Source organism: Embleya scabrispora DSM 41855, assembly GCF_000372745.1.
GTDB lineage: Bacteria > Actinomycetota > Actinomycetes > Streptomycetales > Streptomycetaceae > Embleya > Embleya scabrispora.
Map to the genome: position 1 here is coordinate 57,672 of NZ_KB889562.1, position 55,821 is coordinate 113,492.

A 55,821-nucleotide genomic window follows, 5' to 3' on the forward strand; every position below is an offset into this window, starting at 1 on the left:
CTCGCGGTACGCGCCTCGGCCAGCGCCTCGGACAGGTTCCCGGCCCGCAGCGCGATGTCCGCGCACAGACAGTGCGCCACCACGGCGGGCAGGCCGATCCGCGAGTGCGCGGGCCCGACCGCGACGCTCGCGGTCAGGCCGGCGGCCCACGCACGGGCCTCGTCCAGCCGGCCGGCCCAGGCCAGCACCACCACGCTGCGCAGCAGGAGCAGCGCCGAGGCACCGCCTCGCGGCGGTTCTCCGGCGAGCGCCCGCTCCACCAGGTCCAGCGCCACCGCGCTGGGTTCGGCCCGGCACGCGCTGTCCGAGGCCAACGCGGCGAGCAGTTCGCGTTCGCCCGCGGTGACTCCGGTCACCCTGGTGAGATCCGTCGACGGGTCGGCGCCGTACGGCAGTTCGCGGGCCGCGTGGGCGTTTCCGGGCCCCGCCTGGTGCACCACGGCGCGCAGCCGCAGCCGCAGGTCCGGGTCGGGGCAGTCCCGCTCGGCCAGTTCGCCCAACCGGGACGCGGTGCCGCGGGTCGGGCGCATCACCGACTCGACGCAGTCGCCCTCGCGCAGTACGTGCGCGTGGCACAGTTCCAGGACCGCCTCGGCGCGCTCGGCCGGATCGGTGAGCAGCCGCAGGGCCTCCTCCAGGTGGCGGCCGGCGGCCTCGGGCGCGGTGGGCACCTCGGCTCGGCCCAGCAGCACGAGCAGGCGCGCGCGCTGTTCGGGCGCCGGGTCGTCGCGCAGCGCGCGCCGGGCGTACTCGGCGCAGCGCAGCGTGGCACCGGCCTCCAGCGCGGCACGGCCCGCCTGGTAGAGCACCGCACCCGCCCACGCGTGGTCGTCCACATCCAACGTGTCGATCCGCAGCAGGTGCTCGGCGACGCGCGTAACCGGCGCGCCGTAGTCGCCGAGGCGGCGCGCGGCCCGCAGGTGTCGGTCGCGCAGCAGCGTCTCCGCGATGGTGTCGTGCACGGCGTCGCGCAACTCGGGGGTGCGGAACATCAGCCGGCTGCCGGCCGGGGCCCGGCGCAGCGCGCCGATGCGGACCAGCTCGGCCAGTGGGCCGTCCAGCCGGTCCGGGCCGGTGCCCAGCAGGTCGGCCACGATGTCCAGGTCGGCACCGTCGCCGAAGAGCGCGGTGGTCTGGGCCAACGCCCGGACCCGCTCGGGTTGGCGGGCCAGTCGGGTGGTCACCGCCGCGGCCTCGATCCGGGCGGCGATCCGGCGGATGTGGTCGGCCCGGGTGAGCCGGGGTCGGCCGTCGACGTGGCCGGTGGAGCGGGTGGTGCCCAGTTCGGGCGGCAGCCCGGCCTGGAGTTGGGCGTCGACGAGTCGGGCGAGGTATTCGGGCACGCCGCCGGTGACGTGGTGGCACAGTCGTACGAACGGGTCGTCGGGGACGCGACCGGCGTAGGCCCGTTGCACGAGTTCGCGGGCGCTGTGCACGGACAGCGGGCGCAGCGTGCTCGCGTGGCATGCGGCTTGGGCGCCGATGTCCTCGAGCACGTCCCGTGCGGGCAGGTCGTCGTCGGTGCGCACGCCCAGGACCACCAGCAGCGGCAGCCGGGACAGGCGCCGGACCAGGTAGGCGAACCAGCGCAGCGAGGCGTCGTCCATCCATTGCGCGTGGTCGGCGACGATCACCCGCGGGCACCGACGCACGGCGGGCAGCAGCGCCTCGTAGAGCTCGTCGAAGAGTTGCCGATCGTTGTCGGGGACCGCGTGCGGCAGGGCCCGGCGCAGTTCGTCGAAACGGCCGTCTCCGGGGGTGTCCGCCGCGTCATCGAGACCGGTGAGCAACTGGCGTAACGCCGCGAAGGGTTCGCCGGCGTCGCGGTGCTGGCAGGAGACCAGGATCGGCGCGGCGCCGGCACGGCGTTGCCGGTCGGTGAACTCCACGAGCAGGTCGCGGCACCACATCCCGGACGGGGAGCGGATGATCACGGCGCGACCGCCGGCGCCGGTTCGGGAGGCGCGTGCGTGCGCCAGCAGATCGGAAAGTTCGGACACCCGCTCCGGTTCCACTGCAGCGTTCCCCTTCCCCCGGGCGCGGCCCGCACCGCGACGCTGTGCGGGGAAGGTGGGCACAGCGTTGCTCGTCGGGAACGCCGCCGACGGCTCCCCGCGGGGCCGGAGCGGTGTGTCGCAATCGGGGACGTGGAATGTCCCGCCTGTTCCGGTCGTGCGTTGGTGGTTCCGGTCGTACGACGCGGGCCCTGCCGTCGGGTTCCGCGGTCGGGAACCGCGGTGCGGGGCACGCCGATCAGCTGTGTCACACCATCAGCGGGTTCCTTGTTACGCCATTGCGGCGGCATGCCACAAGCCCCGTTTGCCAACTGCGCGCAAGGATCTTGTGACCATCCGTTGGACATCCGTCAAGTTCGCTCGGGGCTGCGGCAAAACCCTTGATTCCAGCCGAATTCGGGTCGCGGTGACCGGATTTCGAGGGGTCCGATCCGGGGTGGGCACCGGGCCGACGACCGGATCGGTGCGTCCGGTATACGGGCACTCTTTAGGGGGACTTCGCGTCGAGCTTCCCGTGACTAGGCTTCTCGTCGGTTCCATGATGCAAATGCAGGTGGCTTTGCACGACGGTGGTCGCGTCCGTGATCGCGCCGTGCGGGTCACGAGCGAGCGGGATCGGAAAGGGTGATGGGGATGCGTGCCGGCAACGGGGATCCGGCGGACTCGCTCGGGTCCGTGACGTGGGTGAAGAGCAGTGCGAGCACGGCCGAGGGCAACTGCGTGGAACTGGCCGCGCTGCCCGGCGGGGAGATCGCGGTCCGCGATTCCCGGTTCGCGCGGGGGCCGGCCCTGGTCTATTCGCGAGCGGAGCTCGCCACGTTCGTGGCGGGCGCCAAGTGCGGCGAGTTCGACTTCTTGATCGACTGACCTCGGCGGTTCGACCGGATTTCGACCGACCGGATCGACGGACACGCGGGTTCCGACTCGGGATAATGGCGCGCGTCGACACGCCCATTCCTGGAGCTCGCATGTCCGCCGACCGACCGGCCCGCGTCCCGTCGATCGCACCCGTGGTGTCCCTGACCCAGCAGAGCAGTCCGGCCGCCGCCGTGAAGGTCCTGGGCGCCACGCTGCGCAAGTTGCGACTGGACAACGGCAAGGGACTCAAGGACGCGGCCGAGGCGATTCGGGCGTCGATGTCCAAGATCAGCAGGCTGGAGCGGGGTGAGAGCCCGCCGCGCGCCCGGGACGTCTTCGATCTGGTCCGCTTCTACGGCGTCCACGACGAGCAATCCCTCTCCGAGATAGAGGAGTTGCTGAAGAAGGCACTGGAGCGCGCGTGGTGGAGCCACTACAGCGATGTGATGCCGGGCTGGCTGGCCCGGTTGATCGGCATGGAGGATGCGGCCACCAAGATCGACACGTATGAGGTGCATGTCGTTCCGGGCCTGTTGCAGGTGCCCGCGTACACCCGTGCGATCGTGCGCACCGGGCTGCCCCGCGCGGCCGAGGAGGAGGTCGAGCGTCGGCTCGAACTGCGGTGCCAGCGACAGGCGTTGCTCGCCGACGAGCGCCGTCCGGATCTGACCGCACTGTTGGACGAGGGCATCCTGCGGCGGCCGGTGGGTGGTCCGCAGGTGATGGCCGAGCAGATGCGGCACCTGTTGGCGGAGTCGGCTCGGGACCGGATCAACATCCGCGTCGTGCGCTTCGACCGGGCGGCCAGCATCACCCCGCCGTCGCCGATGACGTACCTGCGCTTCGCCTCGGGCGGACCGAGCGAGATGATCTACCTGGAACAGGCCAACAGTGCCACGTACTTGAGCCGACGCACGGACATCGACGCCTACCGGGAGATCCTGCTGCGGCTGTGGGCCGTGGCCGAGGACCGCCTGTCCAGCCAACGGATGTTGCGCGACGCCGAACAGCGCTTCGCGGCGGCCGGGCCGGACCCGGGCGAGGGTCGAACCCGGCCCGGATAGTCCGGCTCAGCCGTCGTGCCGGTCCTGGCTATCCCGGTCAGGGGATCCTGGCCAGGCCGCCGTATTCGATCCACTCGTCGGTCTCCTGGCGCGCGGTGACATGCGAGTCGGGTCGCCACGTGGAAACCTCGACCAGGCCCGGCTCCAGGATGGTCAGTCCATCGAAGTAGGCGTCCACCTCGGCGGGCTCACGGACCCGACCCCAGTTGTTCCCGGTCGCCTCGGCCATGAAGTCGCTGACTCCGTCCCGGATCGCCGGGTCGTCGCTGACCAGTTGGCAGATCACCATGAAGCTGCCGGAGGGCAACCGCTCGGCGACCCGGCGGATCATCGCGGCGGGCTCGGCCGATTCGGGCAGGCAGTGCAGGACCGACACGAACAGTGCGGCGACCGGCTCCTGGAGAAGGATCAGCCGTTTGACGTCGGGGTGCTCGAAGATGGCTTCGGTGTCGGTCATGTCCGCCTGGATCACCGCGGTGTTGTCGTTCTCCTCCAGCAACATCCGGCCGTGCGCCAACACGATGGGGTCGTTGTCGACGTAGACCACCCGGGCCGTGGGGTCCACGCCCTGGGCCACCTGGTGCACGTTCTCCCGGGTCGGCAGGCCCGATCCGTGGTCCAGGAACTGTCGGATCCCGTATTCGGCGGCCAGCACCCGTACCACCCGTTGCAGGAACGCCCTGTTGTTGCGGGCCAGTTCACAAGTGCTCGGAACGATCTTGAGCAGTTCCTCGCAGGCCGACCGATCGGCGGGATAGTTGTCCGTGCCGCCGAGGTACCAGTCGTACATCCGGGCCGCGCTGGGTGTGTCCACGTCGATCTCGAAAACGCGTTTGTCCCCGTGCCCCATACCGCCCCCTCGTTTTCGCGCCGGCCGGCCGTCACCGTCCCGGCGCCCACGGCCATGCTAGGTCCGCGGGTCGTCCGGGGGCAGGTACTCGTTCGAGAAGCGCCCATGCGGTTTCGCGGCGCGAAACGGGGGTGGCCGGGGGACGGCGGCGGGGAAGAACGGGTCGCGCGGGAGGGTTCGCGCGACCCGCGTCGTCTCATCGGTCGCGATGTCCGGACCCGGCGCGGTCGGGGCCGCGTTCGAGGGTCTTGACCACGTCGGTGGGCAGGCTGCGTTCGGCCGCCACCAGGTGCGCCGCCACCTCGGGTGGGCCGGTGCCCATCAGATCGGCGGTCGCGGTGAGTGTCAGGCCCAGGCGATAGTGCAGCATCACCGCGTCCGCCTGCGGCCACGGCAGCGCGTCGTGCAGGGAGTCCGGCGCGGACCCGGGCGAGCGGGTGACCGCTCGGCCCAGGATGCGCCAGGCTCCGGCGGTCGGATTCGGCCCGCGCAGGATGTCCGCCCAGTTCGTGGCCAGTTCCGCGACCGCCGACTGCACGGCCCGCTCGCCGCGGACCGGATCACCCACCCGCAGGTGGGCGTACTGCGCCCAGCGGGCCCGGTGCAGCAGGCAGAACGCGGCGAAGTCGAGCGGAGCACGGGACCGCCCGACGACCGCGACGCCTGCCATGCCGGGTCGGCCCGGAACCTGGTCACGGGACATCGGCACCGCCGGTACGGGCCGGGGCGTCCGGGTCGAGACCACCGCGCCGGGCGCGTGGGCCCCAGCCGGAGCCACCGGAGCGCGCGTACACCGCCGGGCCGGGCGCGCCGAGCATGGCGAACGGCAGTCCGCCGGCCGGGAATCCGGCGTCGCCGAGGCGGGTCAGCACGCCGTAGTGCACAAGGGTCCACAACCTGCGCACCACGTCCGGATGTGCACCCAGGCGTTCGACCAGGATCTCGGCGCCGACCCGATCGGGGATCAGCTCGCCGGCCAGGATCCGCGCCGGCGTGTCGGCGGTCAGCGGAGCCGCGCCCAGCGACGTTGGCGCGGGTCGACCGGCGGCCAGCCACAACCCGCGCAACATCGCCGCCAACAGCGCGACCAGGTCCCGCAGTTCGCGCCGGATGCCGTGATCGATACCGCGCGAACACTCCCACAGCGCACGCAACTCGTGGGCGTCGCCGCCCAGCTTGCCCACCAGCGTCTCGACCGCCGGCCACGACGCCCACACCTCCCCGGCCAGGATTCGGGCCAGAAACCCCTCGCTGATTCCGGCCTGCCAGGCCAGGTCCGCGACGGCGATCCCGTCGAGCCGGCGCAGTTCGCGCAACGCGGCGGCCAACCGCTCCCCCGCGTGCTGCGAGCAGGACAGGTCCTCGTCGCCCCCGGCATCCGCGCCGGGGTCCGCCCGGGCGCCCAGCCGCGCGGCCAATTGCGCCGACCACTCCGGGCGCGGCCGCGTCGCCGCGGCCGGGAGCGCCTCGCCCACCATCGCCCGATAGCGCTGGGTCTCCCCACTCAGCCGATCCGCGTACGCCAGGCGCACCCGCAACGGCTCGCGGGTCCGCTCGGCCTCCTCCAGCGCACAAGCCACTCGGCGCAGGATCTCCACGATGCCCGTCTCCAAGCCCCTCCGGTCGGCCGGCGCCGGCGTCCCGCGCTCCCGCTCGCGCACCCGCTGCGCGCGCCGTCGACACGTCGGGTCGCAGTACAGCCGCTTGCGGCCGGTCGCCATGCGCTGGGCGAAGCGCCGCCCGCAGGCCGCACACCTGGTGATGTCCCTTCGGGCGTTCATCCCCTGGTTCTCCTTCCGGTTCCGGACGAGGCGGTCACGGGATCCGCCGGGTCCGCGGTACGCACGCACCTCACCGGCGGCGCCTCGGTGCGCGGCCGGAGCAGGGCGTCCGTAATCTCCGCACTCCCCGTTGTTTCTCCGGGGAGAAACCACGGAATGGTACGTTCGGGAATCGTCGGAGGCAGTCGGAAAACCCTCCGGCGGATAACTCGATCAACATGTGCGATTCCTTGATCGTGGTCCCCGACGACCCCGGAGCGGTGACCGCCGCCCGGGGTCATTCGTTGTTCCGGAAGCTACTCCCAGACTTTCCCGGACATCAACGAATCCGCAGAAATGCAAATGCACGGAGACTGGCCCCGAGCACCGGAAACGATCGAGGACGTCCTGGCGATCCGACGGTATCGACCGGTCGACGCACCGAGAACCGCAGGCCCCGGGGCATAAAAGCACACACGCGAACAGGACCCGATCGGAAAACGTCAAAGCCGCGGAACGGCCCGATTTCCCCGCCCATCATGGCCCGGACGCCCCGTTCATCGAATCCACCCTCCCGGGTGACACCCATGCAATTGCATATGCAAAAGGACGACCTCACCCCGCGCCCGGAAATCCCGACAATAACGACACCCGTTCCGCCCGACACGCTTCCGGGTCCGCTCCGGCGCATCCGCGCCACCGCGCCGGCCGCCCGCGCGCACGCGGGCCGCGCGCACCCGCGAACGCGCCGATCACCGAAAGGTGACCCCGGGCCGGGCTCGTCGGCCGATAGGGCCCGCCCGCCGGCCGCGCCGCTCAGCCGTGCGCTCGCCCCGGCCGCCCGCCCCGGATCGCCCACGCCCGCGCGCCGAGCACGATCGATCCGTCCGCCCGGGTCGGCACCGACGCGCGCAGCGTCTCCCGCAGCCGGTCCCGGTCCGGCCGGGACAGCGCGGCCACATACCCGGGAGCGGGCCCCTGCCCGGCCAGGAACGGCTCCCACAGGTCCGCGAAGCCGGCGAATCCGGTGGCCACCTCGATCGGCACGACCGCCACGTCCGCCAACCCGGCCCGCTCCCAGCACGCCCGCAGCCGATCGGGGCGGCACCGCGCGAACCGGCGACCCTCGTCCCACCGCTCCGCCGCCGGATCCACCGCGCCGGCGGCGGCCCAGAAGTACCGCAGGAACCCCATGCCCTCGGCGTAGTCCCACACATACCCGGCCACCGTCCCGCCGGGCCGCACCACCCGGGCCGCCCGGGCCACCGCCGCGGCAGGCGCCGGCAGGAAGTTGAGCACCAGCCCGCTCACCACGACATCGCACGCCCCGTCCCGAAGCGGCGGCGCCATCGCGTCGGCCACCACGAAGCCGGCCGGCGCGGGCACCTCGGCCCGGGCTCGGGCCACGAAGGCGGCGGACCGGTCCAGCCCCAGCACCCACCCGGGTCGACACCGCGCCACCACGGCCGCGGTCAGCGCACCGGTGCCGCAGCCCGCGTCCACCCACCGCAGCCCCGGCGCGGCGTGCAACCACGCCACGAACTCGGCCGCGACCGCCCGACTCCATCGCCCCATGTACCGCTCGTAGGCGTCCCCGGCCGCCCACGTGTCGAACCGTTCCTCGGTCATCCCTCCACCATCGCCGACCCGGCCCGGACCGGCCACAACGGCGCCGGCCGCGAGCGGGCGACCCGGGCGAACGGCGATCGTCACGCGGCCCGACACGCCCGCGCACCGCGTCCGGCCGATCCGCGCCGGCCTGGCACAATGGCTCGGGAATCGGTTCGATCGCGCCGGTCGGCGTCGCCTTTCCATCGGAACGCGCCGGGTGAACGGCGTCCAGGGAAGAGGAACCACCCCCGTGAGCGAGAGTCGCCCCGCCGAGAGCCCGCCGACATCGAACCAGGACGTGGCGCACAACGCCCGAGTCTGGAATCACTGGTTGGGCGGCAAGGACAACTACCCGATCGATCGCAAGGTCGGCGACCACGTCACGGACATGTTCCCCTCGATCGGCGAAGTCGCCCGGGCGGACCGCGACTTCCTGGGCCGCGCGGTGCGGTTCCTGGCCGGCGAGGCGGGTGTGGACCAGTTCCTGGACATCGGCACCGGACTGCCCACCGCCGACAACACGCACGAGGTCGCCCAGCGGGTGAACCCCGCCGCGCGGATCGTGTACGTGGACAACGACCCCTTGGTACTGGCGCACGCCCGCGCCCTGCTCACCAGCACCCCCGAAGGCGCCACCGACTACATCGACGCCGACGCCCACCATCCGGACGCGATCATCCGGACCGCCTCGGCGACGCTGGACTTCGAGCGGCCCGTCGCGGTGATGCTGCTGGGCAGCCTCAACTTCATCCTGGACACCGACACGGCCGTGGACATCGTCCGCCGGCTGATGGACGCGATGCCGGCCGGCAGCCACCTCGTGGTGACCCACCCCACCACGGAACTGGGCGGCGAGGGCAACGTCGAGGCGATGCGCTTCTGGAACGAGAACGCCACACCGCCGATCACCGCCCGCAGCCGTGCCGAGTTCGGCCGGTTCTTCGAGGGCCTGGAGCTGCTCGAACCGGGCATCGTCTCCTGCTCACGCTGGCGCGCGGACTCCCCCTCCGGTGAACTGCCGCCGGTGGTACCGCAGTTCGGCGCGATCGCGCACAAAGCCTGAGCGCCCGCCACACACCCGCCGCCCCGGGCGTCCGCATCCGCGGCCACCCCGGGCCCGGCGACGGCGGCGCCGGGCACGGAAGCCCGTGTCCGGCACGCCGCGAATTCGCTTCCCGGAGCCCGCCCGCCGGCACCTACTCCGTGCGCAGCCCGTCCGGGCGCATCAGCCGCCACAGCGGCGGCAGGCTCAGCACCGTGACCAGCAGCACCACACCCGCGGCGATCCCGCTCATCAAGGCCATGCCGCTCCAGTCCACGGCGAACGGCCGCGTCACCATTTTCAGCAGCGCGGCACCCAGCCCCACGCCCGTGACCGCCGCAAGCAGCAGTCCCAGCGCGACCGGAACCGCCGTCTGGCACAGGATCGACCAGCTCAGCGTGCTGCGCCTGGTGCCGAACGCCACCAGCACCGACAACAACTTCCGCCGCTCGCGCAGTTGTTCCAGCATGGTCACCAACAAACTCGCGCCGATCAGCAGCAGCACCACGGCCGTGCCGATGAACAACGCCGTGCGCACGTTCGCGAAACGCCGCGATTCCCGGGTCCAGGACAGGTCGTTGACGGTGGACAGCGGGTCGACCCGGGCGGCGGTGTTACGGACCAGGTCCCGAGCATCCGGGACGGTCGGGTCGATCCGCACATGCAGCGAGTAGGTCAGGTTCCGGGTCGCCGCCGCCGGCACCGAGCCAGGCGTCGCCAGCACCCCGTCGTACAACATCCCGCTCGCGTCGACCCGACCCGGCACGGTCACCGCGGTCGCGGGAATCAGCCACGGTGTGCGGGACGCGGGCAGCCCCGTCATCCCATAGGACGGATCGATGACCACCTGCCGTCCGGCAGCGAGCTTCATCCCACCGACGATGCGGTCCGACGACCCGACCGGCTCGATGATGAAGGAGTCACCGTCCGCGCAGCGATCGATCCGAGCCAACTCGCGCAGTGTGTCGCACGTCCCGATGGTCAGCGACGCGCCCTCGGCGGGATTGTCGGCCCGGTCGCCGATCCGGGTGCCCGCGCGCCCGAAGGCGCTGCGAACCCCCTTGGTCTGCCGGATCCGGTCGGTGATCTCGGTGACCCGGTCACCGCCGAGCTGTCCGTTGGACGTCACCGACATCTGCGCCCGGCCGGGATCCTGGCCGGTCTCTTTGACGTAGTCGTTCTCGATGCCCATGAAGAGCATCTGCAGGGCGATCGCACCGGCCACCGCGACCGCGATGCCGTTGATCGAGCGGGCCGCCGAACCGCTGCCCAACTGGAGCCGGCGCACAGCGAGTTGCCACGGCACCCGGCCGCCGCCGAGCCGGGCCACCACCGCCTCCACCAACCACGGCAACAACGCGGTCACGCCGAGGAGCAGGAACACCGTGCCACCGATCACCTGCCCCCGGTTGAACTCCCCGGCATCGGCACCCCGACGGATCAACGGGAGGAGCAGGGCCACCCCCACGACCGGCAACAGCAGCCGCCACCACACCCGGCGCCGGGCCGGTGTACCGGTGCGCACCACGCCGAGCGGCTCGATCATCACCGAGCGCAGCGCGAACAGCGTCACCGCGACGGCGGCGGCCGGCACCGCGAGCGCCACCAGGACGACCGGCGGCAGACTCGGATCCAGATCGCTGGGGAAGATGCTCAGGTCGAACGCCGCCGCCACATCGGTCATTTGTCGGCCGATCAGGAAGAAGCCAAGCCCGAAGAGCAGCCCGAACAACGATCCCGCGAGCGCCTCGCCGGCCGCGATCCATCGGGTGGTCCGGGCATCCGCACCGACCAGCCGCAGCGCCGCCAGCCGTCGGTCGCGCCGCTCGCCGCCGAATCGCACGGCCGTGGCGATCAGCACCGCAACCGGCATCAGCAGCACCACGAACATCACCACGACGAGCAGAAGCAGCCGGGGGTCCAGCTTTTCCGCGGGAAAGTCGTTGCCGAACGCGGTGATCCGGACCACCGAACTCGATTCCCCGGTGAGAGCTTCACTGCCGAGGTAGAAGGCCAGGTCGTCCGGCCCGATCAGGCCCCGTTCGGCGATCCGCCCGGCCGTGCGGTAGGGCAGCCGCTCCTTGAGCAGCGCACCCCGCTTCGAGGCGAGCAGGTCGGCCAGGGCTGGTGAGACCACCATCTCGCCCGGGGCCGGCAGCCGGCTCAGCCCCGGCGGGATCGGCGCCCGCGGGCCCTCGGCGCGCAGGGCCCGGCCGCGGATCTCGTCGCCCTTGTACGTGGTGTCGATCGTGCCGACCAGCAGGGTGTTCTCGGCGGCCTGCCGAACCCGCCCCGCCAGTTCGTCCCGGCCGCGCCCTCGGTCGTCGCGCGCGCCCAGCGCACCGGGTATCGCGGTGGTCAACAACAGCAGCGCCACGCCGAGGCCGACCCCGACCGCGGTCAGCAGCGTGCGGGTCCAACCCTCCCGGCCGCCGGTGACCGCGAAGCCGACGCCCATCCTCAGATCGCGGAACACGTTCACGTGGCACGCGCCATGTCCCGGGACCTGCCGTCGCGGACGACGATCTCACGGTCGGAGTAGGCGGCGATCCGGGATTCGTGGGTGACCAGCACGACCGCGGCCCTCGTATCACGGGCGGCCTCGATCAGCAGTTTCATGACGCGTTCCCCGTTGAGCGAGTCCAGCGCGCCGGTGGGCTCGTCGGCGAAGACCACACGGGGGCGAATCACCAGAGCCCGGGCCACCGCGATCCGCTGGCCCTGGCCGCCGGAGATCTCGCCGGGCCGTTTGCCCGCGAGGTCGGCGACCTCCAGTCGCTCCATCCACTCCCGCGCCTTCGTCTCGGCCTCCTTGCGCTTGACCGCGTTCAGCCGCAGCGGCAGCGCGACGTTCTCCAGGCAGGTCAGCTCGGGTACCAATTGGCCGAACTGGAAGACGAAGCCGAAGTCGCTCCGGCGCAGCGCGCTGCGTTGGGTGTCCGACATGGCGGTCAGGTCGCCGCCGTCGTAGCGGATGGTGCCGGAGTCGGGGCGGACGATGCCGGCCAGACAGTGCAACAGGGTGGACTTGCCCGACCCGGACGGGCCCATGATGGCGACGATCTCGCCGGCGCCGACGGTGAACTCGGCACCGGCCAGCGCAGGTGTCGCACCATACGTCTTGTGCAGCTCGTGGCCGCTGAGCAGGGTGTCGATCACGTGCGGATCTCCTGGGTGAGTTCGCTGAGACGGGCGGTGGTCAGTTCCAGCCACCGCAGATCCGCTTCGAGGTGGAACAGCGCGTGGTCGCAGATCAACCGGTCGCTGAGGTCGCCGTCGAGCTTTCGCCGGGTGAGGTCGCGCATCATGCGCAGGTGTTCGGCGCGTTGGGTGTCGAGGATCTCGTTCGCGTCCCGGCCGGTGAGCAGCGCGAGCACGACCTTGGTGTAGAGCGTCGACTGGAGGTAGGGCTCGGGTTTCTCGGGTTGGCCGAGCCACTGTTCGACATCGGTGACGCCGGCGTCGGTGATCGAGTAGCGCTTGCGTTCGGGGCCGCCGCTGGTCTCCAGGCCGTCTATCTCCACGAGCCCGTTCTTCAGCAACCGCGACATGGTCGAGTAGACCTGGCCGTAGGCGAGCGAACGGTCTCGGCCGAAGCGCTCGTCGAAGCTGCGCTTGAGGTCGTAGCCGTGGCGGGGGCCGGACTCCAGGAGCCCGAGCAGGGTGTGTCCGATTGACATGCCGAGGACTATACACAGCAGGTATACCCAGTGTGTATAGCGAGATCGCACGAGGGCGCGCCGCCCATCGGCGGCGCGCCCTCGTGGTAGTGCGCGCGCTCGTTCGACCGCCTACCGCGCGGCCGCCGGTTGCGAACCACCCGGCCGTGGATCACCGGGTGTTGTCGCCTCCGCTCAGAGTCCGAGGCCCTTGATCACGGCGCTCGCCCGGGTGAACACCGACTCGGGTTGCTCGCCCGTGCAGTACTTGTTGCCGGTGGACACGATCCCGATCAACTTGCCCTTCTCCACGAGCGGCCCGCCCGAGTCGCCGCGGCAGATGCTGGTGCCGGGGTTGTCGGCCGGCGCCTGGCCGCACACCCGGGTGGTCGGGCTGTCCGTGGGGAACGTGTACGGCTCGCACTGCGCCAGCGGCGAGAGCACCAGGGTGGTCTGCTTGAGCCGCGTGGTCGTCGCGCCGCCGTCCGTCTTGCCCCAGCCGTAGGCCATCGCCTTGTTGCCGACCTTGTAGAGCGCGTCGTCCTCGGCTCCGGCGATCGGCAGCGGCTGCCGGCTCAGCGATCGGTCCAGGTCGAGCACGGCGGCGTCGTAGGTGAGCGTGCCCGGCTCGAACCCGGGGTGCACCCTGCTCTTCGTCACCTTGCGCGTCTGGCCGCCCGTACCCGCCAGATCCAGGCGCCCGGCGACCACCGTGATGCCGGTCGGGTCCGCCAGGCCGTGCACACAGTGGGCCGCGGTGAGCACCTTCTTCGGGGCCACGAGCGTTCCACCGCACAGTTGTTGGCCGTCGGCGGTGAACAGGGCCACGGCGTACGGGGCGGCGCCGGCGGGTGCGTCGGTACCGAAGCGCACGGCCGAGGCGGGTGCCGCGCAGACGCCGATGGCGGCGAGTGCGACGGCCGCCGCGCCGAACATCCTCACCGACGCGCGTCCGTGGGAGTCCTGCTGCTGCCGAGTACGAATCATCTCGCGATCCCTTTCGATCGGACGGCCGTGCGACGGGGGCGCTCGGCGGAGCCGAAGGCCCTACCCTTTGCACGCGCGCGGTCGCCCTGCGGATGCATCCCCTTTCGCGCGGGCCCCATCCGTCCACCGGGCGCACTTCCGTCGAACGGGTTCGACCGGGTTCGTCCCACCCAGCCGGGTCGAGCAGCCGCGGGCCCGGTCAGTCCTCGTCGACGAAGCGGGCCGGGCGGGTGGCCACGAGCTTGATGATGTGGAAGCCGTACTGGGACGCGACCAGGTCGCTGAACCCGCCCGGGCGGAGCTTGACCAGGGCCTCGGCGAACGCCTCGGCATAGTCGTCCTCCCGCCCCCATCCCAGGTCGCCGCCGTTGGCCGCGGACAGCGGATCCTTGGAACGCTTCCGGGCGATCTCGCCGAACCGGCCCGGGTCCCGGGCGAGTTCGTCGAGGATCTGCCGACCCTCGCTCTCGGTCTCCACCGCGATGTGCAGGGCGTGGTATTCCAGCGCGTCGGACAAGGTCGCTCCCGGGTCGTCGCCACCCGGCGCGCTCGGGCCGAGCGCGGTCACCGAGTTGTCGATCATGTGGATGATAAGGCCGCCCCACGGCGGGCCGGGCCCACCCCGAACACGACGCGCGGACCCCGCGTGACGTCGAACGGGACCGATCCGCCCGGCACCCACCGTCGCCCACCTTCGGGTGCCGCCTCCGTCGACCCGCCCGGGTCGGTGGAGGCGGACCACGCGTGGCTCGCCGTCGGCCTATCGGCGAGCCGCGGGCGCCTCGGACGGCCCGCCGCCCGCCGTCGGCGCGGCGCCCTCGGGCACGATGTAGTCGCGGATCAGCCGTTCGGCGTCGCGCACCAGCGGACGGAAGACCTTGTATCGGGACAGCGAGATCACCCGCTCCACCATCGGCGTGGTGCGGGCGACGAACGCGCGCGACTTGGCGCACTCGGGCGAGCGGTCGTAGACCCAGAAGAGCACGATGCCCATCAGATGCAGCCACAACAACTCGGGCAACAGCTCGGCGAGTTCGTCGTCGATGCGGAGCGAGGAGCCGCGCAGCACATCGGCGAACAGCGCGGTGACCTGTTCGCGGATCGGATAGGACTCGGCGGAGAACGGGCTGAGCGGGCTCTCCGGGTCCGCGGCGTTGCGGAAGAACTGCACCGCGAACGCGTGGTACGGCTCGGCGACGTCCAACCACGCGGACAACACCACCTGGAGCCGGTCGCCGAAGTCGCGGACACCGCGCAGGTCCTGCCGGCACCGACCGATGTGCTCGTGGGTGACCTGGTCGTAGAAGCCGTGGATGAGGTGCTCTTTGGAGCCGAAGTAGTAGTAGGCGTTGCCGACCGAGACGCCGGACTCCTGGGCGATGGCCCGCATGGTGGTCTTGTCGTAGCCGCGCTCGCGAAACAGCCGCAGCGCGGTCTCCAGGATCAGAGACCGCGTCTGCTCGCTCTTGCCGGGTCGACCGCCCCGGTCCGGCGGGTCGCCCTTGTCGGCCGGGGTCGATGCGTCGGTGTCTTCCACGTGCTCCACGACAGGCAAGGTTAGTGCGCGATCTCGCACCGGTCGTCACACTCGACCACCGTCCACGGTTCCCGGTAGGGATCCGCGTACGGATACGGGGGAAGCGGTTCGCTGCGGGTGACCGCCCGGATCCGGGCCGCGGCCAGCACCGCGGCTCGGGCCACCGGCATGCCCATGGGCGTGGCGAGCCGGTGCGACAGGCCCCGGTAGGCCCGCAGCGCCCACGCCACGGTGACCCACGCCGCGGCCCCCGACCACACCTCGCCGCCGCCGCCCACGACGGTGAGTTCGCGCACGGTCGCGGCGTGGTCGAGTTCGGGGAAACGGTTGTGTGCCCGGGGCGAGTCGGCCGGGAGCAGATCGACGGCGACCAGGGTCTGCTGCCGGGCGATCCAGTCGGTGAGCGCCGTGCACAGCGGGCAGTCCGCGTCGTAGAGGACGGTGAGCCGGCGGATCGGAGCCGGCGAATCGGGGTCGGGGGAGCCGTGCCGGGCCGTCCCCTCCGATCGGCCCGGCACGGTGTTCTCGGGTTCGGCGACCATCGGGATCAGACCCCGGGCGCCGGGCGGGTCGTGCCCTGCGGGTGCACCGGCGGCATGAGGTCGCGGCCGGAGACCTTGTGCGCGCGGCGCGCCCCGCCGGCGCGGTAGGACTCGTCGTCGAGACCGCGCTGCCGGATCCGGTTGAGCACGTAGACGTTGAGCAGGTGCAGCACGCCCAGGACCAGCAGCACGGTGCCCAGTTTGACGGACAGCGCCTCGACCGAGTCGCGGGCGTTCTCGACGGTGTCGCCGACCTTGAGGTAGAGCGCGACGAAGCCGAGGTTGACGAGGTAGAAGCCGACCACGAGCAGGTGGTTGACGGCGGCGGCGAGCTCCTCGCGTCCGTGCAGGACGTCCCGGAGGAAGACCTGGCCGCTGCGGCTGAGGGTTCGGGCCACCCAGACGGTGAGCCCGATGCTGATGGCCAGATAGATGGCGTAGGTGACGACGGTCATATTCATGACCCGGCTCCTTTTTGAACGTGTTCAAACCAGCCGACGTGCGTGACTGTAGACCTGTTTTTGAACACGTTCAAGTCGTTCTCGGGCCGACGCCGGATCCCTGGACCGAAACGGCGAAACCCGTCGACTGCCACGCGAGTGCGGGGCAATCGACGGGTATTGGCCAACGTGCGGCGGGCGGACGTGGGGGGCGGCGTCGCGGCGGGCGGGCTATCCGATCACCGGCGCGTCCCAGTCGATGTGGTGGCGCTGGGCGAAGCCGAACATCTTCTCCGAGGTGAGGAACGTGCGCGTCATGATCGGCATCAACAGGCCCATCATCGCCTTGGCCACCGGGCCGGCCGACTTGTCGGCGTTGGTCTTCGCGGCGTCCGCGGCGATCTTCTCGGTGCGCGGACGACGCAGCCGTTCGTACGCGGCGAACGCCGCCGTCGGATCGTCGATGTCGCGTAGGCAGCGGGCGAGTTGCACGCCGCTCTCCATCGCCAGCGAGGCGCCCTGGCCGGAACTGGAGGACGGCGCGTGCGCGGAGTCGCCGACCAGGACCAGTCGATCGCGATGCCAGCGCGGCAGCGGCGGCATCAGTTCCATCGGGCCGGCGACCAGAACGCTGTCCGCGGTGGCCTCGCGCAGCACCCGTTCGGCGGGCACGTCGCCTCGGTGTGCCTCGCGCAATCTGCGCAGCCACTCCTGGGCCGGGATCGCGCGGGCCTCGGCGGTGGTGATCGGCTCGTGCGGCAGGTTGCAGAACAACGCGATGCTGCCGTCGCTCTGCGTCCAGTAGCCGAAGAACGAGCGTTTGCCGAAGGCGAAGTGCATGGTGCTCGGGCGAGCCTTCGGGTCGCCGTCGCCGGGAACGTAGTCGCCGACGCCGAATCCGAGCAGGCCGACGTATCGCGGTTCGGGGGCGGCGGGATCGATCAGCGTGCGGACGGTGGAGCGGATGCCGTCGGCGCCGATCAGGATGTCGGCGCTCGCGGTGGTGCCGTCGTCGAACTCGGCGGTGACGCCGGTCGGCGCCTCCCGCACGCCCACCAGCCGCTTGCCGTGCTCGATCCGGATGCCCCGGGAGATCGCGTGCTCGTGCAGTACGCGGTGCAGGTCGGCGCGCCGCACGGTGCGGGTGGGCGGCAGGTCGGACAGGCCGGCGGCGGTGCCCAATCGGCGACCCCGGCCGTTCTCGAAGGCCATGTCCGCAGTCGGTTGGCCGATCGCGCACACCGCGTCCTCGGCGCCGACCACCCGCAGGGCGTCCAGTCCGTTGGGGGCGATGTTGAGCACGCCGCCCGCGGCGTCGGCGCTCGCGGTGTCGGCGTACGCCTCGTACACGGTGGCCTCGATGCCGGCCCTGCCCAGGGCGGCGGCGGTGACCGGGCCGGCGATGCCGCCTCCGATGATCATCGCGGTCTTGACGCGGGTCATGTCGTTGCTCCCGAGGTGAGTGGTGGCGCGGGGTGGAGTGGGGTGGTGGATCCCGCGCCGAGGCCGGGATCCGCGCGGATGGGTGCCGGGGGTCCGGAGCCGACCCGCGCTCTCGATGACGGCGCCAAAGCGGGGTCAGCGGGTGCGGGCCGGGTCGGCGACGGTGGGCAGGTCGCCCTCGCGGTGGGCACGCCGGACGTCCTCGACGTAGGCGCGGCTGAACATCGCGGACAACACCGCGACGCCGCCCCGATGGACGCGCACCTCGCCGTGGTCGATGTGGCCGACCAGGCGGATCACCCGACCCTTGGCGGCGCCCGGGCGGGCGGCGTCCTTGACCCGGCCTCGGCCGGTCCAGCGCAGCCCGTCCTGCTCGACGACCGCGTCGTCGGCGACCAGCAGCTTGAGCATCGCGTGGTCCAGGTCGACCCGGATCTCGATGTCGCCCTCGTCGATCCGCGGCGAGCGCAGGTCGAGCACGGCGGCGGCGCGGCGCTCGCGGACCTCGAACGAGGTCCCGGTCGTCCAGTCGCCCAGGCGCTTGGTGGTGGTGTGGTCGGCGTGGATGCGAATCGGGGTGGTGGTCATGGCGATTCCTCTCGGTCGGTGGCGCTTCGGCTGCGGCGGTGGGGGTTTCCGCCGCTCGCTGCCGACAACCGAAATAGTGGCATGGCGACTAGTGTCTTGGCAACTAGTCTCACTGGAGCTAGTTGCCGGGAATCCAGTAGGCTGGCCGCATGACGACGACTTTCCGCAGATCGCCGCTGGCGCTGGCGCTTTTGGGCCTGCTCTACCGCGAGCCGATGCACCCGTATGCGATCCAGCAGCGGATCAAGCAGTGGGGCAAGGACAAGGTCGTCAACGTGGGTCAGCGCGCGTCGCTGTACAAGACGATCAATCGGCTGCGCGAGGCCGACCTGGTCACGGTGCGCGAGACGGAACGCGATCAGCAGTACCCGGAGCGCACGGTCTACGAGATCACCGAGGCGGGTCGGGCGGCGTGCCACACGTGGATGGCCGAGATGCTGGACACGCCGCGCAACGAGTTCCCGGAGTTCCCGGCCGCGCTGTCCTTCCTCGCGCTGCTCACCCCCGAGACCACGCGCGAGTTGCTCGCCCGCCGTCGGGACCGGCTCGCCGCCGACCTGGCGGCGCTCGACGCGGACGCGGCGAGCGCGTCCGGGTTCGCCCTGCCACGTGTGCTGATGCTGGAGGACGAATACCTGCGCGCGGTCACCGCGGCGGAACTGGCCTGGGTGGAAGCGGTATCGGCCGACCTGGCCGAGGGCCGGCTGACCTGGAGCCAGGACTCCCTCGCGGCATTCGCCGAGTCGGCGACGGAGTAACCCCCGAACGCGCCGATGCCGCTTCCGTCGCCCTGGCCGGTCGACGGCGGCGACGGCACCGGGTCGCCTCCACCGCGGTCGGGTTCGGCCGGAGCGGATTGCATATCGTGGAGGCGTTCGCGATCTTCACCGCGCCGCGCGCCGGCGGTCGGCTGCCGCCCACCGCGTCGGCAGGGTGGTGCGGCGGTCCGGACGCCGCCCGACCGTTCGACCGAGGAGTTGCCTTGTCCGGTGTCCCGCTGTTCCCGCCCACCGACGCGCACCTGGCCGCGCAGATCGGCTTCGTCCTGGAGATCGACCGGCTCAAGGGCGTGGTCCGGCGCAACCTGATCGCGGACGCGTCGCGGCGCGAGAACACCGCCGAGCACTCGTGGCATCTGGCCATGCTGGCCGGCACTCTGGCCGAGCACGCCGCGACCGAAGTGGACGTGGCGCGGGTGATACGGATGTTGCTGGTCCACGACCTGGTCGAGATCGACGCGGGTGACACGTTCTACTACGACACGGTCGCCGAGGCGGACCAGGTCGAGCGCGAGCAACTGGGCGCGGCCCGGATCTTCGGCCTGCTCCCCACCGAACAGGGCGCGGAACTGCGGGCGTTGTGGGAGGAGTTCGAGGCCCGCGAGACCCCGGACGCGCGCTTCGCCAAGGCCGTCGACCGGTTCCAACCGTGCCTGCTCAACTTCCACACCGAGGGCGGCACCTGGCGTGAGTACGACCTCACCCGCACCGAGGTGCTGGCCAAGCAGGGCGGCACGATCGCGGACGGCTCGCCGTCGTTGTGGGCCTACACCCTGGAGCTCATCGACGAGGCGGTCGCCCGCGGCTACCTGCGCCCCTGACCGGCGCGCCCGGACCGGATCGACGGGCCCGTCGGCCCCGGCGGGGGCGGGCCCGCGGCCTCGCCGATCCGCTCCGATCCGGGTGCGTTATAGCCTGCGATCATGACCAGTGACGCATCCTTCACCACCCACGTCACGGAACGACTGGCCGCGCTGCCCGGTGTCGCGGCCGTCGCGCTCGGCGGATCGCGCGCCCAGAACACCCACCGCCCGGACAGCGACTGGGACTTCTCGGTGTACTACCGGGACGGGTTCACCCCGGACGCGGTCCGCGGCCTGGGTTGGCCGGGCGAGGTCTGCGAGTTCGGCGCCTGGGGCGGCGGGGTCTTCAACGGCGGCGCCCGGTTGACCGTCGAGGACCGGGCGGTCGACCTGCACTATCGCGAACTCGCGGACGTAGAGCGGCGGTTGGCGCACGCGCGGGAGGGTCGGTTCGAGGTCGAGCGGCTGCTCTTCCACTTGGCGGGCGTGCCGACCTACCTCGTGGTGGCCGAACTCGCGGTAAACCGGGTGCTGTTCGGCGAACTTCCGCGCCCCTCCTACCCGCAGGCGCTGCGCCGCGCCGGACACGCCCGGTGGAGCGACGACGCGCGGCTGACCCTCGGCTACGCGGACCGGGCGCATGCCGGCCGCGGCCACGTCACCGACGTGGCGGGCGCGATCGGCCGTGCGGCATGCGAGGCCGCGCACGCGGTGTCGGCCGGCCGCGGCGAGTGGGTGACCAACGAGAAGACTCTCCTGGATCGCGCGGGCCTGCGCGGCGTCGACGAGATCGCGGCCCGGCTGACCCCGTCGACGCTGTCCACCGCGATCGCCGAGACCGGCGCCCTCCTCGACGCGGCACTGACGGCGAGCCGGCCCGACTGATTCGGCAGGGCTCCACGTACCACCCGGCTCGTCGGGTCGCCGCGATCCATCCCCTCGCGGCGACCCGACGACCCGACCACCACCGCGCCGATCGAGTCGCCGCCGCACCGAACGCCACGACGGATTTCCGCCAGCAATGACCTTTCCGCGAAGCAATCATTGAGCCATGAACTTGAACCTGAAGAACAAGGTCGTCGTGGTCACCGGTGGCAGCAAGGGCATCGGCCTGGCGATCGTGCGCGGCTTCGCCGAGGAGGGCGCCCGAGTCGTCGCCGGCAGTCGCACCATTTCCCCCGAACTGGCCGCGCTGCGAGCCGAGTTCGATGTGCTCCCGGTGGCCGTGGACCTGGCTCGCCCGGATGGCCCGGCCGAGTTGGTCCAGGTCGCCGTCGACGCGCACGGCGGCCTGGACGTCCTGGTCAACAACGTCGGCACCGGTGCGCCGACGCCCTCGATCATCGAGGTCGAGGACGCCGAGTGGCAGCGGATCTTCGACATCAACCTGTTCAGCGCGGTGCGCGCGACCAGGGCCGCGATGCCGGCGATCCTCACCCGGGGCGGCGGCGCGGTGATCACCATCAGCTCGCTGAACAGTCACCTGCCGGCGGCGTCGCTCGTGCACTACTCGGCCTCGAAGGCCGCGCTGAGCTCGTACTCGAAGTCGCTGGCCGAGGAGTTCGGCCCGCAGGGCGTGCGGGTGAACACCGTCTCGCCCGGGCCGGTGCGCACCCCGCTGTGGACCGATCCGGGGCAGTTCGCCGACATGATGGCCGCATCCGCCGGGACCACCGCGCAGGTGTTCATGGACGAGGTGTTGCCGCAGGCGATGGGTGTGCTCACCGGTCGCGTCTCCGAACCACAGGAGGTCGCCGACGTGGTGCTGTTCCTGGCCTCGGAGCGGGCCGCGAACATCATGGGCGTGGACTACATCGTCGACGGCGGCATGCACAAGGCGATCTGACCGTCCGACGAGCCGGCCGAAACGATCTCGGCGGCGAGGAGCGTTCCGGGCCCGATCGCTCCGAGCCCGCCGAAATCGTTGCGGCGGCCCGCACTACGCTCGGCACATGGGCACCAAGGATGTGGGCTGGGACGACGCACGCTGGCTCAATCCGCCGAACACGGCCGAGCGGGTCGGCACCGCGCTCGTGGTGAGTCCGCATGCCGGCGCGGACTTCTGGCGGCAGACCTCGTACGGCTTCACCCGGGACACCGGGAGCGCGCTGCTGACGGAGCTGCCGCCGAACACCTCGGTGGAGGTGACCTTCGACGGCGACTTCGACGCGCTCTACGACCAGGCCGGCGTCTTCGTCCGCGTGGACGAGCAGACCTGGGTCAAGGCCGGAGTCGAGGTCACCGACGGCGCGTTGCACGTGGGCGCAGTGGTCACCCGCGGGGTGTCCGACTGGTCGATCGCGCCGGTACCCGAGTGGGCTGGTCGCTCGGTCACCGTTCGGGTCAGCCGTACCGGCGACGCGCTCACCATTCGGGCGCGCGCCGAAGACGACCCGTGGCGCACCATCCGACTCGCACCGCTGGCCCCGGATGCGCCAACCTTCGCCGGGCCGTTCTGTTGCTCGCCGGAACGCACGGACCTGCGGGTACGTTTCACCCGCTTCGTGGTCGGACCCGCCGACGCGGGACTGCACGAGAACCCGTGAAACCGACCGTTTCGTCAGCGCAGCCCGACGCCCCGCCCCACCCGGGCGGTGGCACCGAAGCCGGCCGGTGGCACCGAGGTCAGGCGGTGCCCGCCGATGGTGGGACCGTCACGCCGTGTTCGCGGGCGGCATGCAGCGCTTCCTCCAACTCGTCCAGCGCGGGTGACAGCGCGTTCGTATCGTGCGCGGCACTGGCCTCGGACAACACCGCACGGGCCCTGATCACCCGTTCCCGAACGACCCTGACGACCTCCGCCTGGTCGATCGCCGACTTCTCGTCGTATCCAGCCGTCATCACTTCCTCATTTCACGCAGCCCCGTGCGAGCACCCATGTATCCCTTGGTGTTCCGATCTGAGGCGCGTTTCAACCGGCCTCGGCGTGCACCGGCGCGAGAAGTGCGTCAAGAAGTGTTTCGGGAGGCGTCAACCTCGACGAATGTGCGCCCCGTCTCCCGGGCGCTCGCCCGGCCGCCGGTCAGGTCGGTCAGCCGGGCCGTGAAACGCTCCCGATCCGGCTCGGGCACACACACGTCGATCGCCACCTCGGCGCCGTAGCGGATGTCGCGCACCTCGTGACCGAGCCCGCGCAGGTCGTTCTCCAGTCGGCCGGCGTGGGCGTGATCGACGTCCACGGTCAGCACCAGCATCGGCCGCAGTTCGACCACCCCGACCGTGTCCACCGCCTCGGTCACCGCCGAGCCGTACGCCCTGATCAGGCCGCCGGCGCCGAGCATGATGCCACCGAAGTAGCGGGTCACCACCGCGACCGTCTCGGTGAGTTCACGACGTCGGAGCACCTGGAGCATCGGCGCGCCCGCCGTGCCGGACGGTTCGCCGTCGTCGTACCCCTTCTCCTGACCGCCGGCGATCCACGCCGAACAGTTGTGCCGCGCGGACGGATGCAGCGCCCGACGTCGGGCCAGGAACGCCTGCGCCTCGGCGTCGTCGGCCGCCCGCGCGACGGCGCACAGGAAGCGCGAGCGCCGAACCTCGATCTCGACCTCACCCTCAGACTTGATCGTGAGCAGCGGCATGACCAGGTCCTTCGGTACGAGATCGGTTGACGGACCCACGGTATGGCCCCTCGGGCGGCTGTGCGGCCGAGGCGGGCGGCCCGGCCGATCCGGACCGGGCGAGGACGCCGATACGGACATCGTTCGAAGACATCGTTTTGTCGATGGATCGTCACATCCGATCGGATCGGCTTCGGTCGGGCCGGCTCCGATCAGGTCCGGGCGGGTCAGGTCCGGGCGGGTCAGGTCCGGTCAAGGCCGGCTCAGGCGGCTCGCACCGACCGTCGGGTCGACGCGGCGACGAACGAGCGCAGCAGATGCGTCTCGTGCCCGGCCCGCCAGGCGAGCGTGACCGCCGACTCGGCCAGGCCGGTGACCGGCACGAACGCCACGTCGGGTCGCCCGTTGTAGCCGGCGAACTGCGCGCAGAACAACAGCACGCCCAGGTCGGCGGCGATCAACGACAGCACTTCCTGAAGGGTGCCCGCGCTCGGCCCGTGCAAAATCGCTCGGCCGCCCGGCGTCGTCGTCGGCGACTGGAGTTCGCGCCAGCGCGCGGGCGCGGGGCCGGCGATGTCCACGAACGTGCACTCGGCCAACTCCTCGGCGCCCACGTGCTCGCGGGCCGCGAACGCGTGCCGGGTGGAAACCCCGAGCACGAGCGGGTCGGCGGCGACCACCGGACCGGTGCGCAACGCCGGGTCGACCACCGGCAGGGTCACGAAGGCCGCGTCGATCTCGCCGCGCAGGAGTGGGCCGAACGGATCCGACAGCGGCGTCTCGACCAGGTCGGCGCGCGCCTGTGGGTGATGGGCCCGGAAGTCGCCGACCAGGTCGAGCAGGGTGCCGTAGGGCGTACCGACGAAACCGACCCGCAGGACCCCCTCGATGCCGCGGGCGCGCGCCCGGGCCCGGTCGATCGCGTCGGTGATCCCGCCGTACGCGGGCCGCACCTCGGCCAGGAACAGCTCGCCCTGCGGGGTGAGTCGGACCCGGCGGCTGTTGCGCTCGAACAGCCGGGCGCCGATCCGCTCCTCCAACTGCCGCAACAGTTGACTGACCCGGGCCTGCGACGTGTAGAGCCGCGCGGCGGTACGGGTGAAGTGCAGTTCCTCGCTCAGCACGACGAAGCACTCCAACTCGCGGAACTCCACGCTCATCCGCGCTCTCCTCCCCCTCGGGTACCGGCTCGATCCCGCCCTCGCGGGCAGCCGCCGGACTTCGACCTGCGAGCATAAGCGAGGCTTGTGCTCGCATGCGATCTCGGCCGTTGTTCGGGGCCGGCACGCCGGCCACGCTGGGCGTCATGTCCAACCCAGTCGTCGACACCGCTTCGACCGCTTCGTCCACCCCCGATTCCGGGCCCGCCGGCGCGCCCGGATCCGCTCCCGAGATAGCCGGCGCCCGGTCCTGGCTCGCCGTCACGGCCATCGCCGTCGGCACCTTCGCGGTGGTCTGCACCGAGATGCTCCCCGTCGGCCTGCTCACGCCCATCTCACACGGCCTGCACGTATCCGACGGCAGCACCGGCCTGGCCATCACCCTGGCCGCGGTGGTGGCCGGCTTCGCCGCGCCGATCGTGCTCGTCGCCGCCGGTCGGGTGGACCGACGAATCGTGTTGGCCGCGATGATGTTCGTGCTGCTCGCCGCCAACACGATCAGCGCGTTGGCGCCGAACTTCGCCACCCTGCTGGTCGCGCGGGTGCTCGTGGGCACCAGCATCGGCGGCTTCTGGGCGATCGGCGCGAGCCTGCCGGTGCGCCTGGTGCCCGCCCGATCGGTCGGCCGGGCCGCCGCGGTGATCTTCGGCGGAGTCTCGGTGGCCTCGGTGGTCGGGGTGCCGATCGGCACGATGATCGGCGAATGGGCCGGGTGGCGCGTCGCGTTCGCGGTCATGGCCGGGCTCAGCGCGGCCGTCCTGATCACCCTGTTGCTGCTGCTGCCGCCGCTGCCCGCCGAACGGGCCGTGCGACCGCGCGAGCTCACCGCGCTGCTGCGTCGGCGCACCGTACTCACCGGCGCCACCGGACTGATCCTGTTGGTCGCCGGGCACTTCGGCGCCTACACCTACGTCCGACCGATCCTGGAGGAGGTCGGCGACCTGGGTCCGGGGCCGATCGGCGGGCTGCTGCTCGGCTACGGCGTGGCGGGCGTGGTGGGCAACTTCGTGGCCGGCGCGTACACCGGGCGCGCTCCGCACGGCACGCTCGCGGTCGCGGCCGGGCTGCTCGCCTGCTCGGTCGCGGTGCTCGCACTGTCCGGGTCCCGGACGCCGGGCACCGTGACGGCGATGCTCGCGTGGGGTCTCGCCTACGGCGCGGTGCCGGTGGGCCTGCAGGGGTGGCTGCTGCGGTCGGCGCCGGACGCCCCCGAGGCGGCATCGGCGGTATTCGTCACCGGGTTCCAGCTCGCCATCGCGCTCGGCTCGCTGCTCGGCGGCGCCGCCGTGGACGCCGTGGCCACCTCCGCGGTGTTGTGGTGCGGCGGTGTCCTGGCCGCGGCGACCACGCTGCCGGCTCTGGCGGCGGCGCGCCGGGAGCGCGGACGGGCATCCACGGCGCGCGGGTGAACACGTCCGATTCGTTCAAGAGCAGGACCGCCGGCGCCGGCTAGCGTGGAGGCATGACTTCTCGTGCGTTTCGTTTCCACTTCATCGGGCTCGTGGTCGCCGACATGGCCGCGTCGCTCGCGTTCTACCGGGCGCTCGGCCTGGACATCCCCGCCGAGCACGACGCGCTCCCGCATGTCGAGGTGCAGTTGCCCGAAGGGCCGCTGCTGGTGCTGGACACGGTCGAGACGGTCCGCTCGTTCGCCCCCGAGTGGACCGCGCCGACCGGCGACCACCGGGCCTCGCTGGCCTTCGCCTTCGCCGATCCGGCCGAGGTCGACAAGGTGTACGGCGAGCTGGTCGCGGCCGGGTACGCCGGATATCGGGCGCCGTGGGACGCGTTCTGGGGGCAGCGGTACGCGGTCCTGCACGACCCGGACGGCAATGGCGTCGACCTGCTCGCGCCACTGCCGAACACGCCCTAGCGATCGCCGGTGTTCAGCCCGACAGCAGGGTGCGCAGCGGCACGCCGGCCAGTGCCTTGACATCCCGGGCGAAGTGGGCCTGGTCCGCGTAGCCGGCGACGGCGGCGACCCGGGCGGCCGGGACGCCGCCGCGGGCCAGGCCCAGCGCGCGGTCCAGGCGCAGCACCCGAGCCAGCGTCTTGGGCCCGTAGCCGAACGCGGTGAGCGAGCGGCGGTGCAGTTGCCGCTCACTCAGGTTGACCTCGGCGGCGACGGTCGCGATGTCGGCGCCGGCCCGCAGTTCGCCGACCACGGCGCCGGCGAACCGGGCCGCCGCGGCGTCGTGCTCGCGCAGCCGCTCGGCGGCCAGATGTTCGAGGAAGGCGGCCGGATCGGCGGCTGCGGCGATGCGTTCGGTCAGCACCCGCACATCGCGCCCGCCCCACACGTCGGCCAGCGGGACCCGTCGATCGCGCAGCGGGTGGGCCGGGAGCCCGAACAACGCGGGCCCGATGCCGGGCGCGCAGCGCACCGCCGCGTAGCGCGTTCCCGGCGTGTTCTCGACCGGATGCGCGACGGTGTCGGGGCCGGCCACGATCAGCTCGTCACCGGACCAGATCAGATCCATGCAGCCGTCCGGCAGCACGCGAGCGGACCCGGCGATCTGCACCGTGCGGGTCCAGACGATCAGCGGCGCCAGGTGGGAACGACGTTCGACGTACACGGTCCCAGTATCCCCGGGGCGGACGGCGGTACCGTGGGGTGTCAGGACGCGCGGCTCGAAAAGGGCAGGGGCTCATGAACATCGAAGAGCAGCAGGGGCGGCAGCCCGCGGCGAACGAAACTCCCGGCGATGGCGTCGAGCAGGCCGCTCGGGCCGCCCGCTGGGGCAAACTGCCCGAGCGAGTCGAGCCCGCCGACCAGGTCGAGGAACTCCCGGCCGATCCGCCCAACGACCCCGAGTTCGGCCGTGATCCGAACAACGACTGGCTGCTGCGCTACGCGCCCTGAGCCGCCGGCCCGGGGCGATCGGGCGCCGGATGCCGCGGGTGCGGCAGCAGCGCGGCATCCGGCGACTCGGCCGAGATCGCCACGGGGTGCAGGCGCGCGTATTCCAGGGGTGCGGACGGGTCGATGGACACGTCGAGCGGAGCCGGCGCGACGCCCGCGCGGAGCAGCAGGTCGCCGACGGCGGCGATCATCGCGCCGTTGTCCGTGCACAGGCGCGGCGGCGGCACCCGCAGCGTGATGCCCGCGACGGAGCAGCGCTCGGCCGCGAGCGAACGCACCCGGGAGTTGGCCGCGACGCCGCCGACCACGACCAGGGTGCGCACGTCGTGCGCGGTGCAGGCGGCGACGGCCTTGCGGGTCAGTACATCGGCCACCGCCTCCTGGAGTGCGGCGGCACCGTCCGCGACCGGCAACGCGCCGCCATCGGCGCGCGAGCGCTCGGCCCAGCGGGCGGCGGCGGACTTGAGGCCGGAGAAGGAGAACGCGTACGGGTCGTCACGCGGGCCGGTGAGTCCGCGCGGGAAGGCAACCGCGCGCGGGTCACCGTCGCGCGCGGCCCGGTCGATCGCCGGCCCGCCCGGGTAGGGCAGGCCGAACACCCGGGCCACCTTGTCGAAGCACTCCCCCGCCGCGTCGTCGAGGGTGTCGCCGAGGTGCACGATCGGGTCGCGGGCGAGGTCGCGCACGAGCAGCAGCGAGGTGTGGCCGCCCGAGACGATCAACACCACGCACGGATCCGGCAGCGGGCCGTGTTCGAGGGTGTCGGCCGCGACGTGTCCGGCCAGGTGATGCACTCCGTACAACGGCACGTCCAGCGCGAGCGCGAATCCCTTGGCTGCGGCCACGCCGACCTGGAGGGCGGTGGCCAGGCCGGGACCGGTGGTCACCGCGACCGCGCCGATGTCGCGCCGGCGCAGGCCGGCCGAATCCAGTGCGGCGCGCACCGTCGGGGTGATGGCGTGCACGTGCGCGCGGGCCGCGATCTCCGGTACCACACCGCCGAATCGGGCGTGTTCGGCCATGCTGGTGGCCACCGCGTGGCCGAGCAGACGGCCGTCCCGGACCAGGCCGACCCCGGTCTCGTCGCAGGACGATTCGATGCCGAGGACGATGGGTGAGGCGGTCATGGCACGAGCTTAGTTGCCGGTCCCATGTATTTGCACATCATGTGCAACTGCCTCGACGATCCGTGCCCGCGTCGCCCGAGCACGCTCGACCAGCCTCTCGTCACGGCTTACCGTGTCCGCGTCGTCGCCCGGCTCGGGCGCACGCTCGTGGCGGTCGATGATCGCGTCCAGGGCGGGCACCACCGGCTCCGCCGCCGCGCCCAGTTCGTCGAGCAGGCGGTAGACGAACGCGCCGTAGACGTCGACCTCCAGCAACTGCGGCAGCGCCGCGAGCAGGACCGGCAGGGCGGCCTCCCCGGCGTGCCGCCACAGCGGAGGCAGGACCCGCGCGTAGGTCCACATCGGGTCTGCCGCCATCGACCACAGTTCGGCCGAATGGCGAGCGCTCAGGCCCCCGTGGTCCACGAGCCAGTCGAGCAGCACCACGGCCTGGCGCGGGCGCCGCGTCGCGGGCCCGAGTGCGTCGAGGCGGGCTTCCGCGAGCCTGCGGTCGCCGGTGATCCGGATCAGCGCCAGGGTCGCGTGCCGCTCCAGGGCCTCGCCTCCTTCGGCGATCAGGCGTTCGAGCAGCGGTACGGCGTCGCCCGCGGCCGGGCCGAACTCGCCCAACAGTTGCGCGATCCGCCCGCGCGGCCAGGTGTGCGCTTCGACGCTCGCCACGTCGGACAGCGCCGCGATCAACGCGGGCACCGCCGCCGAGGCGGCCGGCACACCGGGGTCGAGCGCGGCCAGGGCCGCGGGCAGCAGGCATCCGCGGTCGCGGAGCGAACATGCGCAGGAGGCGGCGTCATGCCCGGCCAGTCGGTCGAGTACGGCCCCGAGCAGTGGAGCCGACGAATCGTCGGCGAAGCCGGCAGCGGCCCGTACCAATCCCGGGTGCGTCGTATCCGTCGCCGCCGTGGCCAACACCGCGCGAAGAGCCGGCAGTGCCCGGCGATCGCCCTCGCGGGCGAGGGCGGCCGTGGCCGGCCAACCCACGATCGGGTCGGCCGTCAGTTGCGCCAGTCGGTCCGCGGCGCGCCGGGTGGCCCAGATGGACCGGCCGATCGTGTCCACCGCGCTCGCCCGTACGTCCGGGTCCTCGTGGTCGAGCGCGTGGACGAGGGCCGGCCACAATCGGGCCGGACCGCCCCGCCACTTGTGGATCGCCTCGCGGGCGAACCGGATGCCCACGCGCGCCGTCGCCGGGTCCGGGGAACGGATCAGCGGCTCGGCCCGGTCGGAGCCGGCCGAGAGTGAATCGCCCATCGTCGGGCTCGGCCGCGCGGCGCTCGTCTCGATGGGGTCGGTCGGCTCGGGTGCCGACGTCGGGGCGGTCACGTGCGGGGGCGGTCGTCGCCCTTTCGGTGCGTCGTGTTCGCCGTGAACGTCGTGTTCGTCATGGCCGAGATGGTGCTGGGTCGACCGCGCCCCGCGCAACCGCATTGTGGGCCGTCACATCAGCCGGGCGCAGCCCCGAACCGGTTCGTGATCGGCTGCGAATCGCTCGGAAATCCTTGACAACATGTGTCAGGGACCCCTTCGTACGTTGGTGGCATGGACTACGACAGCATCGTGATCACCGGCGCCCGGGAGCACAACCTCAAGGGCGTGTCACTGCGCATCCCCAAGAACCGGATCGTCGTGTTCACCGGCGTCTCCGGTTCGGGCAAGTCGTCGATCGTGTTCGACACCATCGCGGTCGAGTCGCAGCGGCAACTCGCCGAGACGTTCACGGCGTTCATCCGCAACCGGCTGCCCAAACACGAGCGGCCCGAGGCGGACTCGATCGAGCACCTGTCCACGGCGATCATCGTCGACCAGCGTCCGGTCGGTGGCAACTCCCGGTCGACGGTGGGCACGATGACCGACATCCACCCGCTGCTGCGCGTGTTGTTCTCCCGGCACGGCACACCGCCGGCGGGACCCTCCAACCACTACTCGTTCAACGACCCGAACGGCATGTGCCCGACCTGCGAGGGTCTCGGACGCACCGTGCGGCTGAACCTGGACGCGTTGATCGACCCGTCCCGATCGATCCGCGACGGCGCGATCCGACACCCGGGGTTCGCGGTCGGCGGCTGGCAGTGGCAGCTGTACGCGAACCACGACCTCTACCCCGCCGATGTCCCGGTGCGCGAGTTCGGCGACGAACAGTGGCGGCTGTTCCTGTACGGCACCGGCGCCAAGGTGGAGATCGTCAACAACAACGGCCGGCACCACATCGACTACGAGGGGCTGGTCGACCGGTTCAACCGGCTCTACCTCAACCGCGATACCTCCGCGCTGGCCGAGAAGAGCCGCGAAACGATCGCCCGGTTCGTCACCGAGGGTGCCTGCCCGGACTGCGCGGGGGCCCGGCTGAACGAGGCGGCGCGCACGTCGCTGATCGAGGGGCGCTCGCTGTCGGACTACGCGGCGATGGAGATCAGCGACCTGGTCGAGGTGCTCACCGGATTGGCCGACCCGATCGCGCGCCGGGTGGCCCGGCCGGCGGCGGTCGCGCTGGAGCGGATCGTCGCGATCGGACTCGGCTACCTGCATCTGGATCGGCCCACCTCGACGGTGTCCGGCGGCGAGGGGCAGCGACTGAAGATGGTGCGCCATCTCGGGTCGAGCCTGACCGGGATGACCTACATCTTCGACGAGCCGAGCGTGGGCCTGCACCCGCGCGACGTGGTCCGGCTCAACGATCTGCTCACCCGGCTGCGGGACAAGGGCAACACCGTGCTGGTGGTCGAACACGATCCGGACGTGATCGCGATCGCCGACCACGTCGTGGACGTCGGGCCGGGAGCGGGCATCCACGGCGGCACGATCACGTTCGAGGGCAGTTTCGCCGAACTGCGCCTGGCGGACTCGCCGACCGGGCGCGCGCTGCGCCGGCTCACCGCGCTCAAGGCAGGCTTTCGCCGACCCACCGGCGCGCTGCGGATTCGCGGCGCGGACCTGCACAACCTGCGGAACGTGGACGTGGACATTCCCACCGGCGTGCTCACCGTGGTCACCGGGGTGGCGGGCTCGGGCAAGAGCACGCTGATCTCGGACGTACTGGTCGCGGCGCACCCGGAGGCGGTGGTGGTCGACCAGTCGGGCGTGGGCGTCTCCTCCCGTTCGACGCCGGCGAGCTACGTCGGTGTGGCGGATCCGCTGCGCAGGCTGTTCGCGAAGGCCAACGGCGTGGATCCGGGGCTGTTCACGTTCAACTCGCTGGGCGGCTGCCCGGAGTGCCGGGGACGTGGGGTGGTCCGGACCGACATGGCCTTCATGGATCCGGTCACCACCCGCTGCGAGGCGTGCGCGGGAGGGCGGTTCCGCGACGAGGTGTCGGCGTACTCGCTGCGCGGCAAGTCGATCGTGGATGTGCTGGCGCTGACCGCCGAGGAGGCGGTGGGCTACTTCACCGAGCAGGCGCTGCGCACCCGGGTGCGATCGCTGGTCTCGGTCGGCCTCGGCTATCTGACCCTGGGGCAACCGCTGAGTTCGCTCTCCGGCGGCGAGTTGCAGCGGCTCAAGCTCGCGAGCGAACTGCACAAGAGCGGCAGCGTGTACATCCTCGACGAGCCGACCACGGGCCTGCACATGTCCGACGTGGACACGCTGATCCGGCTGCTGGACCGGCTCGTGGACGCGGGCAACACGGTCGTGGTGGTGGAACACAACCTGGACGTGGTCAAGCGCGCCGACCACGTGCTCGACCTGGGCCCGGGCGGCGGAAAGCACGGCGGCATGGTCGTCTTCGAGGGGACACCGGCCGAATTGGTCAAGGCGGAGGACTCGGCGACCGCCGAATTCCTGCGGGCGGCATTGGCGTTCGCGGAGCAGGTCCGGACCGGCTGACCCCCGCCACCGCGTCCACCCCTGTGGCCGGGCCGTGCCACGCGCACCACCGATCGCATCGGCGACGGGTGTGTGGTGGGGGCGGGTTGGGGGGCGTCGGTGCGGCGCGGTAGGGATGTCGGCATGGCACCTACGACGGTTGGTCCTTGGGATCAGTGGCTCTCCCCGGCATTGTCGGGTCTGGTCACCGGTCTGGGGATGTGGAATTGGAATGTGTTGGCGGGCGTCGAGCGGGTCGGCGGGTATCTCGCGGGCACGTGGGATCCGCCGACCGGAGAGGACGGGCCGGGAATCATCGGCGACGGGTCCTGGCCGCCGGTGATCGGCCGGGTCGGTGCGATCGCGCTGCGCGCGGCGGCGCCGGCCACCGGAACCGAACACCGCGAGGCGTTGCTGGCGTTCCTGGAGAACTGGGCGGGCACACCGATGGCCGATCCGTCGGCCCGCTTGCGTACCGGGGTCGCGCGGGCCGATGCCAAGGCCGTACGGGACGAGCACGGGGCGACCATCGCCACGACCTGGCCGCACGACGGCCGCTGTGCGGTCGTCCAGGTGCGGACCGGGGACGCGGATCCGCCCGAGTTCGGTGAGCCGGCCGACTGGGTCGAGGTCGCCCGCGGCTGGGGCGACGCGGCGCAGTTGCGCCGGCTGATCGCGCTGGTGCGCGAGCGTGGGCCGATGCCCTGGGACCCCGCGGCGGTGCGACTGCTCGGTGCGGAAACGGGGGTGTCCCGGGCGGCGGCGGCGCTGCTGTCGATCGGCGATGCGGGCGGGATCCGCACGGTGCCGCCGCTCGATCCCGAGCAGCGCGCGGTACTCGGGCTGAGCACGGCCGAAGCGGACGCCGGCTACGACGAGTTGCGCCGCTTGACCGAGCTCGAACGGCTGGAGCTGTTCGCGCACGTCCTGCCCGAGGACCCGGCCGAGCTGTGGGAGCCGACCGGCCCGGGTGTGCTCGCGGCCCGGATCGCAGCCGCGTGGCAGGCCCGCTTCGGACGCGCGCGGCAGGTGCCCGAAGAGACCCTCGCCGTGCTCGCCGAGCATCCTCGGCTCACCCTGCACACCCCGGCCGCGCACGTCTGTGCCGCCTTCATGGCCCCCGAGACGCACCCCCTGACCGCTCGGGATCACGATCCGTGGTTGGCCGAGGGGCTCGGCGGGACCTACTCCACCAGCGAGGAGCAAGGCGTGCGCTGGTTCCAGGAGTTCCTGTTCGCGCTCGCCGTCGCACTGCCGATCGTCTACGCCGAATTGCCCGCCGGGGATCCGGTACGTGCCGGGCTGCCCGCCACGGTGGCCGCGCTGCGCGCGCGACTCGATCATCCGGGTCTGCTGCTGAGCGGCGGGTACACCGCGCGTCATCACGAGTCGGCCGACGAGCTGCGCGCCCTGTTCGGCGAGCGGCCCTATGTCGGCCCGATCCCGCTCACGACGGCGAGCTTCGACGACGGTCTGAGCATCGCCACCATCGCCGAGCCCAGCGAGAAATATCCGCATCCCTTCGTGCGCATGTACTTCCGGCCGGCCCGCTACGGCGTCGACGAGCGTTCCGCGCTGCTGCGGCAGGTCACCTCCGGTGACGCGCACGTCCGTAACACCGTCGACATGCTGCGCGGCGACTGGTGCGCACGGGTCGTGGAGCGGGTGGCGGGCGACGCGCTGCCGGTCGGTGGATACGAGGGCAATCCGGCGCTCAGCGCGCCGGAGACGGTCGCGCGGGTCGAGAAGGCACTCGGGGTCGAGGCCGACGCGGCCGCGCTGTACCTGCAACTGCTCGCGATCGAGCGGCCGAGCGATCGGCGGATCCGGTTGTGGAACGGCTGGAACGCCGCTCGGCATCGGGAGGCCGCGGCGGCGCTGGTGGCCGCCGGTGTGGTGGTCGCGGACAAGCGGGCGCGCGCCGGTCGCGGAATCTTCCTGCCCGGCGACTGGGCCAAGGCCCGCAAGCCGCTGTGGCCGATCGAGGTGTGGAAGGCGAATCTGCTGGGCGTACGGCGGATCGGCGACCAGGTCTGGGAGGAACAGGTCTGGCGGCTGACCCTGCCCGAACTGTTCGCCCATGCCTGGGATCTGGTCGAGCGCGGGGAGGGGCCCGGCTGATCACGGGTCCATGGGCACCCGGTCCGGCCGCTCGCGAACCCGCGAGCGGCCGGACGCCGTCACGCCCTAGCGGCCGAGTCCGCGATAGTGCCGCACCGACAGCGGCGCGAAGATCGCGATCAGCACGAGCGGCCAGCCGAAGGCCATCAGGATCGGGTGGTCCACGACCCACGAGCCGCCCGCCCAGCCGGGGTTCCCGAACAATTCGCGTCCGGCGCCCGCGCTCGCGGACAGCGGGTTCCACTCGGCGATCACGCCGAGCCAACCGGGCATCGTGTCGGGCGAGACGAACACGTTGGACAAAAAGCCCAGCGGCCAGACCAGGATCTGCAGGATCGCCACCGACTCGGGTCCCTTGGCCCGCAGGGCCAGGTAAATGCCCAGCCACAACACCGCCAGTCGCAGCAGCAGCAACATCGCGACGGCGAGCGCCGCCCGCGCGGGCCCCTCGTGCCACCGCCAGCCCACCGCGAGCCCGCAGCAGATCAGCACCAGCAACCCGACGGCGGCGTGCAGCATGTCGGCGAGCACCCGGCCGCCGAGCACGGCGAAGTGCGACATCGGCATCGACCGGAACCGGTCGGTGACCCCGCGCGCCGTGTCGCCGGCCACCGCCGTGAAGGTGGATTCGATGCCGAAGACCATCGTCATCGCGAACATGCCCGGCATCAGGAACTCGCGGTAGTCGCCGCGGCCGGGCACGTCCATGCCGCCGCCGAACAGGTAGCCGAACATCAGCACCATCAGCACCGGGAACAGCAGCCCGACCAGCACCGGCGCGGGCTGCCTGGCCCAGTGCGCGAACGTGCGGCGGGTCAGCGTCCAGGTGTCCGGCAGGGCTCGGCGCAGCGCGGTACTCATGCCGCCACCTCCGTCGCGTCGCCCGTGCCGAGTCTGCCGGTACGGCGCGATCCGCCCGCGCCGTCGACCGGTTCATCGTCCCGGCGCACGCCGGTGATGGTCAGGAAGACCTCGTCGAGGGTGGGCCGGCGCAGCGCGATGTCCTCGGCCTCGATCCCGGCGTCGTGCAGTGCCCGCACCGTCGCGGTGAGCGCGCTCACCCGGTCGGTGATCGCGATGCCCACGCGGCGCTCGTCGGCATGGACCCGCGGGTCGCCGTTGCCGACGCGGGCCAGGATCGCGCCGGCGGCGGCCAGGTCGAGCGGTTCGCGGACCACCACGTCGATCCGGTCGCCGCCCAGTCGCGACTTGAGCTCGGTGGGCGTTCCCCGGGCGATCGTCCGGCCGTGGTCGACCACCGAGATCGTGTCCGCGAGCCGATCCGCCTCCTCCAGGTATTGCGTGGTCAGCAGCACCGTCGTACCGCCCGCCACCAGTTCGCGCACCGCGTCCCACACCTCGGTGCGGCCGCGCGGGTCGAGTCCGGTGGTCGGCTCGTCCAGGAACAGCACCTCGGGTGCCTGGATCAGCGACGCGGCCAGGTCCAACCGGCGCCGCATGCCGCCCGAGTACGTGGTCACCGCTCGTTCGCCGACGTCGGTCAGCGCGAACCGCTCCAGCAACTCCCCCGCCCGGGCCCGCGCCGCGCGGGCGCCCAGATGATACAGCCGGCCGAACATCTCCAGGTTCTGCCGGCCGCCGAGCACCTCGTCCAGTGCGGCGTACTGCCCGAGCAGCCCGATCCGCGTGCGCACCCGCGCCGCGTCCCGCACCACGTCGAAGCCGGCCACCTCGGCCCGTCCGCCGTCCGGACCCAACAGCGTGGTCAGGATCCGTACCGCCGTGGTCTTGCCCGCACCGTTGGGGCCGAGCAGTCCGTGCACCGTCCCGGCCGGGACCTCCAGATCGAATCCGTCCAGCGCCCGTGCGGCGCCGTGCACCTTGGTCACGCCTTCGGCGGAGATCGCCAGTGGCATGTGAACCCCTTCGCGTATCGCTGGTCGCGGTCTTGCGAAACCCGCGGGATTTCGCTCGCGAGCCGACTCTGTACAACGTACGGAGTAGCTCCGTACGCCGTACCGTACGCCATACGGAGTGGCACGGCAAGCACGCTTCCGATCACACTCGCAGCGCTTGTCGATCAACTCCGGATGACGTACCGTACGCACTACGGAGTTTTCGGAAGGGGGTACGCACGTGGCACGAGAGAAAAGCGGGCGCGCGGATCCCGCGCGCACCCTCGCGTTGTTGTGGCGCACCGGCGAGGGGCCCACCCGCGGCCCCAAGCAGGGGCTCACCGTGGATCGCATCGCGCTCGCGGCGATCGGGATCGCCGACGCCGACGGGCTCGGCGCGCTGTCCATGCGCGCGGTCGCCGAGCGGCTCGGGGTCGGCACCATGTCGCTGTACACGTACGTGCCGGGCAAGGCCGAACTGCTGCACGTCATGTTCGACACCGTGCTGGGCGAGAACGAGTTGCCCGACGCGGCCGGGCTCGGCTGGCGCGCCGCGCTGGAGCGGCACGCGCGCGCCGACCACGCGCTCGCCCAACGACATCCGTGGGTGGTGCAACTGTGGGGCCCCGGCCTGCTGCTCATGGGCCCGCGAATCACCGCCCGGGCCGAGTCGGCGCTGCGCACCGTCGCCGAGCTCGGGCTGACCGAGGCCGAGATGGCGCACGTCGTCGGGCTCGTCGACGCGTACGTCCGGGGTGTCACCCAGGTCGCCGTCGACGTCAACCGGGACGCGGTGAGCAGCGGCGTGGGCTACGAGGACTGGTGGGCGGAGAGCACGCCGTACCTGGAACGGCTCATCCAGCCCGCCCGCTTCCCCACCCTCACCCGGGTCTGGGCCGCCGGCACCTACGAGGAAGCCCCCGACGCGGGCTTCGAGTTCGGCCTGCGCCTGGTCCTGGACGGCATCGAGACCCTGATCCGCTCGCGGCGACCCGCCGAACCGGTCGCCGCGGCCGAGCCCCCCGCAACGCAGGAGTAGCGAACATCGGTACCCGTGGCACGCACGTCCCGACCGACCTGATCCGACACGCCGCCACCTTCGCGCCGGCCGACCCGCCCCGTGCCGGCACCGTCGCCTTCTGGCCGCACCCGACCGGCACCGATACCGTCACCGTGCTCGACGCCGACGGCATCGAGCAGACCCATCCCGCCGTCCTGGTGCCGGTCGCCGACGCGGTCCGGCTGCTCTCCCGGGCCCGCCGCTCCGCGGACGCCCACCCGGCCGCCGCGTTCTGGGGCGCCGCCACCGTGCTCGCCCTGCAACTGGTCGCCCGCGGCCGGATGTTGCCCGGGCTCTCCCCCGGTGACCACGACGCCTGGCGGGCCGGCCCCCTGGACGCCGCCGACGTGGAGCGGGTGCGGGCGCTCGCCGACGCGATGCCGGGCCAGGCCCGGGCGATGCCGGCCCCGGGCGGCGCGCTGCTCCCGGAGGCGGCGCCGCTGATCCGTGCCTTCCTGGACGCGGTCGCCGACACCATGCCGCGCACCGCCGCCGCGTCCCGCACCGCCCCCGCGACCGGCGCCGGCGAGACCGCCGCGTTCGCCGGCACCGCCCCGCGGCGGCTGCCCGAGTTGCGCTCGTGGTCGGATCGGGTCGCCGCCGAGATCGACACCGGCGTCCGGATCTCGCTGCGGCTGGAGACGTACGACGTCGAGCACGCGCCGTTTCGGGCGATCGTTCAGGTGCACTCGCTCGCCGATCCGACCGCGGTGATCGACGCGGACACGTTGTGGACCGGCACCGACCCGCGATTCGGCGAACGAGCACGGCCGGCCGTGTTGCTCGCGCTGCGCCGGGCCGCTCGGGTGTGGCCCGCGCTGGAGCCGCTGCTGAACGCCGGCGTCCCGGACCGGGTGGTGGTCGGCGACGACGACCTCGGCGCGCTGCTCGGCGCCGCCGGCGCGCGGCTGGCCGCGGCGGGGGTCGAGGTGCACTGGCCGCGCGACCTGGTGCGCGATCTCACCGCCAAGGCCGTGGTCGGCGCGCACGATCGGGCGCCCGGCGACCTGCGCGCCTTCCTCGGCGGTGACACCCCGCTCGGCTTCGACTGGCAACTCGCCCTGGGCAAGCACCCGTTGACCGCCGTCGAGATGGACGCGCTGGCCGAATCGCAGCGCCCCGTGGTGCGACTGCGCGACCGGTGGGTGCTGGTCGACCCGGCCCTGATCGCCAAGGCCCGCAACCGCTCGATCAAGCCGCTCACCCCGATCGAGGCACTGACCGCCGCCCTGACCGGCGGCATCGAGGTGGCCGGCAAACGCGTCGAGGTGGGCACCTCGGCCTGGCTGGACGAACTGCGCGAGCGGCTCGCCGATCCGGACGGCGGTCGCGAGCCGATCGCCGCGCCGGACGCGCTGGCCGCGACCCTGCGCGACTACCAACTGCGCGGCCTGCGCTGGCTGGACCGGATGACCTCGCTGGGCCTGGGCGGGTGCCTGGCCGACGACATGGGCCTGGGCAAGACCGTCACGCTGATCGCGCTGCACCTGCACCGTCGGGCCGCGTCGCTCGACGCCGCCGACCCGGCCGGCCCGGCGCCGACCCTGGTGGTGTGCCCGGCGTCGCTGCTGGGCAACTGGCAGCGGGAGATCGAACGCTTCGCACCCGGCACCCCGGTGCGCCGCTTCCACGGCGCTGCGCGCACCCTCGACGACCTCGCCGACGGCTTCGTACTCACCACCTACGGCACGATGCGCCTGGACCGGGCCAGGCTGGCCGAGGTGCCGTGGGGCCTGGTGGTCGCGGACGAGGCGCAGCACGTCAAGAACCACACCTCGGGCACCGCCAAGGCCCTGCGCACGATTCCCGCGCAGGCCAGGATCGCGCTCACCGGCACGCCGGTGGAGAACCGGCTGTCCGAGCTGTGGGCGATCCTCGACTGGACCACACCCGGCCTGCTCGGCGGCCTCGCCGCGTTCCGCCGCCGCTGGGTCAAGCCGGTGGAGGCCGACCGGGACGGCCCCACGGCGGAGCGGCTGAGCCGGCTGATCGCGCCGTTTCTGCTCCGCCGACGCAAGTCCGACCCCGGTATCGCGCCGGAGCTGCCCGCCAAGACCGAGACCGACCAGCCCGTGTCGCTCACCCGCGAGCAGGCCGGCCTGTACGAGGCTGCGGTGCGCGAGGCGATGGACGAACTGCGGGACAGCAAGGGCATGGCCCGGCGCGGACGGATCGTGGGCCTGCTCACCGGACTCAAGCAGATCTGCAACCATCCGGCGCAATACCTCAAGGAGAGCGAGCCGCGCCTGGACGGTCGCTCCGGCAAGCTCGAACTGCTCGACGAGCTGCTCGACACGATCCTCGCCGAGGACGGCTCGGTCCTGGTCTTCACCCAGTACGTCACGATGGCCCGGCTGCTGGCCAGGCACCTCGACGCCCGGGGCATCGGCAACCAACTCCTGCACGGCGGCACCGCACCGGCTCGCCGCGACGCACTGGTCGCCCGCTTCCAGGACGGCGCGGTACCGGTGTTCCTGCTCTCGCTCAAGGCCGCCGGCACCGGGCTCAACCTCACCCGTGCCGATCATGTCGTGCACTACGACCGCTGGTGGAACCCGGCGGTCGAGGAGCAGGCCACCGATCGCGCGTACCGGATCGGACAGACCCGGCCGGTCCAGGTGCACCGGTTCATCGCCGAGGGCACCATCGAGGACCGGATCGCCGCGATGTTGCGCGACAAGCGCGCGCTGGCCGACTCGGTGCTCACCGGCGGCGAGGCCGCGCTGACCGAACTCTCCGACACCGAACTCGCGAACCTGGTCGAGCTGAGGAGCACCCGATGACCGCGGAACCGGCCCGCGCCTTCCCCGCGTTCACCCCGCGCACATCGCGCGGCGCCCGGGGGCGGACCTGGTGGGGCCGCGCCTGGACCGATGCCCTGGAGGACGCCGCGCTCTCCGGCGAGCCGCTGCGCAAGGGCCGCGCGTACGCCGACACCGGCCGGGTCGGCCCGATCACCGTGAGCCCGGGCCGCATCGCCGCGTCCGTGCACGACGCGGACGGGTCGCAGTGCGAGACGGTGGTGCGCATCGAGCGGCTCACCGATGCGCAGTGGGCTCGCTTCCTGGGCCAGGTGGCCGCCAGGTCCGGGTACCTGGCCGCGCTTTTGGACCGGGACATGCCGCAGGACCTGGTGACGGCGGCCGAGGACACGGATGTACGGCTGCTGCCGGGCATGGGCGACCTGGATCCGGATTGCGACTGCCCGGACTGGGAGCTGCCCTGCCGACATGCCGCCGCGCTGTGCTACCAGGCGGCCTGGCTGTTGGACGCGGACCCCTTCGTACTGTTGCTGCTGCGCGGGCGGGACGAACGGGCGTTCCTGGACGGCCTGCGCGAGTGCGACCCGGGCCCTCGGGCGCCCGGGTCGCCGGCCCACGCGCCCGAGGCCGGGGTCGCCGCCCGGGAGGCGTACCGCCCGGCCGACCCGTTGCCCGCCGACCCGCCGCCGGTGTCGGACGCCGTCTCGCCGATGCGCATCACACCTCCGCCCGGGATCCCGGCGGGCACGCTGGAGTCGCTCGTCGCCGAGGCCGCGCGCCGCGCCCGCGAGCTGCTCGACGAATCCGCGCGCCGCACGGAGCGGTCGGAAAACCCGATGAGCACGGCCGACGGCCCGTCCTAGGATGAACGGCCAGTGTCGCCGAGCGGACAGAGACGAAACGAACCATGCACACGCCGACGGGCCTCCCGCGTCAGGTCCTGATATTCGACGCCGACGACACGTTGTGGGAGAACAACGTCCTGTTCGAACGGGTCATCGACGACTGGCTCGACTGGCTCGACCACCCCACGTTGAACCGGACCGAGATCCGCGCGATCCTCAACGACATCGAGGCCGCGAACGCGATCACGCACGGGTACGGCAGCAAGATGTTCCTGCGCAGTCTGGGCGAGGCGCTGGAGCGGCTGCACGCGCGGCCGGCCACCGAGGCGGAGCTGCGGCACATCGAGCAGCTCGCGGTCGCGCTCGTGGAGAACCGGGTGGAACTGGTGCCCGGCGTCGTCGAGACCCTCACCACGCTCGGCGCGCGCCACGACCTGATGCTGCTCACCAAGGGCGACACCGAGGAGCAGCAGCGCAAGATCGACGCGTCCGCGCTGGCGCACCACTTCGGCAGCGTGCACATCGTGCCGGAGAAGGGCGTCGACGCCTACGTCGAGCTCACCCGCGCGCACGGGCTGGCGCCGGAGACGACCTGGATGATCGGCAACTCCCCCAAGTCGGACATCCTGCCCGCGCGCGGTGCGGGGCTGGGCGCGGTGTTCATCCCGAACGCGCACACCTGGGTCCTGGAACAGAGCGAGCTGGACCCGCACGACGATCGGGTGCTGACGCTGAACGCGTTCCCCGAGCTGCTGAAGCACTTCTGATGGCGACGAACCGGCCGACCGGCCCGTCCGTGTCCTGCGTCTTCATCTGCCACGACGGGACCGGGCGGGTGTTGTTGGCCCGCCGATCGGCGGCGGCCCGGGACGAGGCCGGCACCTGGGACACCGGTGCGGGGGCGTTGGAGTGGGGCGAGACGTTCGAGAGCGCGGTGGCTCGCGAGGTGCGCGAGGAGTACTCGACCGAGCCGTTGTCGATCGAGACGATCGGGGTGCGCAACGTGCTGCGCGGTGACCCGGTCGAATCGCACTGGGTCGCGGTGGTGTTCGCGGTCGAGGTCGATCCGGCGCGGGTCGCCATCGGTGAGCCGCACAAGTTCGACGCACTGGAATGGTTCGCCCCCGACGCCCTGCCGACCCCGCTGCACTCCCAGTGCGCGGCGGGCCTGGCGTTGCTCCGGGACCGGCCGGACCGGGCCCGGTAGCCGGATCGGGTCGGCACCGATCGCGCCGTCGCGCCGACCCGCCCACCGGCTCGGTGGGCGGCGGTGCGGGCTCACCGGTCGTGGGGCATGCCGCCCGGGTCGGCGTGCGCACCGGCGCCCGAATCGTTCCTTCCGGGCGGTCGGGGCGCACTTCCGGGCCGAGCGAGGCGCGCGGTGTCGCGTCCCACCCCGCCATCACCCGGCCACGGGCCCGGAGAACAACATGCCCGCCAGCGCCCGGAAGGTGCCGTCCGGATCGGCGGCCTCGGGGATCCCACCGGACAGGCACAGGGTGGCGTAGCCGTGCGCGAGTGACCACGCGGCGAGCACCGCCTGGTCCGGATCACCCCGGCGCTCGGCCGGCACCCCCGCGACTCCGCCGCGCAGCGACGCACCGGCCCGGGCCCGTTGGCGCAGCAACTCCGGGTCCGTGCCGTCGACCGCGTGCGGGCGGTTCATCACCTCGAAGTGCGCGCGATGCGCGAGCGCGAAGCGCACGTACCGCACGCCGAGTTCACGCAGTGCGTCCAGGTCGCCGGGGGCGACCTCGGCGAGGGTGTCGGCGAGCAGCCCGTAGCCCTCGGCGGCGATCGCGGTCAGCAACCCGGTCTTGTCGCCGAAGTGGTGCGCGGGGGCCGCGTGCGACACACCCGCGCGGCGGGCCAGGTCGCGCAGGCTGATCGCGCCGATCCCGTCCGAGGCCACCACATCGAGCGCGGCGGTGAGCACGGCGCGGCGCAGGTCGCCGTGGTGATAGGGGCGTCCGGTGGTCATGGATGGATGTTACCCGGGATCTAGGCATTGACAAGTTTGCGGCACGAGCGCAATCTTGCCAGTGACAAGTTACGCCGGATACGGCGACACGGGAGCGGCCGCACGGATGCACGACGACGGGCCGGACCGCGCCGAGGAAACAAAAGGGGACAGGACATGAGTGCGACGAACGAGACCCTTGACGCCGGCCCGGCCCGCCGGATGTGGCAGACCCTGGAGCCGTTGCACGCGTTGAACTACTACTCGCCGCAGATGTTCGAGGAGGCTGCGGCGCTGGGCTACGCGGTGGACGAGCGATGGCCGGCGTACTTCGCGATGCGGGCCGCGGCGCTCGGCGCGGCCTCCGCCGAGCTGGTCACCTCGACCTTCTACAGCTTCAGCCCGGCGATGGTCGCCCGGTACGTCCCGCGGGTCTGGTCGATCGCTGATCCGACCGCCGTACTCGCGGCCCGGCTGCGCGCGGCGGACGCGACGCTGCGCTGGGCGCTCGGCGAGCGGGTGTACGCGCCGGAGATCGCCGAGGCCGCCGCGCTGACCCGCACAGTGGCCGAGGCCGCAGACACCGTGGGCCGTCCGCTGGCCGCCGCGCACGCCGCGCTCCCGTGGGCCGACGAGCCGCACCTGGTGTTGTGGCAGGCGATCACCCGGCTGCGCGAACACCGGGGCGACGGCCACATCGCGGCCCTGGTGGCGCACCGCCTGGACGGCGTCGAGGCACTGGTCTCGCACAGTGCCGCCGGTGCGGCTCCGGCCGAGGTGTTCGCCAGCCGGCAGTGGACCGCCGACGAGTGGGACGCGGCGCGCGAGCGCCTGGTCGCCCGAGGCTGGCTGAACGCCGACGGCACCGCCACCGAGGCGGGCCGGACCGGCCGCGACTCGGTCGAGGCGCTCACCGACGAACTCGCCGCCGGGCCGTGGGAATCCATCGGCGCCGCCGAGGCGGCCCGACTGGCCGACCTGATCCTGCCCGCCGTGATGGACACGATCGGCACCGGCCTGCTGCCGATGCAGTCCACGCTCGGGATCGGCATGACCTACCCGCACCGGAGCTGATCGCCGAGCACACGAAACGACGGTCCCCGGCGCCGGGTCCCGGGGCGCTGCCGCGGTGGCCGATGACGGGGCGGGACGGGAAATCGTCGTCAGCGCGGGCCCTTTCCCGCGGCGCCCGGCGCGGACCCCGGCTTGGTCGGCGGCCGAGTACCCGGCTTGTTCCGGACCGGGCGGCCGGCGGGTCGGCCCGCCCGGCCGGCCGGGGGTTGCGCCGCGCCTGCGGCGGGCGCCGGTGCGTCCGAATCGATCCGTCCGGCCCGCGCATGCGCCTCCCGCAGGCCGTGTTCGATCGCGCGCAGCGTGGCCCCCAGCCGGGCCGCCCGCTGTGCGGCGCCGCCGCCGCCGTGCGGCAACTCGGAGCAACCGACCAGGCGTCCCGAGCCCGCGAACGGGCGCAGTTCCACCTGCCGGGTGGCGCCCGGCTCGAACCGGATCGAGGTACCCGCCGCGATGTTGGGCCGCATCCCGAAGGTCGCCGCCCGGTCGAAGGCGAGCGTCGGGTCGACCTCGAAGAAGTGGAAGTGCGACCCGACCCGGATCGCCCGGTCGCCGGTGTTGTGCACCGGGACGATCAGCGTCCGACGATCCGCCGCCGACTCGGCCGGGTGGTCGCGGTAGAGGTACCGCTGTGGCTGGGCCGTGACCATGGGCTCGGACCTCCTGGGCAACGGGCTGCGGGCGACGGGAAGCGTGGACGCGGACACCAACCGGCGGCCGCGTGCGACGGCCCCTGCGGTCGGGCGCGGGCCCGGCCGACCCGGGTGCGGGCGCGCCGAGTCACGGGCCTCGGACCCGGCTGCTCCGCGGATCGGTGACGGACGCGCGGGCCCCGGCGTGCCCTCGGTCGAGGGTTGTCTCGTCCCGGGTATCCACCACTCCGACCCGTCAACCTCACGCATCGGAGTGAAATATGACGATCCGGCGCAACCCTCGGCCTCCCGCCGTCGCGCCCGGATCGGGTAGACAGGCGTCATGAAGTTCCTCGTCCCGGCCCTCGCGGTCGTCCTCGCCGTGGCCGCCCTCGCATGGTTCCTGAGCCGCCGCCGAGCGCGCACCGCGCCACCGACCGTGCCCTTCGGCCGCTCGGCCCGCCCGGCCCCCGGCCAGATCTGGTGGGCCTCGGTGCCCTTCGACGAAGGCGACGAGGCCAAGGACCGCCCATGCCTGGTGGTCCGGGTGGGCCCGCGCGGCGCCGAGGTACTCAAGATCACCAGCCGGGACCAGAGCACCCGAGACCGCTATGTGCGACTGCCGACCAAGACCTGGGATCCCGACGCGGAGCACCGCAGTTGGCTGGAGACCCGACCGCTGCGCTCGATCGGCCACGACGCCTTCCGCCGCCCCGCCGGTGTGTGCGATCGACGCGTGTGGTCCCGGATCAGCCGCGCCCACCGGGTGCGCTGACCGGCACCGCGCCCACCGGCCGGTCCACTCTCAGCGCTTCGGGTCGGCCCCGTCGCCGAGTTCGTCGATGGCCAGGTCCCCCGTCGGCAGTTGCGGCAGCCGATAGACCGCGTGCCCCACCAGGTGGGTCGCCACCGGGACCGTGGTCAGTTGGAAGAACGCCACCATCACCAGCATCCCGATGTCGATCCCGCTGCGCAGCCGCAGCCCCAACCCGAGCGTGACCAGCAGCAGGCCCAGGACCTGGGGTTTGGCCACCGTGTGCATCCGGGACAGCGTGTCCGGGAAGCGCAGCAGCCCCACGCCCGCCACGAACGCGAGCGCGCAGCCCGTGAGCAGGCACACCGCGGACGCGGCGTCGGCGAACTCGCCGGCCCGCACGTCAGTCGCCCTCGCGCGCCGAGAAGCGCACGATCGACACCGAACCCAGGAAGCCGACCAGGGCGAGGGCGAGCAGCACCGGCACGGTCGTGGTGTGCCGGTTCAAGGTGGCCTCCGCCGCGACCGCGGCCAACACCACCGCGAGCAGCATGTCCACCGCGACCGCCCGATCCAACGTCGAGGGCCCGCGTACGAGCCGGATCAGCGCGAGCACCGCGGCCGCGCCGAGCAGCACGATCACGGCTCCGCCGACGAGCGGATTCATCGACCACCTCCGGAAGTTCCGGTCGAAACGGCACGTTCCTCGCGGGTGCCGAACGCGGCGACCACCCGAGCCTCCAGACGCACCACCGCCCGCCGAGCCGCCTCCACCGAGGCAGGGGTGTCGGCGCCCAGGGCGTGGATGAACAACATGGTGGGTCGACCCCGACGAATCTCGACCACGATGCTGCCGGGGATCACGTTCAGCGCGAGCACGGTCAGCGTGAGCAACACATCCGAACGCGTGGCCAGCGCGACGCCCACCACCGAACTGCGTGGCAACCGCCCCGGCCACAACGCCTGCCAGGCGACCCGCAGCGAGGACACCACCAGATCGAGCGCGAACCGGACCACGAACCGGACCAGTCCGAACGGCCGGAACACCAACCGGCCGGGCGCCGGCGGCAGCGGGAGCAGCACCTGTAACAGCACCGCGACCACGAGCCCGGTGAGCACGTTGGCGATGGTCAGCGTGCCCCACAGCGCCACCCACACCACGGTCAGCCACCCCACCGGCAGCGGCAAGACGCGCCGGGTCCGGGACCGGATCCGGCCGACGGTCACCGATTCGCTCCTCGGGCGAACCCTCCGGGCAGCGGCACGGCCTCGATATAGGCGCTTCGACCCACCAGTTCGGCACCCGTGCGATCGGTCAGCGCGACGAGCGGGCCGGCCAGCACGGTATAGGCCACGCCCACCGCGACCAGGGCACCGGACGCCAGCGTCATCGCGCGCGGCAACGCACTGCTGGTGGCCACGACATCGCGCCCGCTCAGACTCGCGGCGACGGAGTACGCGGTCGCCCCCGAGGCGTCCGGCGAGCTGCCGAACACCTGCCCCCACACCCGGGCCATCGCGTACAGCGTCAACAGGCTGGTCGCCACCGCGGCGCCGATCAGCACGTAGGCCGCCGACGAGCCGATCTCCGCCCCCGCCCGCAGCAGCAGCCATTTGCCCAGGAACCCGGACAGCGGCGGGATCCCGCCCAGGTTCATCGCGGGCACGAAGAACAACACCGCCAACGCCGGCGACATCCGCGCCAGCCCGCCCAATCGGCCCAGGTCGGTACTTCCGCCGCGCCGCTCGATCAGCCCGGCGACCAGGAACAGCGAGGTCTGCACGGTGATGTGGTGAACCGCGTAGAACACCGTGCCGGCCATGCCCGCCGCGCTCGCGAGGGCGATCCCGAAGACCATGTAGCCGATGTGGCTGACCAGTGTGAAGGACAACAGCCGATTCAGGTCGCTCTGCACGATCGCGCCCAGGATGGCGATGATCATCGTCGCCGCGGCCACCACGAGCAACAGTTCGCGCAGCCGCCCGTCCGGGAACAGCAGCGTCTGCACCCGGATGATCGCGTACACACCGACCTTGGTGAGCAGCCCGGCGAACACCGCGGTCACCGGCGCGGGCGCGGTCGGGTACGAGTCGGGCAACCACGCGGACAGCGGGAACACCGCCGCCTTGACCCCGAATCCGATCAGCAGCATCGATTCCAGGACCAGTTGCACGCCGGGATCCACCTCCGGCAGCCGCACCGCGAGCTGGGCCAGATTGACCGTGCCGGTCGCCGCGTACACCATCGCGATCGCGGACAGGAACACCACCGACGACAGCAGGCCGACCACCACGTAGCCGGCGCCCGCGCGCACCCGGGCGGCGGTACCGCCGACGGTCAACAGCACGTAACTGGCCGCGAGCAGTACCTCGAAGCCCACGTACAGGTTGAACAGGTCGCCCGCCAAAAAGGCGTTCGCCACTCCCGCGACCAGGATCAGATAGGTGGGGTGGAACACCGACAGCGGCGTGGCCTCGTCCTCGTCCGCACGGCCCTGGCCGATCGAATAGACCAGCACGCCCAGGGTGACCGCGCAGGAGACCACCAGCATCAGCGCCGACAGCCGGTCCGCCACCAGCACGATCCCGGTCGGCGCCGGCCACCCCGCCACCCGGGCCACCACCGGGCCGTCCCGATCGGCCGCCACCAGGAGTGCGATCGCCACGCCGAGCACGGCGGTCAGCACACCGACGCTGATCAGCCGCTGACCGCGCGGCAGTCGGCCACCGATGGCCAGTTTGAGCCCGGCGCCGAACAGCGGCAGCAGGACCGGGAGCGGCACCAGATGGTTCATCGACCGGGCCCGTTCCGATCCCGCTCGGGACCGGCGGGGTCGCCGACGTCGCGCGGAAACTCGGTGTCGGGCACGGCGTCCACCACGCTGTCCGCCCGGGCGACGGCCGCCCGTTCGGCCCAGGCCTGCCGGTTCAACGCGCGCCGGGCCCGTCGGAAACGGGCCCGCAGCTCGGCCTGTTGGATACGGTGCTCGGACTTGATCCCGCGCAGCCGCAGTCGCAGTTCCTCGCGGCGCTCGCGCGCGATCCGCTGCGCCTGCGGCCGACCGCCCTGCCCCCGTGGGCCCACCCCCAGCCGCCGGCACTCGGCGGCGTAGTTCGCCCGGGCCTGTGCCCCCAGACGTCGCACCAGCGCTCGGCGCTCCCTGGTCTGCCTGCGCAACTCGCGGCGCAGTCGCCGGTGTTCGGCGCGCAGGTCGCCGCGCTCGGCGCGGCGCACCACCCGCAGGTCCTCGATGTCGTCCTGGACCTCGTCGGATCCGGTCAGCTCCCAGTGCCGGTGCGCCATCGCCAGCACGAACGCGGTCACCGCGAGCGTGATCACGATCGCGGTCAACACCATCGCCTGCGGGAGCGGGTCGTTCATCGCGGACGGCAGCGTCACCCCGAGCACGGGGGCGCCGCCCGCACGACCGCCACCGGAGAGCACGATCAGGTTGGCGCCGTTGCCGATCAGGACCACGCCGAGCAACACCCGGGTCAGGCTGCGTTCGAGCACCAGGTATACCCCGACGCTCACCAGCACGGCCGCGGTCAGTACCAGGATCAGGGTCGGGCTTTTCATACGATCACCGTGCGCTCGGCGTCCTGGTCCCGGGTCTGCTCGATGCGTCGGTCCAACTCCGCGCCGAGCGCGCTCAGCACGTCCTGCACGAGGCCGACCACGAGCAGGTAGACGCCGATGTCGAAGAACACCGAGGTGGCGATGTGTACGTCACCGAAGGGCGGCAGCGTGCCGTCGATCACCGTGCTGCGCAGCGCCGACCCGCCCGCGATCAGGCCGACCAGTCCGGTCCCCGCGCCGATCACCAGTCCGGCGCCCAGGAGCCGACCGGCGGGCAGCGGCGCGGCCTCGGCCAGTTCGTACCGTCCGCCGGCGAGATAGCGCACCAGCAGCGCGAGCCCGGCGGTGATGCCGCCCGCGAAGCCGCCGCCCGGCGTGGAGTGGCCGCTGAAGAGGAAGTACAGCGACAACACGAGCACGGTCGGGAACACGACGCGCGCGACCATTTCGAAGACCACCGTGCGCCGCTCGGGGACCAGCGTTTCGGCGGCGACCGGCCGGGGGCCGCGCGCCGGCTGGTCCGGGGCGCGGTCGCCCAGTCGGGGCAGGGCGCGGTCGCGGCGGACGAAGATCAGGCTGGTCACGCCGATCGCGGCAACGGCCAGGACGGCGATCTCGCCCATCGTGTCCCACGCGCGGATGTCCACCAGCAGGACGCTCACGATCTCCTTGCCGCCCGCCTCCTCGGCCGCGGCGGCGAACGCCCGGGACACCGGTGGCCGGGTCCGCGCGGCGAACGCGGAGACGGCGACACCCGCGAGCACCGCACCGGTGAGCGCACCCAGGACGATGTGCACGACCCGGCGACCGGGCCGGGTGGTGTCGCCGAACCGGCGCGGCAGTCGGCGCAGCACCAGCAGGAACACCACCACGCTGACCGTCTCCACCAGGCCCTGGGTGAGTGCGAGGTCGGGGGCGCCCTGGAGTACGAACAGGGTCGCGCAGCCGTAGCCGGTGACGCCGACCAGGAGGACCGCGGGCAGCCTGCCCCGGGTGCCTGCGGCGATCAGCGTGGTGCCGATGACGAGCAGGCAGACCACCAGTTGGGCGGCCGAGTCCGACCAGCGCGGCGAACGCGGGAACGGCAGCGGGAGGTTGCCCAGGGCGGTCGCGGCGATGATCGCGATCAGGCTGAGCAGGATCACCCCGACGTAGACCGGCATCGAGCCGCGCTGGGTGGTGCCGGTCAGTTGCAGCGCACTCCGGTCCACGCCGCGCACGAGCGCGTCGTACAGGCGCGAGGGTTCGATCCGCGCGGTGGCCGACTGCAGGCGCAGCACCGGCTCGCGGGCGAGGAACAGCACGACGCCCACGCAGATCGCGGCGGCGGACAGGTTCAGCGCGATGCCCGGGCCGTGCCACAGGGCCAGGTGGTAGTCGCTCCCGGTGGACGGGAACAGGTCGGCGTACGAGGAGATCCAGTGGTCCAGCGCTCCTGCGGCGAGGCCGAGCGCGAGGCAACCCGCGCCGAGCAGGAGGGCGGGGCCGAGCAGTAGTGCGCCCGCCGGCTCGCACCGGGTGGTGGGCACGCCGGGTTTGCGGGCGAAGGCGCCCCAGACGAAGCGCAGGCTGTACGCGGCGGTCAGCGCGGACCCGGCGACCAGCACGCCGAGCACGACGGTGTCGGTACGGCCCCGGTGCAGGAACGCCTCGTAGACCGCCTCCTTGGCGACGAATCCGACCGTCGGCGGCAGCCCCGCCATGGACAGCGCGGCCACCACCGCGGCCAGGCACGTGATCGGCATGGTCCGGGCCAGACCGGAGAGCCGGCGCAGGTCCCGGGTGCCGGCCGCGTGGTCGACGACGCCGACCACCAGGAACAGTGTGGCCTTGAACAGGGCATGGGCGATCAGCATCGCGATGCCGGCGAGCGCCGCGTCCCGGTTGCCCGCGCCGGTGACCGCGGTCAGCAGGCCGAGTTGGCTGACCGTGCCATAGGCGAGCACCCGCTTGAGGTCGTCCTCGCGCAGCGCCCGCCAGCCGGCCAGGAGCAGCGTGGCACAGCCGGCGATCAGCACGATCGGTCGCCACGGATCGAGTTCGGCGAAGCCGGGGGCCAGTCGGGCGACCAGGTACACACCGGCCTTGACCATCGCGGCGGCGTGCAGGTAGGCGCTGACCGGGGTGGGCGCCGCCATCGCCGCGGGCAGCCAGGAACCGAACGGCACGATCGCCGCTTTGGCCAGCGCGCCGACCAGGATCAGCACGATGGCGGTGGTCACGAGGGTGCCGCCGGGCGGGGCGGCGAGGATTTCGGAGAGCAGGTAGGTGCCCGCCGTCTGGCCGAGCAGGATCAGCCCGACCAGCATCGCCAGGCCGCCGAAGGTGGTCATGGTCAGCGCCTGCATCGCGGCCCGGCGCGAGCCGCGGTGTTCGCTGCGATGGCCGATCAGCAGGTAGGAGAAGACCGTGGTCAGCTCCCAGAACACGTACAGCAGGATCAGGTCGTCGGTGGTGACCAGGCCGATCATCGCCCCGGCGAACGCGACCAGGACCCCGGCGAACGCGCCGAGCCCGGGCTCGTCGGCGGCGAAGTAGCGGGCGCAGTAGACCAGGACCAGGACCCCCACGCCGGCCGCGAGGAACACCATGAGCAGCGCGAGCGCGTCGCAGCGAAACGCCAGGGAGACACCTTGCTGGGGAATCCACTCGCGCGATTCGACCACGGGCCGGCCGTCGAACACCGAGGTGGCCCGGGTCAGTGCCCATCCCGTGGTCGCCACCGCCAGGGCGGCGAGCACGAGGAAGGCATTGCGCCCGAGGCGTCGGACCAGCCACGGGGCGATCGCCGCGACCACGAAGTACGAGGCCACCGAGAAGATCATGACGTCAAGATATTGGGCGATTCGGCCAAATCACCTTTAATCGGACGAATGTCTCGGGTTTTTCCGCCTGTTCCGGCAATCGCCGAGCGGAGTGCGGCATTCGGATGGCCGCGGCGGGGTCGCGGCCCCGCTCGGACTCGGGCTCGGTCGCCATGTCGCTCGGTCCCTCGGTCCCTCAGTCGAGGACCGAGCGGACCGCCTCGGGAGTGCGGGCGACCACGGCGCTACCGTCGTCGGCGGTGATGATCGGCCGTTGGATCAGGATCGGGTGCTCCGCCAACGCGGCGATCCAGCGGCCCCGTTCGGCCTCCTCCCGGGCCCAGGTCCGCATGCCCAGTTCGCCCGCGATCGCCTCTCCGGTACGCGCGATCTCCCACGGCTCCAGTCCCAGACGGGCCAACACGCCCTCCAGCTCGGCCGCCGTCGGCGGCTCCTCCAGATAGCGCCGCACGGTGTACTCGGCCCCTTCCGCATCCAGCAGCGACAGCGCCGACCGACACTTCGAACACGCGGGATTGATCCAAATCTCCATGACCCCCGACCGTACCCTCCCACCACCCTCGCCCCGCCCCGCGGTTTCGGCCGAGAGCCCGTCGACCGACGGCACGCGAAGTCCTCGCGGGAGCACCCGCCATCGGGCGCCGAGTGGACGGCGGCAGGACGGGGCCGGTTCGCCTCGGCCTCGCGAACTCGACCGGCGGGGCGGTCTGCCTCGCATCGACGGCGTCCGTCACATGGTCACCACGGGTATGCCGTCCGGGCGGCCGGCGAGCAGGGCCGCGATGTGGTCCGCGCAGCGGAGGGCCGCTGTGGCCATCGCGCTCCTGGTCATCCCGGCGACATGCGGGGTGAGCAGGGCGTTCGGCAGGCCGAAGAGCGGCGAGGCGAAAGCGGCGTGTTCGTGCTCGAAGGTGTCGACGGCGGCGGCGGCGAGCGGGTGTGCGGGGTCGCGCAGTGCGTCGGCCAGCGCCTGTTCGTCGACGATCCCGCCTCGGGCGGTGTTCAGCAGAATCGACCCCGGACGCATCAGCGCCAGCTCCGCCCTGCCGATCAGCCCTCGGGTCTGCGCGGTGAGCGGCACGTGCAGGGAGACCACGTCACTGGTCGTCAGCAGCGCGGTGAGGGAGTGGGCCGGGGACACCGATACCTCGGTCGGGCGCCGCGACAGGCCCTGGACCCGCATGCCCAGGGCCTTCGCCCGGTCGGCCAGGGCCAGACCGATCCGCCCCGGCCCGACGATGCCCAGGGTCAGCTCCGAAAGCTCCACCGTCGGTGCGGCCGGGGTGCGCCAGTTGCCCCGGTGCGCGGCCTCGTTGTGCGCCGGGAGGTCCCGGGTCAGGGCGAGGAGCTGGGCCAGGGCGAACTCGGCGACCGCGTTCGCATTGGAACCGGGGGTATGGGTGACCATCACGCCGTGACGGGCCGCGGCCGCCGACTCGACGTGATCGGTGCCCGCCCCGGCCCGGCCGATCACGCGGAGCCGGTTGGCCAACCGGGCATCGGTCGCCGCGGCGAGGAAAGCGGCGCGCAGCGGCACGCCGGCACGGGACTTGACCGCGTGGTAGCCGAGTCCGTCCCGGACCATCTCGGCGAGCAGCGCGGACTCGTCGAAGGCGTCGAAATCGGTGAAGTCCACCCGACCGGCCCAGGCAGCGCGCACGCCGGCCGGATCGGCCACCCGCCGGAGATTCAACGTGACCGCCGGCCCGTGGTCGAGCAGACGCTTCAGCTCCCGATCAAGCAGATCGCCGGGAGCCGCGTCCAACAGCAGGATTCGGGCCCGCTCCATCTGATCCCCCTTGCCCCGCACGAACCCTATTGTGGTCCGGGCACCAGACACCGAGAGCCCCGCGGCCGGCCCGGTGCCGGCAGAGCCCGGAAGTCCACGACTCGGCCCACGCGATTGAGCAACCCCTGCGCGGCTCGAACCCACCGCGACCCGGCTCAGCGGTGACCGACATCGTCTTACCCATCCGACGAGTCGACCCCCGCGCCGAAGGCGATCGCGTATGCCGAAGGCCCGAGCGCCTCCCGAGCCGCCGCCGCGATCCGCGTCACATCGCCGAGTTCGCCCACCGGCAACGGCGCGCCGATCGAAGCGCGGAGCGCGTCCGCGCGGCCCAGCAGCGTGGCCGCCTCCACCGCCCGACCCGAGATCGCCTCGACCCCGGCCAACCCCTCCAACGCCAGCGCGACGGCCCGCGGATCGCCGGACGCGCGCGCCGCCGCCAGGCCCTCCTCGTGCCATTCCCGCGCGCCGACCGCGTCCCCGCGCAGTTCGGCCACGAAGCCCAACTCGGCCAGCAGCAGCGTCACCCCGTAGAACGGCACGCCGTAGTCGTCGTGCAGCCGACGATTCCACTCCAGCGCGTTGCGCAAATGCCGCTCGGCCGCCACCAGGTCCCCCGCCCGGCGCGCCCCGAGTCCGAGTCCGACCTCGGCGAACTCCTCCGCGAACCGGTCCGACCGCTCGACCGCGAGCCGCCGCCCACGCTCGTGAAACTCCTCGGCCCGCGCGAAGTCACCCCGCAACAGCGCGATCCGGCCGAGCCCGGACCACCGGTACGACACGTCGGTCCACAGGCCCAACTCCTCGGCTCCGCACAGCCCTTCGCGATGCAGCGCGGCGGCGCGGTCGTACTCGCCCGACACTTCGGCCACATAGGCGAGTTGGTCCGATGCCTGCACGAGCCCCCACCGCTCGCCCAGCGCGGCGAACCGGGCCGCCGCATCCTCGGCCGCCGCGCCGGCCGCCGCCGGATCGCCGCGGAACATCACCGCCTTCGCCCGGCCGGTCAACGCCGCCGCGATACCCCACGCGTCGTCCGCCGCGCGAAAGCCGACCAGGGCCCGCTCGATCAGTTCGCCGCCCGCGTCCGCGTCGCCCACATGCAGGTGCGCCAGGCCAAGGAACCATTCGGCCCGGGCCCGCCCCTCCACGATCCCGTCGTACGCCCGCAACGCGTCCCGGCTCTGCCGGACCAGATCTCTGCCGTCCCCGATCAGCATGGCGAACCCGGCCCGCCAGGCCCCCGCCGCCACCCGAGCCGGGTCCACCGCACCCGCACCCGCACCCGCACGCGAATCCGAATCCGAATCCGAATCCGGACGAGCCCGCACCGCCAACGCCGCGTCCAACGCCCGCCACGCCTCGCGATAGCGCCCGCGCAGGAACCGGTACCACGCCGCTCCACCGGCCAGCCGCACCGCGAGCCCCGCGTCCGCGCGCCGCGCCGCGCCGTCCAACGCGCTGCGCAGGTTCCCGCCCTCCGCGTCCAACCGGGTCAGCCACTCACGCTGATCGGGGCCGTACAGCCGCGGCCCGGCGTACTCGACGAGCTCGGCCACCCAACCGTCGTGCCGCCCCTGCACCGCGTCGAACTCGCCCGCCGCGTGCAGGCGTTCCACACAGTACGCGGCAACCGACTCCAGCAACCGATACCTCGGCCCGTACGGACCCTCGACCACGACCACCAGCGAACGATCGACCAACCGCCCGACCAGGTCGAGCACGTCGGCGCGGGCCACGTCGTCCCCCGAGCAGACCGCCTCCGCCGCCTCGGGAGCGCTTCCGTCCACGTGGATCGCCAACCGGCGCAGCACGATCCGCTCCGCCGCGCCGAGCAGTTCCCAGCTCCAGTCGATCATCGCGCGCAGCGTCTGCTGCCGGGCCGGTACCCCGCGCCGACCCACGCCGAGCACTCGGAACCGGTCGTCCAGGCGCGCCGCGAGCCCGTGCACGCCGAGCCCGCGCACCCGGGTCGCGGCCAGTTCCAGGGCCAGCGGAATCCCGTCCAGGCGACGACAGATCGCCGCGACCGCGTCCGCCGTATGCCCGTCCAGTACGAACCCGGGTGCCGCGGCGGCGG

General features: G+C 72.4%; 54 protein-coding genes (2 of these 54 running past the window's edge). 20 read left to right on the forward strand and 34 right to left on the reverse strand.

What is annotated here, in order from left to right; genetic code table 11:
* On the reverse strand, positions 1 to 2,000 hold the 5' portion of the coding sequence (locus A3IC_RS72365) for a helix-turn-helix transcriptional regulator (RefSeq protein WP_026217790.1). It extends 859 nt beyond the left edge of the window; only the first 2,000 of its 2,859 coding nucleotides appear in the window; its start codon is at positions 1,998 to 2,000; the stop codon falls past the left edge of the window.
* 648 nt (positions 2,001 to 2,648) lie between these two features.
* On the opposite strand from A3IC_RS72365, the gene A3IC_RS0102210 reads away from it, so the two are divergent.
* Positions 2,649 to 2,882 carry a DUF397 domain-containing protein gene (locus A3IC_RS0102210; protein ID WP_020548425.1) on the forward strand — a complete coding sequence of 78 codons (234 nt, stop codon included), beginning with the start codon at positions 2,649 to 2,651 and terminating at the stop codon, positions 2,880 to 2,882.
* 101 nt (positions 2,883 to 2,983) lie between these two features.
* Entirely contained in the window at positions 2,984 to 3,937 is a 954-nt protein-coding gene (locus A3IC_RS0102215; protein ID WP_020548426.1) for a helix-turn-helix domain-containing protein, read from the forward strand.
* A gap of 37 nt (positions 3,938 to 3,974) precedes the next feature.
* Here A3IC_RS0102215 and A3IC_RS0102220 read toward each other — a convergent pair whose 3' ends face one another.
* From A3IC_RS0102220 to A3IC_RS0102235, 4 genes are all read right to left on the reverse strand, one after another.
* Entirely contained in the window at positions 3,975 to 4,787 is an 813-nt protein-coding gene (locus tag A3IC_RS0102220; protein ID WP_020548427.1) for an SAM-dependent methyltransferase, read from the reverse strand.
* Between the two features lie 196 nt (positions 4,788 to 4,983).
* Entirely contained in the window at positions 4,984 to 5,490 is a 507-nt protein-coding gene (locus A3IC_RS52075; protein ID WP_158695776.1) for a hypothetical protein, read from the reverse strand.
* The gene (locus A3IC_RS61720; RefSeq protein WP_026217791.1) at positions 5,480 to 6,568 is read right to left on the reverse strand and encodes a helix-turn-helix domain-containing protein; all 1,089 of its coding nucleotides are present in this window, start codon (positions 6,566 to 6,568) and stop codon (positions 5,480 to 5,482) included. The genes A3IC_RS52075 and A3IC_RS61720 overlap by 11 nt, the downstream gene beginning before the upstream one ends.
* A 795-nt stretch (positions 6,569 to 7,363) precedes the next feature.
* Positions 7,364 to 8,176 (reverse strand): class I SAM-dependent methyltransferase, encoded by an 813-nt coding sequence (locus A3IC_RS0102235; protein ID WP_026217792.1) that lies wholly within the window; start codon positions 8,174 to 8,176, stop codon positions 7,364 to 7,366.
* 232 nt (positions 8,177 to 8,408) lie between these two features.
* Here A3IC_RS0102235 and A3IC_RS0102240 point away from each other — a divergent pair, with 232 nt between their 5' ends.
* The gene (locus tag A3IC_RS0102240; RefSeq protein ID WP_026217793.1) at positions 8,409 to 9,221 is read left to right on the forward strand and encodes an SAM-dependent methyltransferase; all 813 of its coding nucleotides are present in this window, start codon (positions 8,409 to 8,411) and stop codon (positions 9,219 to 9,221) included.
* Between the two features lie 133 nt (positions 9,222 to 9,354).
* Here A3IC_RS0102240 and A3IC_RS0102245 read toward each other — a convergent pair whose 3' ends face one another.
* The 10 genes from A3IC_RS0102245 to A3IC_RS0102290 form a co-directional block, all read right to left on the reverse strand.
* The gene (locus A3IC_RS0102245) at positions 9,355 to 11,658 is read right to left on the reverse strand and encodes an ABC transporter permease (protein WP_106668759.1); all 2,304 of its coding nucleotides are present in this window, start codon (positions 11,656 to 11,658) and stop codon (positions 9,355 to 9,357) included.
* Positions 11,659 to 11,678: 20 nt separating this feature from the next.
* Positions 11,679 to 12,359: an ABC transporter ATP-binding protein gene (locus tag A3IC_RS0102250; RefSeq protein ID WP_020548433.1), complete on the reverse strand. Its 681-nt coding sequence runs from the start codon at positions 12,357 to 12,359 to the stop codon at positions 11,679 to 11,681.
* Positions 12,356 to 12,880, reverse strand: coding sequence for a PadR family transcriptional regulator (locus A3IC_RS0102255; protein ID WP_020548434.1), 525 nt, complete (start codon positions 12,878 to 12,880; stop codon positions 12,356 to 12,358). The genes A3IC_RS0102250 and A3IC_RS0102255 overlap by 4 nt, the downstream gene beginning before the upstream one ends.
* 174 nt (positions 12,881 to 13,054) lie before the next feature.
* Entirely contained in the window at positions 13,055 to 13,846 is a 792-nt protein-coding gene (locus A3IC_RS0102260) for a S1 family peptidase (protein ID WP_020548435.1), read from the reverse strand.
* 199 nt (positions 13,847 to 14,045) lie between these two features.
* Positions 14,046 to 14,429 carry a peptidylprolyl isomerase gene (locus A3IC_RS52085; protein ID WP_020548436.1) on the reverse strand — a complete coding sequence of 128 codons (384 nt, stop codon included), beginning with the start codon at positions 14,427 to 14,429 and terminating at the stop codon, positions 14,046 to 14,048.
* A gap of 177 nt (positions 14,430 to 14,606) precedes the next feature.
* The gene (locus A3IC_RS0102270; protein ID WP_020548437.1) at positions 14,607 to 15,392 is read right to left on the reverse strand and encodes a TetR/AcrR family transcriptional regulator; all 786 of its coding nucleotides are present in this window, start codon (positions 15,390 to 15,392) and stop codon (positions 14,607 to 14,609) included.
* An 11-nt stretch (positions 15,393 to 15,403) separates the two neighbouring features.
* A complete protein-coding gene (locus A3IC_RS0102275; protein ID WP_020548438.1) occupies positions 15,404 to 15,925 on the reverse strand; it encodes a DCC1-like thiol-disulfide oxidoreductase family protein in 522 nt (173 codons plus the stop codon).
* Positions 15,926 to 15,930: 5 nt separating this feature from the next.
* Complete coding sequence (locus A3IC_RS52090) at positions 15,931 to 16,386, reverse strand: hypothetical protein (RefSeq protein ID WP_052173175.1); 456 nt, start codon at positions 16,384 to 16,386, stop codon at positions 15,931 to 15,933.
* Between the two features lie 210 nt (positions 16,387 to 16,596).
* The gene (locus tag A3IC_RS0102285; RefSeq protein ID WP_020548440.1) at positions 16,597 to 17,808 is read right to left on the reverse strand and encodes an FAD-dependent oxidoreductase; all 1,212 of its coding nucleotides are present in this window, start codon (positions 17,806 to 17,808) and stop codon (positions 16,597 to 16,599) included.
* Between the two features lie 135 nt (positions 17,809 to 17,943).
* Positions 17,944 to 18,396, reverse strand: a complete 453-nt coding sequence (locus A3IC_RS0102290; RefSeq protein ID WP_020548441.1) for a hypothetical protein — start codon at positions 18,394 to 18,396, stop codon at positions 17,944 to 17,946.
* 149 nt (positions 18,397 to 18,545) lie between these two features.
* Between A3IC_RS0102290 and A3IC_RS0102295 the strand changes: the two genes are divergently transcribed.
* The 5 genes from A3IC_RS0102295 to A3IC_RS0102315 all read left to right on the forward strand — a co-directional run bounded on the left by A3IC_RS0102295 (position 18,546) and on the right by A3IC_RS0102315 (position 22,524).
* Positions 18,546 to 19,154 carry a PadR family transcriptional regulator gene (locus A3IC_RS0102295; RefSeq protein ID WP_026217796.1) on the forward strand — a complete coding sequence of 203 codons (609 nt, stop codon included), beginning with the start codon at positions 18,546 to 18,548 and terminating at the stop codon, positions 19,152 to 19,154.
* Between the two features lie 224 nt (positions 19,155 to 19,378).
* On the forward strand, positions 19,379 to 19,996 hold the full coding sequence (locus tag A3IC_RS0102300; protein WP_211232258.1) for an HD domain-containing protein: 618 nt from the start codon (positions 19,379 to 19,381) through the stop codon (positions 19,994 to 19,996).
* 102 nt (positions 19,997 to 20,098) lie between these two features.
* A complete protein-coding gene (locus tag A3IC_RS0102305; RefSeq protein WP_020548444.1) occupies positions 20,099 to 20,863 on the forward strand; it encodes a nucleotidyltransferase domain-containing protein in 765 nt (254 codons plus the stop codon).
* A gap of 166 nt (positions 20,864 to 21,029) precedes the next feature.
* On the forward strand, positions 21,030 to 21,824 hold the full coding sequence (locus A3IC_RS0102310) for an SDR family NAD(P)-dependent oxidoreductase (RefSeq protein ID WP_020548445.1): 795 nt from the start codon (positions 21,030 to 21,032) through the stop codon (positions 21,822 to 21,824).
* Positions 21,825 to 21,930: 106 nt separating this feature from the next.
* The gene (locus A3IC_RS0102315) at positions 21,931 to 22,524 is read left to right on the forward strand and encodes a DUF1349 domain-containing protein (protein ID WP_020548446.1); all 594 of its coding nucleotides are present in this window, start codon (positions 21,931 to 21,933) and stop codon (positions 22,522 to 22,524) included.
* A gap of 79 nt (positions 22,525 to 22,603) precedes the next feature.
* On the opposite strand, the gene A3IC_RS0102320 is transcribed toward A3IC_RS0102315, so the two are convergent.
* From A3IC_RS0102320 to A3IC_RS0102330, 3 genes are all read right to left on the reverse strand, one after another.
* Entirely contained in the window at positions 22,604 to 22,819 is a 216-nt protein-coding gene (locus A3IC_RS0102320; protein WP_020548447.1) for a hypothetical protein, read from the reverse strand.
* A 107-nt stretch (positions 22,820 to 22,926) separates the two neighbouring features.
* Positions 22,927 to 23,559, reverse strand: a complete 633-nt coding sequence (locus tag A3IC_RS0102325; RefSeq protein ID WP_191864141.1) for a YigZ family protein — start codon at positions 23,557 to 23,559, stop codon at positions 22,927 to 22,929.
* Positions 23,560 to 23,801: 242 nt separating this feature from the next.
* A complete protein-coding gene (locus A3IC_RS0102330; RefSeq protein ID WP_020548449.1) occupies positions 23,802 to 24,698 on the reverse strand; it encodes a LysR family transcriptional regulator in 897 nt (298 codons plus the stop codon).
* Positions 24,699 to 24,844: 146 nt separating this feature from the next.
* On the opposite strand from A3IC_RS0102330, the gene A3IC_RS0102335 reads away from it, so the two are divergent.
* Positions 24,845 to 26,107 carry an MFS transporter gene (locus tag A3IC_RS0102335; protein WP_106668761.1) on the forward strand — a complete coding sequence of 421 codons (1,263 nt, stop codon included), beginning with the start codon at positions 24,845 to 24,847 and terminating at the stop codon, positions 26,105 to 26,107.
* A gap of 53 nt (positions 26,108 to 26,160) precedes the next feature.
* Complete coding sequence (locus A3IC_RS0102340) at positions 26,161 to 26,571, forward strand: VOC family protein (RefSeq protein WP_026217801.1); 411 nt, start codon at positions 26,161 to 26,163, stop codon at positions 26,569 to 26,571.
* A 13-nt stretch (positions 26,572 to 26,584) separates the two neighbouring features.
* Here A3IC_RS0102340 and A3IC_RS0102345 read toward each other — a convergent pair whose 3' ends face one another.
* Positions 26,585 to 27,274: a helix-turn-helix domain-containing protein gene (locus tag A3IC_RS0102345; RefSeq protein ID WP_020548452.1), complete on the reverse strand. Its 690-nt coding sequence runs from the start codon at positions 27,272 to 27,274 to the stop codon at positions 26,585 to 26,587.
* A gap of 74 nt (positions 27,275 to 27,348) precedes the next feature.
* On the opposite strand from A3IC_RS0102345, the gene A3IC_RS52095 reads away from it, so the two are divergent.
* Entirely contained in the window at positions 27,349 to 27,561 is a 213-nt protein-coding gene (locus A3IC_RS52095) for a hypothetical protein (protein WP_020548453.1), read from the forward strand.
* Here A3IC_RS52095 and tsaD read toward each other — a convergent pair.
* Positions 27,549 to 28,688 carry a tRNA (adenosine(37)-N6)-threonylcarbamoyltransferase complex transferase subunit TsaD gene (tsaD, locus tag A3IC_RS0102355; protein ID WP_020548454.1) on the reverse strand — a complete coding sequence of 380 codons (1,140 nt, stop codon included), beginning with the start codon at positions 28,686 to 28,688 and terminating at the stop codon, positions 27,549 to 27,551. The genes A3IC_RS52095 and tsaD overlap by 13 nt on opposite strands.
* A gap of 9 nt (positions 28,689 to 28,697) precedes the next feature.
* On the reverse strand, positions 28,698 to 29,936 hold the full coding sequence (locus tag A3IC_RS0102360) for a HEAT repeat domain-containing protein (protein WP_158695777.1): 1,239 nt from the start codon (positions 29,934 to 29,936) through the stop codon (positions 28,698 to 28,700).
* 288 nt (positions 29,937 to 30,224) lie between these two features.
* On the opposite strand from A3IC_RS0102360, the gene A3IC_RS0102365 reads away from it, so the two are divergent.
* Both A3IC_RS0102365 and A3IC_RS0102370 read left to right on the forward strand, forming a co-directional pair.
* On the forward strand, positions 30,225 to 32,507 hold the full coding sequence (locus A3IC_RS0102365) for an excinuclease ABC subunit UvrA (RefSeq protein ID WP_020548456.1): 2,283 nt from the start codon (positions 30,225 to 30,227) through the stop codon (positions 32,505 to 32,507).
* A 198-nt stretch (positions 32,508 to 32,705) separates the two neighbouring features.
* Positions 32,706 to 34,607 (forward strand): hypothetical protein, encoded by a 1,902-nt coding sequence (locus tag A3IC_RS0102370; protein ID WP_205354150.1) that lies wholly within the window; start codon positions 32,706 to 32,708, stop codon positions 34,605 to 34,607.
* 66 nt (positions 34,608 to 34,673) lie between these two features.
* Here the strand turns inward: A3IC_RS0102370 and A3IC_RS0102375 are convergent, their stop codons facing one another.
* Both A3IC_RS0102375 and A3IC_RS0102380 read right to left on the reverse strand, forming a co-directional pair.
* Complete coding sequence (locus tag A3IC_RS0102375; RefSeq protein WP_020548458.1) at positions 34,674 to 35,468, reverse strand: ABC transporter permease; 795 nt, start codon at positions 35,466 to 35,468, stop codon at positions 34,674 to 34,676.
* Positions 35,465 to 36,484 (reverse strand): daunorubicin resistance protein DrrA family ABC transporter ATP-binding protein, encoded by a 1,020-nt coding sequence (locus tag A3IC_RS0102380; RefSeq protein ID WP_020548459.1) that lies wholly within the window; start codon positions 36,482 to 36,484, stop codon positions 35,465 to 35,467. The genes A3IC_RS0102375 and A3IC_RS0102380 overlap by 4 nt, the downstream gene beginning before the upstream one ends.
* A 220-nt stretch (positions 36,485 to 36,704) precedes the next feature.
* Here A3IC_RS0102380 and A3IC_RS0102385 point away from each other — a divergent pair, with 220 nt between their 5' ends.
* The 5 genes from A3IC_RS0102385 to A3IC_RS0102405 all read left to right on the forward strand — a co-directional run bounded on the left by A3IC_RS0102385 (position 36,705) and on the right by A3IC_RS0102405 (position 42,337).
* On the forward strand, positions 36,705 to 37,502 hold the full coding sequence (locus A3IC_RS0102385) for a TetR/AcrR family transcriptional regulator C-terminal domain-containing protein (protein WP_020548460.1): 798 nt from the start codon (positions 36,705 to 36,707) through the stop codon (positions 37,500 to 37,502).
* A gap of 134 nt (positions 37,503 to 37,636) precedes the next feature.
* Positions 37,637 to 40,306 carry a DEAD/DEAH box helicase gene (locus A3IC_RS0102390; RefSeq protein ID WP_020548461.1) on the forward strand — a complete coding sequence of 890 codons (2,670 nt, stop codon included), beginning with the start codon at positions 37,637 to 37,639 and terminating at the stop codon, positions 40,304 to 40,306.
* Positions 40,303 to 41,148 (forward strand): SWIM zinc finger family protein, encoded by an 846-nt coding sequence (locus A3IC_RS0102395; RefSeq protein WP_020548462.1) that lies wholly within the window; start codon positions 40,303 to 40,305, stop codon positions 41,146 to 41,148. The genes A3IC_RS0102390 and A3IC_RS0102395 overlap by 4 nt, the downstream gene beginning before the upstream one ends.
* 44 nt (positions 41,149 to 41,192) lie before the next feature.
* Positions 41,193 to 41,897 carry an HAD family hydrolase gene (locus tag A3IC_RS0102400; RefSeq protein ID WP_020548463.1) on the forward strand — a complete coding sequence of 235 codons (705 nt, stop codon included), beginning with the start codon at positions 41,193 to 41,195 and terminating at the stop codon, positions 41,895 to 41,897.
* Positions 41,897 to 42,337 carry an NUDIX domain-containing protein gene (locus A3IC_RS0102405; protein ID WP_020548464.1) on the forward strand — a complete coding sequence of 147 codons (441 nt, stop codon included), beginning with the start codon at positions 41,897 to 41,899 and terminating at the stop codon, positions 42,335 to 42,337. The genes A3IC_RS0102400 and A3IC_RS0102405 overlap by 1 nt, the downstream gene beginning before the upstream one ends.
* Positions 42,338 to 42,532: 195 nt before the next feature.
* On the opposite strand, the gene A3IC_RS0102410 is transcribed toward A3IC_RS0102405, so the two are convergent.
* Positions 42,533 to 43,111, reverse strand: a complete 579-nt coding sequence (locus A3IC_RS0102410; RefSeq protein ID WP_020548465.1) for a TetR/AcrR family transcriptional regulator — start codon at positions 43,109 to 43,111, stop codon at positions 42,533 to 42,535.
* A gap of 156 nt (positions 43,112 to 43,267) precedes the next feature.
* On the opposite strand from A3IC_RS0102410, the gene A3IC_RS0102415 reads away from it, so the two are divergent.
* The gene (locus A3IC_RS0102415; protein WP_040876038.1) at positions 43,268 to 44,164 is read left to right on the forward strand and encodes an SCO6745 family protein; all 897 of its coding nucleotides are present in this window, start codon (positions 43,268 to 43,270) and stop codon (positions 44,162 to 44,164) included.
* Positions 44,165 to 44,253: 89 nt separating this feature from the next.
* Here A3IC_RS0102415 and ureB read toward each other — a convergent pair whose 3' ends face one another.
* Positions 44,254 to 44,811, reverse strand: coding sequence for an urease subunit beta (gene ureB, locus A3IC_RS52100; RefSeq protein WP_020548467.1), 558 nt, complete (start codon positions 44,809 to 44,811; stop codon positions 44,254 to 44,256).
* A gap of 325 nt (positions 44,812 to 45,136) precedes the next feature.
* Here ureB and A3IC_RS0102425 point away from each other — a divergent pair, with 325 nt between their 5' ends.
* Entirely contained in the window at positions 45,137 to 45,568 is a 432-nt protein-coding gene (locus A3IC_RS0102425; RefSeq protein ID WP_020548468.1) for a type II toxin-antitoxin system PemK/MazF family toxin, read from the forward strand.
* A 30-nt stretch (positions 45,569 to 45,598) separates the two neighbouring features.
* Here A3IC_RS0102425 and A3IC_RS0102430 read toward each other — a convergent pair whose 3' ends face one another.
* The 9 genes from A3IC_RS0102430 to A3IC_RS0102470 form a co-directional block, all read right to left on the reverse strand.
* Positions 45,599 to 45,949, reverse strand: a complete 351-nt coding sequence (locus A3IC_RS0102430; RefSeq protein WP_020548469.1) for a cation:proton antiporter — start codon at positions 45,947 to 45,949, stop codon at positions 45,599 to 45,601.
* A 1-nt stretch (position 45,950) separates the two neighbouring features.
* Positions 45,951 to 46,214, reverse strand: a complete 264-nt coding sequence (locus A3IC_RS0102435; protein ID WP_020548470.1) for an MrpF/PhaF family protein — start codon at positions 46,212 to 46,214, stop codon at positions 45,951 to 45,953.
* Positions 46,211 to 46,774, reverse strand: a complete 564-nt coding sequence (locus A3IC_RS0102440; protein ID WP_020548471.1) for a Na+/H+ antiporter subunit E — start codon at positions 46,772 to 46,774, stop codon at positions 46,211 to 46,213. Before A3IC_RS0102440 ends, A3IC_RS0102435 begins: the two co-directional genes overlap by 4 nt.
* Positions 46,771 to 48,342 (reverse strand): Na+/H+ antiporter subunit D, encoded by a 1,572-nt coding sequence (locus tag A3IC_RS0102445; RefSeq protein WP_020548472.1) that lies wholly within the window; start codon positions 48,340 to 48,342, stop codon positions 46,771 to 46,773. Before A3IC_RS0102445 ends, A3IC_RS0102440 begins: the two co-directional genes overlap by 4 nt.
* Complete coding sequence (locus A3IC_RS69950; RefSeq protein ID WP_020548473.1) at positions 48,339 to 49,127, reverse strand: Na(+)/H(+) antiporter subunit C; 789 nt, start codon at positions 49,125 to 49,127, stop codon at positions 48,339 to 48,341. The genes A3IC_RS0102445 and A3IC_RS69950 overlap by 4 nt, the downstream gene beginning before the upstream one ends.
* Positions 49,124 to 51,952, reverse strand: a complete 2,829-nt coding sequence (locus A3IC_RS0102455) for a Na+/H+ antiporter subunit A (protein WP_020548474.1) — start codon at positions 51,950 to 51,952, stop codon at positions 49,124 to 49,126. Before A3IC_RS0102455 ends, A3IC_RS69950 begins: the two co-directional genes overlap by 4 nt.
* A 175-nt stretch (positions 51,953 to 52,127) precedes the next feature.
* The gene (locus tag A3IC_RS0102460; protein ID WP_020548475.1) at positions 52,128 to 52,484 is read right to left on the reverse strand and encodes an arsenate reductase family protein; all 357 of its coding nucleotides are present in this window, start codon (positions 52,482 to 52,484) and stop codon (positions 52,128 to 52,130) included.
* A 198-nt stretch (positions 52,485 to 52,682) separates the two neighbouring features.
* The gene (locus tag A3IC_RS0102465; protein WP_245599127.1) at positions 52,683 to 53,762 is read right to left on the reverse strand and encodes an NAD(P)-dependent oxidoreductase; all 1,080 of its coding nucleotides are present in this window, start codon (positions 53,760 to 53,762) and stop codon (positions 52,683 to 52,685) included.
* Between the two features lie 155 nt (positions 53,763 to 53,917).
* Positions 53,918 to 55,821: the 3' portion of an AfsR/SARP family transcriptional regulator gene (locus tag A3IC_RS0102470; protein ID WP_020548477.1), read on the reverse strand. It continues 1,402 nt past the right edge of the window; 1,904 of the gene's 3,306 nt are visible here — the last part of the coding sequence; the start codon falls outside the window, past its right edge — the gene reads right to left on this strand; the stop codon is at positions 53,918 to 53,920.

Coding starts and splice junctions, on each gene's coding strand:
- A3IC_RS0102460 (WP_020548475.1), bottom strand. CDS start 52,484: ATGGAGATTTGGATCAATCCCGCGTGTTCGAAGTGTCGGTCGGCGCTG.
- A3IC_RS69950 (WP_020548473.1), bottom strand. CDS start 49,127: ATGAAAAGCCCGACCCTGATCCTGGTACTGACCGCGGCCGTGCTGGTG.
- A3IC_RS52085 (WP_020548436.1), bottom strand. CDS start 14,429: ATGATCGACAACTCGGTGACCGCGCTCGGCCCGAGCGCGCCGGGTGGC.
- A3IC_RS52095 (WP_020548453.1), top strand. CDS start 27,349: ATGAACATCGAAGAGCAGCAGGGGCGGCAGCCCGCGGCGAACGAAACT.
- A3IC_RS0102380 (WP_020548459.1), bottom strand. CDS start 36,484: ATGCCACTGGCGATCTCCGCCGAAGGCGTGACCAAGGTGCACGGCGCC.
- A3IC_RS0102285 (WP_020548440.1), bottom strand. CDS start 17,808: ATGACCCGCGTCAAGACCGCGATGATCATCGGAGGCGGCATCGCCGGC.
- A3IC_RS0102255 (WP_020548434.1), bottom strand. CDS start 12,880: ATGTCAATCGGACACACCCTGCTCGGGCTCCTGGAGTCCGGCCCCCGC.
- A3IC_RS0102365 (WP_020548456.1), top strand. CDS start 30,225: ATGGACTACGACAGCATCGTGATCACCGGCGCCCGGGAGCACAACCTC.
- A3IC_RS52090 (WP_052173175.1), bottom strand. CDS start 16,386: ATGAATATGACCGTCGTCACCTACGCCATCTATCTGGCCATCAGCATC.
- A3IC_RS0102405 (WP_020548464.1), top strand. CDS start 41,897: ATGGCGACGAACCGGCCGACCGGCCCGTCCGTGTCCTGCGTCTTCATC.
- ureB (WP_020548467.1), bottom strand. CDS start 44,811: ATGGTCACGGCCCAGCCACAGCGGTACCTCTACCGCGACCACCCGGCC.
- A3IC_RS0102245 (WP_106668759.1), bottom strand. CDS start 11,658: ATGGGCGTCGGCTTCGCGGTCACCGGCGGCCGGGAGGGTTGGACCCGC.
- A3IC_RS0102315 (WP_020548446.1), top strand. CDS start 21,931: ATGGGCACCAAGGATGTGGGCTGGGACGACGCACGCTGGCTCAATCCG.
- A3IC_RS0102235 (WP_026217792.1), bottom strand. CDS start 8,176: ATGACCGAGGAACGGTTCGACACGTGGGCGGCCGGGGACGCCTACGAG.
- A3IC_RS0102330 (WP_020548449.1), bottom strand. CDS start 24,698: ATGAGCGTGGAGTTCCGCGAGTTGGAGTGCTTCGTCGTGCTGAGCGAG.
- A3IC_RS0102325 (WP_191864141.1), bottom strand. CDS start 23,559: ATGCCGCTGCTCACGATCAAGTCTGAGGGTGAGGTCGAGATCGAGGTT.
- A3IC_RS0102335 (WP_106668761.1), top strand. CDS start 24,845: ATGTCCAACCCAGTCGTCGACACCGCTTCGACCGCTTCGTCCACCCCC.
- A3IC_RS0102295 (WP_026217796.1), top strand. CDS start 18,546: ATGACGACGACTTTCCGCAGATCGCCGCTGGCGCTGGCGCTTTTGGGC.
- A3IC_RS0102445 (WP_020548472.1), bottom strand. CDS start 48,342: ATGAACCATCTGGTGCCGCTCCCGGTCCTGCTGCCGCTGTTCGGCGCC.
- A3IC_RS0102435 (WP_020548470.1), bottom strand. CDS start 46,214: ATGAATCCGCTCGTCGGCGGAGCCGTGATCGTGCTGCTCGGCGCGGCC.
- A3IC_RS0102370 (WP_205354150.1), top strand. CDS start 32,706: ATGTGGAATTGGAATGTGTTGGCGGGCGTCGAGCGGGTCGGCGGGTAT.
- A3IC_RS0102310 (WP_020548445.1), top strand. CDS start 21,030: ATGAACTTGAACCTGAAGAACAAGGTCGTCGTGGTCACCGGTGGCAGC.
- A3IC_RS0102305 (WP_020548444.1), top strand. CDS start 20,099: ATGACCAGTGACGCATCCTTCACCACCCACGTCACGGAACGACTGGCC.
- A3IC_RS0102410 (WP_020548465.1), bottom strand. CDS start 43,111: ATGACCACCGGACGCCCCTATCACCACGGCGACCTGCGCCGCGCCGTG.
- A3IC_RS0102260 (WP_020548435.1), bottom strand. CDS start 13,846: ATGATTCGTACTCGGCAGCAGCAGGACTCCCACGGACGCGCGTCGGTG.
- A3IC_RS52075 (WP_158695776.1), bottom strand. CDS start 5,490: ATGTCCCGTGACCAGGTTCCGGGCCGACCCGGCATGGCAGGCGTCGCG.
- A3IC_RS0102400 (WP_020548463.1), top strand. CDS start 41,193: ATGCACACGCCGACGGGCCTCCCGCGTCAGGTCCTGATATTCGACGCC.
- A3IC_RS0102455 (WP_020548474.1), bottom strand. CDS start 51,952: ATGATCTTCTCGGTGGCCTCGTACTTCGTGGTCGCGGCGATCGCCCCG.
- A3IC_RS0102210 (WP_020548425.1), top strand. CDS start 2,649: ATGCGTGCCGGCAACGGGGATCCGGCGGACTCGCTCGGGTCCGTGACG.
- A3IC_RS0102290 (WP_020548441.1), bottom strand. CDS start 18,396: ATGACCACCACCCCGATTCGCATCCACGCCGACCACACCACCACCAAG.
- A3IC_RS0102425 (WP_020548468.1), top strand. CDS start 45,137: ATGAAGTTCCTCGTCCCGGCCCTCGCGGTCGTCCTCGCCGTGGCCGCC.
- A3IC_RS61720 (WP_026217791.1), bottom strand. CDS start 6,568: ATGAACGCCCGAAGGGACATCACCAGGTGTGCGGCCTGCGGGCGGCGC.
- A3IC_RS0102395 (WP_020548462.1), top strand. CDS start 40,303: ATGACCGCGGAACCGGCCCGCGCCTTCCCCGCGTTCACCCCGCGCACA.
- A3IC_RS0102320 (WP_020548447.1), bottom strand. CDS start 22,819: ATGACGGCTGGATACGACGAGAAGTCGGCGATCGACCAGGCGGAGGTC.
- A3IC_RS0102215 (WP_020548426.1), top strand. CDS start 2,984: ATGTCCGCCGACCGACCGGCCCGCGTCCCGTCGATCGCACCCGTGGTG.
- A3IC_RS0102275 (WP_020548438.1), bottom strand. CDS start 15,925: ATGGTCGCCGAACCCGAGAACACCGTGCCGGGCCGATCGGAGGGGACG.
- A3IC_RS0102220 (WP_020548427.1), bottom strand. CDS start 4,787: ATGGGGCACGGGGACAAACGCGTTTTCGAGATCGACGTGGACACACCC.
- A3IC_RS0102340 (WP_026217801.1), top strand. CDS start 26,161: ATGACTTCTCGTGCGTTTCGTTTCCACTTCATCGGGCTCGTGGTCGCC.
- tsaD (WP_020548454.1), bottom strand. CDS start 28,688: ATGACCGCCTCACCCATCGTCCTCGGCATCGAATCGTCCTGCGACGAG.
- A3IC_RS0102415 (WP_040876038.1), top strand. CDS start 43,268: ATGAGTGCGACGAACGAGACCCTTGACGCCGGCCCGGCCCGCCGGATG.
- A3IC_RS0102360 (WP_158695777.1), bottom strand. CDS start 29,936: ATGGGCGATTCACTCTCGGCCGGCTCCGACCGGGCCGAGCCGCTGATC.
- A3IC_RS0102375 (WP_020548458.1), bottom strand. CDS start 35,468: ATGAGTACCGCGCTGCGCCGAGCCCTGCCGGACACCTGGACGCTGACC.